Here is a 57,671-nt window from a genome sequence, read left to right as displayed (position 1 = left end):
TATCGCATTCGTCTCCGTTGAGGTTTTTTCCATCCTTCAGAGAAAACGTCTTTTTGTGAAATGGACAGGCAACCTTCGGTTCATCCCCATCTGATCCAATCATACCTCTGGACAAGATCATTTGTTTCTTATGAGGACAAAGGTTTTGGGTGGCATACCATTCACCTCTTTTGCTGAAGTTGAAAACGGCTATTTGCAGGCCATTATGCATGATATTCAAACCACCATTTGTTGGGAATACCTCTGCATCCGCAACGTGTTGCCATGTAGTCACTTCTTCAGGTTTTACAGTTCTATAGCTTGATATTGATGTCATTTCAGTGCTCATTTCAATTCATTAATTAATCCCAATCAGCAGGTTTTTTCATTTCCCTCATTGGGACGAACTGTTGTGCTGGATCGTGCTCATCATTATTAGCAAAGTGCTTGAACTTGGCCGCCATTTTCTCATCATTGATGGCTTCTTTCCACTCACAGTGGTAAGCGGCGATCAATGCCTGCATGTCTTTCTCGAGCTCTTCTCCAATTCCAAGGGAGTCATTTACTACTACATCAATCAGGTAATCGATGCCTCCTTCTAGTTTATTCAACCAAACAGAAGTTCTGTTCAACGGCTCAGCTGTTTTAATGTAGAACATCAAGAATCGGTCGAGGTATTTGATGGCTGTTTTTTCGTCGATATCCCCTGCTAAAAGTAGGGCATGCTGAGGGTTAACTCCTCCATTACCGCAGACGTAAAGGTTGTATCCAATTTCCGTTGCAATCAAGCCAAAGTCTTTACCCTGTGCCTCTGCACATTCACGTCTACAACCTGAAACGGCACCTTTTAATTTGTGTGGAGAACGAAGTCCTTTGTACCTGTTTTCGATCTCGATAGCGAAGCTAACCGAGTCGTGCAGGCCGTAGCGGCACCACGTGGAGCCCACACAGCTTTTCACTGTTCTGAGGGCTTTTCCGTACGCGTGGCCGCTTTCAAATCCTGCATCAATCAAGTCTCTCCATATCTTTGGAAGGTCATTGATTTTCGCACCAAACAAGTCGATGCGTTGACCTCCTGTAATTTTTGTATATAAATCGAATTTCTTAGCTACTTCACCAAGAGCAATAAGTTTATCCGGTGTGATTTCTCCTCCTGGTACTCGAGGTACAACAGAATAACTTCCACCTTTTTGGATATTGGCCAGGAATCGATCATTGGTATCCTGAATCGTATCTTGTTTCAGGATCAGGTCGTTCCATGCGCTGGCTAGTAGGGAAGCAACGGCTGGTTTACAGATTTCACATCCGTCACCGGTTCCGTAAGTGTCAAGAAGTTCATCATAACTCTTAACTTCCTTAACCTTAATAAGGTCGAAAAGCTCCTGTCTGGTGTAGTCAAAGTGAGAACAGATCACTTTACGTACCGTCTGTCCCATCGACTTCATGGTAGAAGCAAACAGGTCAGCTACCATAGGAGTACATGCTCCACATCCCGTTCCGGCTTTGGTACATGCTTTAATGGCTGGTACATCTTCACAACCTTGTTCTTTGATGGCTCCGACAATATCTGCTTTGGTTACATTTTCACACGAGCAGATCTGAGCCGAATCAGGCAATGCCAAAATAGCATCTCCACTATCACCTTCTCCACCACGAGCTCCAAGGATCAGATCTTCAGGGCTCTTAGGAAGGGCCAGACCATTTTGAACGGTCTGCAATAGCATGCTGTACTGGGTGGCATCTCCAACAAGGATACCTCCCAGCAAGCTCTTCTTATCTGGTGAGAGGTTTACCCTCTTATAGATACCAGCGTGTTTATCTTCAAATACGATTGGAATACATCCCTCGGTTTCACCTAGCGCATCTCCAAAGCTACCTACATCGGTACCGATTAGTTTTAGCTTGGTAGACATGTCTGCACCTGTGAAAGATCTTTCACCTGAACCGATTAACTGATCAACAACTACATCGGCCATGTCATAACCAGGGGCTACCAGGCCGTAGATCATGTCATTATATGAAGCGGCCTCACCGATAGCATAGATGTAAGGATCATTTGTTTGCATCTGATCATTCACCTTAAAGCCACCTCTTTTGCCGGTTTCCAGCTTAGCAGGACCAGCAAGTTCACTTCGGGAAACAATACCACATGAAATAACCAACATCTCCGTTTCAAGGCTGGATCCATCTGCAAAGTCAAGACCAGTTAGTTTTCCATTTCCGTTAATTTTTTGAGTGTTTTTACCAAGAAGAACTTCTATGCCAAGAGATTCAATTTTGGATTTTAGCATATCCGATCCTCTTTGGTCCAACTGCCTTGGCATCAACCTTGGTGCGAATTCGATCACCTGAGCATCGAGATTAAGGTCCATCAATGCTTTGGCAGCTTCAAGTCCAAGTAGACCACCACCAAGAACGGCTCCGCGTTTTACCGTTTTAGCGTATTCGATGATCTGCTCAAGGTCTTCGATGGTACGGTAAACAAATACCCCTTTCTTGTCAACACCATTGATAGGAGGTACCATGGCGCTTGACCCCGTAGCCATAATTAAGTAATCATAGCTTTCTACATCTCCATTGTGAGTTTTGACGGTTCTGGCGGAGCGATCAATCTCCGTGATCAATTGTGAAGTCTTTAGTGTAACCTGATTTTCATCATACCATGATCTTGGGGCCATCTCCAGGTCCTCCGCTTTTTGTGATGCGAAGTACTCACTAAGATGAACTCTATCATAGGCATGAAGAGGTTCTTCACCATAAACAATAAGTTCGATTTGATCAGCGCCCGCTTTTGCTCTGAGCTTTTCCAGGAACTTATAGCCGACCATTCCATTACCGACAACAACTACTTTTTTCATATGTCTTAGTATTTGATACGTAAAATTACGTATTAATACTTAGATTACACAAGTTAATACGTAAAAATACTTCAGAGATTTTTTGCTTTCAATACAAGGTTTAACCGGAAATATTGGCCTGAGAGGTTGATATCTCCCTTTTTTGGAGCTAAGTCCATATGATGCCTGAAAACAAATGATTTGTGAGCGGTGGAATATATTTACGCAAATCGACTTCGATAGACGAAGGACTTAATTCCTCATACAAGTTACCGAATTGCCTCCAGACCCGCAGTTCGAAAGGATGTTAACCTTGTCGTATTATTCCAGGATGATCCGAGAAGCCTTATACCCCGGGAATTTTAGAGACCGGGCTACCCGCTGCAATTAGATCCACCATAATGTCTAGCTTTTTGGAGTAATCTTCAGTAAGGGTGTCATCATCCTTCGAAACTGATATCTCACCTCTAACCATGGGGATGCTATACGGCATTACCCATGCCCTAAGCGCTTTTGCCACGGAGTCCATGGCGTTGATACCCTGCATGGCCTGCACTCCATCTGCCCAGCAGATCATACCCACCACTTTGTTGGTGAGGTAGGGGATAGGTTCTTTGGCACTAATCTCCAGCCAGTCGAGACAGTTCTTCATCGCACCGGTCATGCTGCCGTGATACATCGGAGTTAGCCAGATATGGGCATCACATTCTCTGAAAGTAGTTACCATATTCTTAACACTCACAGGTGTTTCTTTATGACTGAAATCGAGTAGGGGAATGTCAGCGTCGGCAAGATTGAACACTACCGGACTAATTCCTGCTGCTTCCAGTTTTTTCTTTAATGGTACAATAACCTTATGTGAGGTGGCGTGAGGTCCGTTTTCCAACGAGCCATTGAAGATCATAATTTTCATCCGGTGCTTAATTGTTTTGATTAGAAACCCATTCCAGTAATAGTTTCAAATAGCTTGGGAAGGCAAAAGTAATGATTAAGGATTTGGGAAAGGAAAGTTGATGCTAAAACAAGGTTGGTGGTGATGCGTTTCTCCTGAAAATTTACATTTTGTAAATATTTTTAGGATACTCATTCTAATAACTGTAAGAAATGAACGCACCAAGAATCCAAACCAATCTATCCTTAAGGCAGGTACTCTCAGAAGATTTCCAAGAATATCCAATCAAGGGAGGATGGGGTTATACCATGGAGGACGTCATTATTATTGACAAAAATGATCCGATCAACACGAGTCAAATTTTCAGGGGTATACAAATTGAGAAGAGTATAGTTGAAAAAAGGATACATGAGGAATTAATAATATTCCGTCCTAAAGGTGATAGGTACATGAATATCGATTGGAAAATGATCAAACAGAATCTCTACATGAAGGATGATCTGGTTTATGATGAATTGATCTATCAGGTGACCGCTTTCTCTAGTTTAGAACCGTACAGTTTTTCGGGAGGAGGTCAAACCTTCTGGTTTGAGATATCCAGTTTTTATTGAGGTTGGAAAATGACCATTTTATCCTCGCTTTTTGACAGCGATACAATTACAATTGAGAAGGTTTGATGATTACGTTTTACCCACCTTACTAATTTCATCTGCTTGTCACTTCCATTGTTTTTATTAGAATTGTGATAGACAAATGAAAATCAAGGGACGCTATAATGCGTCATTTTCAAATTTGATTAGCTCATCTTATGATTGGCTCATCGAGTTTTTCACCTCTTCCTGAGCTTGGCGGCCCCATGCGATTAAACAATATCGAACATGTTTGATATGGCCCCATTGCGCATTTAGACCCCAGGATTATTCGTTTCATAAATTTTATTTGTCCGTCATGGACTGAATATAATTAACCATCAACTAACTAATGAACCCAAATATGAACGAATTCAACTCCGGAAAAGCCAATAACACGCTCTTTGCGAACACCTTTACTTTTACGATATGCTTTGCTGGTTGGCTCCTCAACGGAGTTTTGGTCACTTTTCTCGTGGATAACCAGGTCTATAACTGGACTGCGATTGAAGTAGGATGGCTTATCGGGATACCGGTACTTTCCGGAGCAGTATTTCGATTACCTGCCGGTATTTTGACTGATAAGTTTGGCGGACGCCCAGTCTTTGTTATTCTCTTAATGGTCTGCGCCATACCTATGTATCTATTAAGTTATGTTGATAGTTTTTGGACCTATGCGCTATGCAGTCTTGGGTTTGGCTTGGCCGGAGCCAGCTTCGCGGTTGGCATTGCCTTTTCTTCGATATGGTTCCCCAAACAAAAGCAAGGTATTGCCCTTGGGATCTTTGGAGCGGGAAATGCTGGTGCCGCTATCACTACACTTGTGGGCCCCGGATTACTGGTATACCTGACAGATGGTAAAACAAACCTTGAAGGGTGGAGAATGATGCCTCAGATTTATGCGGGAGTATTACTTCTGACAGCGATAATGTTTTGGTTTTTAACAGAAAACAAAAAGCCTGCAAGCAGCAATAAAACTTTACGTGGTTTGCTGAGTCCATTGAAATCCATAAGGGTGTGGCGTTTTGGTCTTTACTATTTTCTTGTATTTGGTTGCTTTGTTGCCTTCGCAGGTTGGCTTGTTCCGTATTACACCAACGTTTATAACCTGGATCTTGCTACCGCGGGCCTATTGGCGTCTTGCTTTAGTTTGCCATCAGGAGTTATACGTGCGTTTGGAGGATGGCTGTCAGATAAATTTGGAGCAAGGCAGGTTATGTATTGGGTGTTAGGTACCTCTGTGGTTATCAGTATGTTGCTTTTTATACCCAAAATGGATGTGTATACCGCTGGTAAAGGGATAAGTGCTAAAAAAGCAGGAGAGGTGACTTATGTATCAGATAGCAGAATTGAGGTTGCGGGTGTAAGCTATGAACTGCAAGGTAAAACTGATGCCCTGAGTAATGTGGAGGATCGGTTTATGGTTTTTCCAGCCCGTGAATCATGGCAGCAACCTAAGGTGAAGGTAGGTGATCAGGTGAGCAAAAAGCAGCTGATTGCGGAGGGTAAAACGCACATCTATTTTCAGGCTAACCTTTGGATCTTTGCCACGCTTGCTGTACTTATTGGCTCCGTATGGGGCATCGGAAAAGCGGCGGTCTATAAACACATTCCGGATTACTTCCCTAATGAAGTGGGTGTTGTCGGTGGTATGGTCGGTGTACTTGGCGGACTTGGCGGATTCTTTTGTCCAATATTGTTTGGCTATTTATTGGAAGGGACGGGGCTTTGGTCCAGTTGCTGGATACTCATGCTGGTTTTGTCCGGAGGCTGTCTGATTTGGATGCATCGTGTGATCCAGGGGATGCTGCAAAAAGGCTCGCCTCAACTCGTTAGAGAGTTTGAAGAGGCGGCTTGACGCTAGAAAGTATATTTTGATAGGAGAGAGCTTATTGCCTTTTTGGTTACTATTTCTTTGATCCGAAAAGGTCGTGTGTCTTCCTCTGGTAAATTCATGAGATTGAAGGAAAAGCAGGTAATCAAGGATTACCTGCAATTACTGGATTTTCTGAAGTATTGACTTCGTCTTTCTGTTCGTTCAATTGGATCTTTACGGTTTTAGTTACTACTTCGCCATCAGTCCATACGGCAACCTTGTAGAATTCGCTAGGTACTTTAGTTAGGTCGAATTGTTCGCCGAAGGACCCTTTTCCAGTTATTTTATTGGTTTCCAGTAAATTTCCGTGAGCGTCGTAAATGTAGATTCTCATTTTCCTAATGTCATTGGATATCATCCTGACAATCAAGGAATTTCCTTTCTGCAAAATTACAGGGAGAATTAGGGTTTCCTCCTTTTCATTAGACACGCTAAGGTTATCGCCAACTGTGAACGGTACGGTTCTGATTACATAATCATCCTGATATTTTAATTGATAGTTTCCTTGAGGGATATTGGAAAGGTCATACTTTTTGTCAAGTTTTTCAGAAGTACGGCATTCATCTGTGTATTCGACTTGTCCATATTGATCCAGAATAGAGACCCTGGCATTTCCTCTTACATGGTTTGCGGTGAGTTTAATTAGACCATCATTAGTTACATCAACATAATAATAGTCATCCCCGGTAAATCCTGTTTGGGCATGGACAAAAAATGCGACGAAAAGGAAAGGAGTAAGTAGGGCGAGTCTCAATAAAGTGAAGGTGCTAGTTGAGAATTTTGTTTCAGGAGTTTGAAGTGCAGTTTTCATAATTTCTAATCATTTTGTTCCAGATATACTGATCATTTTTAGGGATCAGAAGTCATCAATTAATGACAATTCAAAGCTCGTGGATATAGCCAGGCAAGGTGTAGAACGCCTGTAGCAATGATTTGAAATGAATATTTTAAGGCTTGAAGGGACGTGTCAAACCCTTGTAATTATGTTGCACGGCTTAAAAAATGGTTGCAAAACGAGTGAAACAAGGAAATAAAGGCCCTTTTTCGAGTGTAGTGAAAAGTAGTTTTTTTGGATTATAAAAGCCCTTTTTCCAGTAATGATTTTTCGATTTCATCGTGGGTTTCCCAGAACTTGGTTTCAATTTGTTTTAAAAGTCTCTGAAACTCCGAATGTTCCCTCAACTCATCGAAAATCGGACTGTCTTTCATGAAACGGATAGTCACGTAATGAAGGTAATCCTGCGAGGCGTAAGTTTCCAGACATTTCAATGCTTTTTCAGTTTCGCCCATTGCAGCATATATTTCTGCATTCCAGAATAGTTGGAGTGGCCTTCTGGATGTTGAGTTTGATAATCGGGTTTCTACAGCTTCGAAGTTCTTCTTTGCCTCATCAAAATAACCGAGTTTCTCACAGACAAACCCCAATCTATAGGAATACCGTTCATCTTTCTCGGATTTGAAATGATAATAGGCACTGTCGTATTGCCTCTGCATAAAAAAAATGAGGCCTAGAATATTCCTGTTTCTTTGATCCGGATGTTGATGCAAAAAATTCTTGAAGATGGATTTCCCTGCTTCATAGTCGTGTTTCCAATCTAAGGTCAGGAATATTTGGTCAGGAGTCATTTCCAACCCTAATTCAGTGGCTTTATTTATATATGCCTGAGCTTCTTCAAAAAAACCGTTTAATCTGAGATCTGTCGGAAGATAACCAAAATCTAGCTGAATTTCGGATGAATCTCTTTCAATGTCCAGTTGTGCGCAACGAAGGGAGTATTCGAGCGCTTTATCGGCATTAAGTCTTGTGCCTAGCGAATTACGGGCAACTCTTAAAGCCATGATATTCCCAGGGTCTAGTTTTGCAGCCTTTTCTGCCAAAAGAAACCTGAGCTCAATAAATGCAGAATCATTATCCAAAGACCAGTCCTTTCTACCCTGGTAATAAAAACTGCCCAACTTGGCTATTATGCTTTCAGGTAAATTCGGATCAAGAAACATGGCCGTTTCAGCACTTGTATTCATTTCGTATTTATACCTGTCATTGGTACTCCAATTCAGGTGTAGACATGCTTGTGATAATTTTGCATGTGCTTGTACGAAGGTGTTGTCAAGTGCGATGGCTTTCCTGAAATAAGCCCTTGCTTTTTTTAATTCAACCGTATCATATCCTGATCTCCATCGTTCGTAAGGGAACAAAATTTCATTTCCCTTCAAATAAAACTCAAAGGCTTTTTCATTAGTTGTTGGTAGTTTTTCGATGCGTTCATTTTCATCCTCGGTAATCAAGGCTTTGATTTCAGTAGCAATGTTTTTGGCCACTTCAATTTGCAGATCGATGATGTTATCGGCCTTGCGTTTGTATTGCTTGGACCATATGTGTCTGTCGGTAGGTACTTCAATCAACTGGATGGATAGGAGCATCTCATCACCATATTTCTGACCACTTCCTTCTACTATGTAACTGACATTCAGTTCCTTTCCGATTTCGGTTAGTGGTTTATTATTTAGCTCTTTGCGGTATTGTTCTACTGAGGTTCGACTGATAACTCTCAAGTCTTCGATTGAGCCCAGATTATTCAAAATTGATTCCATCAAGCCATTGACGATATAGACGTTGGAGGAGTCATGACTGTCATTTCTAAAGGGTAAAATGGCGATGGACTTTTCCAGCTCCTGGACAGGTTTGCTCGTGCTATCACTAAATGCGAAATATCCTGCGGTGATGACCACAATGATGAGCACACCTATGCCAAGAAGTGGGGTTTTTCTTTTGTTGGCTGAGGTTGAGTGCTTCCTTTCTGGGATTTTTCCGTCCTTAGCATCACCTGGAGTAAAACCAAAAAACTCATGAAAGGACTTGCTGAAGTATGTAGCGCTTCCAAAACCGACCCGATGTGCCACTTCGGAGGCGGTTAGGTTTTCGTTTTGTAACAAGTCCAGTGATCTCTCCAATCGGTATTCCCTGATAAACTGGCTGATCGATTGCCCGGTCAATTCATGAAGTTTGCGGTGAAGGGTGGAACGGCTCATTCCTACAGATTCTGCCAACTGATCTACACTAAACTGTTCGTTGTGAAGATTGGCTTCAACTTGTTCGTTGAGTTGCGATATGAGTTGGTCAGGGGTGGACATGATTGCTATATCAACTTAAGAATATTTCCTTAAAAAGCATTGAATAAATTGTCAACAATACTATTGTCACTTTTAAAGCAGGCTTTTCTCCATTAAATCCTTCTCGATCTCATCATGTTTTTTCCAGAACTTTTCCTCCATCCGTTCTAACAGCTTTATAAATTCAGGATTCTTTCTCATTTCACCGTAAATAGGGCTGTCCTTGATGAACCGAATATTCCAATAGGGAATGAATTCCTGATTGAGTGCAGCTTCGAGACTTTTTATGGCTTTTTCCTTATCATTTAAGGCCGAATACAGTTCTGTTTGATTAAAATATTTATAGGCTTCCGGTAAACCTTCATACCTCTCCATTCCCAAAGCGTAATATTTTTTTGATTTATCAATAAATCCCAGCTTTTCGCATATAAAAGCAATCCGGTTGTAATCTCCATAAGCCAAATAAACTTCAATATCGTACTCTATTTTTTGATAATATTCATAAGCATCATCATAGCGTTCCATAAAAAAATAGGCCTGAGCCAAAAACCTATTCAACTCACGGTTGTTCGGACGTTCCGAAACTGCTTCTTGTAAAATGCTTGCACATTCCTTATAGTCACTTCTTTTATCAGCGATTAATTCAGTTTGTTCAATTACTCTGGCAACATGTCCTTCTGCCGTTAATTCTTCCATTATGCTTATTGCTTCCTGAGCTCGATCAAAGAAACCGGCGACTCTAAAAGATCGGGGTAAGCCAAAGTAATCATTGATCAGTTCGGATGTATCCTTATCAATTTCCAACTTCAGACTTCTTAGCGCGAATTCAAGTTGATACTTGAGATTGGGTCTATCCCAACTGGAGATATCTCTGGCTATACGCAATGCCAGAATGTTATCGGGGCCCACCTTCGTTGCTTTCTCTATATAACCATACATCAGTTCTAAGTGAACTGAATCCCGGGTTCGAATGGTGTCTCTTACAAACTCAAAGTGCAAAGAGTGTGATTTTGCAATTAGACTTTCTGCCAATTCCGGATCATAGAGCATCGCCATTTCGGAAGCAGACTTCATTTCATGGGCATATCGATCGTTGGTAGCCCAGTTCAGATGATAACATGTCAGCGATAGTTTGGCATATGCCAGGGCATAAGTATTGTCCACTTCAATTGCCTTCCTGAAATATTCTCTTGCCTTTTTTAACTCGATAGTATCATATTGAGCTGTCCACCTTTCGTAGGCAAACACAATTTCATTTCCCTTCAAATAATAATCATAGGCCTGTTCATTAGTTGTAGGCAGTTTTTCCAGTAACTCCTGTTCATCCTCTGTGACAATAGCTTCAATCTCTCTGGCAATACTTTTGGCTACTTCTATCTGCAAATCGATAATATTATTCGCCTGGCGCTTGTATTGCTTGGACCAGAGATGTCTTTCGGTAGGTACCTCTATCAATTGTACTGTGAGCAACATCTCATTTCCATATTTCTGTCCGCTTCCTTCCACGATATAGCTGACGTTCAATTCCTTGCCGATTTCGGTGATGATTTTGGAATTCATCTGGTTGCGGTATTTCTCCACGGAGGTCCTGCTGATAACCCTCAAATCTTCAATCAATGCCAGGTTATTGAGAATTGATTCCATCAAGCCATTCACGATATAGACATTGGAGGAGTCATGACTGTCATTTCTAAAGGGTAAAATGGCGATGGACTTTTCCAGCTCCTGGACAGGTTTGCTCGTGCTATCACTAAATGCGAAATATCCTGCGGTGATGACCACAATAATGAGCACACCTATGCCAAGAAGTGGGGTTTTTCTTTTGTTGGCTGAGGTTGAGTGCTTCCTTTCTGGGATTTTTCCGTCCTTAGCTTCACCGGGAGTAAAACCAAAAAACTCATGAAAGGACTTGCTGAAGTATGTAGCGCTTCCAAAACCGACCCGATGAGCCACTTCGGAGGCGGTTAGGTTTTCATTTTGTAGCAGATCCAGTGATCTTTCCAGTCGATACTCGCGAATGAACTGACTAATTGATTGCCCGGTTAATTCATGAAGTTTCCGATGGAGGGTGGAGCGGCTCATGTCTACTGATTGTGCTAGTTCATCTACACCAAACTGCTCATTTTGGAGATTGGCTTCAACTTGTTCGTTGAGTTGCGATATGAGTTGGTCAGGGGTGGACATGATTACATATAACAACTTATAAAAAAAAGCTGAAAAAAGCTAGGGCTAGAATGCTCCAGGGTCTGGGAATGGCTCATGACCGCGTGGCAATCGTTCAAGACCTATCGGCAATCATTCCTGACCATGAGAAAATGACAAATGACCGCTCGGTAATTATTCCTAACCACCCGGCAATCGCTCATGACCGCCAGACAATGATTCTTTACCATGCGGCAATCGCTCATGACCGTCGGGCAAACGTTTATGACCATGCGGCAATCGTTCATGACCAGAATTCAATCGAAGAAACGGTATAGAAAAGCATTCCACCGTAGCAAAAAATGATAAAAACGCATTCAGAAGTCATATATCCCACGAGAAAAATGAAATATCCGGGGTCAGAAATGACAGAAACGCTATAGAAAATGACCCAACTGCAAGGAGAAATCGTAAAACGCTGCTAGAAATTACGAAAACGCAGGAAAAGACGTTCCTCCCCGTTGCTTTCGCACCAAATCGCAATTATCATAAGCTGTCCTGAGTTTGCAACTCAGGATGGCTGGTGAGTAAATAACTGTCACAAGTGGACACTTGCGCCAATAGGGATTAGGGGTGCACCGTAGGTCTTTTGCCTCACGGCTGTCTACTCGATTATGTGGATTTATTTTAGTCGATTCTTCAGGTCCATTCGTTCATGTAGAATTCTGGTTATCTCAACAAGTTCATTTGAAATTATGCGATAAAATACAATATGCTGGTTCACCTTAATTCCAAATAGATCTCTCCTTATTCCCTCGTAATTTCGTTCTTGTTGTTGGTTCGTTGCAATGGAATTAAATGTGCTAGTGAGTAGTTCGTGGTTGTTATCTGCCTGCCGTTCAGACCATCGATCATATGTATAGTTCCAAATATCTGACAAATCCTGAACTGCAAGGTTAATTAACCGATACTTACCCATTAGTTCTTGATGCCTTCAGTTGTTGCAAATGTGTTGAAGGGTCAAAATCTTCTGCAATTCCACTGTCGATTCCGTCTTGAATGGCCTTTTTAAGTGAAAGAACCTTATTCTCTTCTTCTTCCAAGAGCCTTAATCCGGCTCGAATAACTTCGCTGGCGTTCTTGAATCGACCTTCTGAAATGCTATGTTTAATAAAATTGTCGAAATAGTTCCCGAGTGAAATAGATGTGTTCTTGCTCATTCTTCAAAAGTACCAAATATTGGTATAAATGGCAAGTGTTTAAATTCCACATAACAACCGAGTATAGTGCACTACATCCGCCTTGTATTTCAAGTTATGCGTATAATAATATGCCTTATAATTTAGCCATTCCGAATTTAACCGTTTTCTACAATTAGGACAAAGGAGGGAAGATACATCCAGCTTCTCAGAGTCTATCAATGTCATTCTGAGGAGGAGCAGTCAAGTTAACCTATATCCCCAATTTCATGGATTCTGCCACAAAGGATCACTGAACTTGCACTGATCCAGAAAATAATGGCGGAGTGTGGTCAAACTTTTCAATCTGAGCAATTGAGACCCGCCATCGATGGAAATTTGATAATTCTACGGTCGTTATTCTAATGAAATTGATGTTTTGATATGATTATTTTAAATAATTATCTCATTTATTGATGATTAATCAATCATTTTGTTATTTCATTGAAAACATTTCATTCTGATGCTCGTACTTTGTATTACCCAAATTCTTCAAACACTATGAAAAATTTAAGTTTAACAAGTTTAATGAGTCCGGGTACGCTGGGAGCGTATCAGTGGGACTCCAACGGAAGAACGATCAAGGAGTTAATACTTACCAGTACATATGCAAAAGAACATAGTATTACCTCTATGCATCTGAATCTGTTAGAATTTTCAGCCATTAACGAACCTGGCGATGAAATTACGGTACATGACTTTCCAGGTCAGAAGGCAGTTGATTTTACCAGTTTATCCTGCGGTTCATTTTTGCGATCAAGGAATATCGTCAAATTGGAGCAGGGAAAATACAAAACCCTGCGGTTCTATATAGCCGGAGAGGACAGCTATTTCACTACCTGCAAAAGAGAGCAGCGGGATATGTCGGATGTTAACTTCCTTGATTTCGAAGTGGATGGCGGGTTTTACATCACAGGCGAGGAATCCCCTGAGTTCATTTTGAGGTTTGATTTCCCGCCATATGAACCGGGCCGTGTTTCCAAAGGGCTTGGCAAGGCGGTGTTGTTCCCTTTTAGATTAGGATGGCAACTGAGTCAAAAGTTACAGCAGAGTTTTGGAACTTAATTAGCGCTGACATTCAGACTCATGAAGCATCTATCACGGTGCTTTATGAGTTGTTTTCCCCGGTTTATTCCTTATTAGCTTAATCATAAGCTCCCTTGCCTGGGGGATTTCCGGCCTGACATTTATTTATAAACTCGTCCTCCTATGGGTTTTCGATACAAAATTCACATTTTGATACGATATCTATATTTAGATGAATATGAATTAGTCAATAAAAAGCCTTAATTGACGCGTTGAGATATCATTATTTTATAAAAAGCAATCCAATTTTGGTAAAAACATAATTTATAGAAACAATACTAACATCATTCGGTCAGGAGCTCAGATATCTTGCTGACGAATCTTTCACCCAAAAATGATCGAATGATATGAACGGATTGAGGATATTATTTTACTCAATAGTGGTGGCCCTTGGAGGCTTTCTGTTTGGCTTTGATACAGCGGTAATCTCCGGAGCTGAACAGGCCATAGAACAAGTATGGCAATTAAATGTATATCAGCATGGACTGACGGTATCCATTGCGTTGATAGGTACCGTGTTGGGCGCGTTGATAGGAGGGATACCATCAGATAGGATAGGAAGGAAATACACCCTTTTCTGGATCGGTGTGCTCTATTGGATCTCAGCTGTGGGCTCCGCACTTGCGACAGATTGGTACCTCTTTTTAGTTTTCCGATTTATGGGTGGCATAGGTGTTGGGATCTCGTCTGTAACAGCGCCATTGTATATATCTGAAATTGCACCCGCTCATTCCAGGGGTCGGTTAGTCGCTCTGTTTCAATTCAACATCGTGCTAGGCATACTCATTGCCTACCTATCCAATTATGTACTTGCTGGTTCCGGCGAGATGGCCTGGCGATGGATGCTGGGCGTGGAAGCATTCCCGGCACTTGTATTTCTGATCGCGGTATTGTTTATCCCTAAGAGCCCGAGATGGTTGATCGTTCAGAAGGATCAAATCGATGAAGCCAGAGACATCCTGCATTTTATTCGACCAGGGGAAGTCGTGGAGAAGGAAATAATCTCTATTCTCTCATCTCGTGAATCTGAAAAGGGTGGAGCCTCTTCCAACCTGTTTCAGCCAAAGTACAAGTTTCAAATGGCACTGGTCATCGCCTTTGCGATGTTTAACCAGCTCTCCGGCATAAATGCGATCATTTATTATGCGCCGAGGATCTTTGAAATGGCAGGACTCGGTCAGAATTCGGCGTTGCTTTCCACCTTGGGGATTGGCGCAGTCAACTTCCTGGCAACTCTTTTAGCCATGAATTTTATAGACAGGTTTGGAAGGAAGTTCCTTATGTTCATTGGCTCCTTTGGTCTGATCGCAACATTAGGAATGGTCTCAGGAGCATTTTATGCCAATACCTTTGACAACCTTCCAATATTCTTTTTTGTCTATATCGCCTTTTTTGCCTTTTCGCAAGGCGCTGTGATCTGGGTTTTTATATCTGAAATCTTCCCCAATTCCGTCCGTGCAAATGGTCAGGCGCTTGGCAGCTTCACTCACTGGTTGATGGCCGCCATTATAGCCTTCATTTTTCCGGGTATAGCACAAAGCCTTGGTGGAGGAAACACGTTCCTGATCTTTTCAGTGATGATGATGGGTCAGCTGGTATTCGTGTGGAAATGGATGCCGGAGACCAGAGGAATCTCCCTGGAGGAGATGGATGCCAACCTTATTAGAGTAACCAAATAAGCATGAATAAACAACTACGATAATGATAATGAATTTTCGAAAAATCTTATGTGCCTTATGTCTGTTGCCGGCCCTGGTGTATGGACAATCCAGAACCATTCAGGGAGTGGTGAGGGACTCTGATACGGGTGAGCTTTTACCTGGAGCTACCATTGCCCTGAAAGGAACCACCGAAGGAACGATTACGGATATTGAAGGGCAGTTCCGGTTAGACATTGATACAGACGGTGTACTCGTGGTCTCTTTTGTGGGATACCAGTTTTTGGAGATGAATACTGCAGGACGCACTTCGTTTGATGTTTTGCTCAACCCCGATGTGATGTCTCTTTCTGAAGTGGTGGTAGTTGGCTATACAGCTGAGCGCAAGAAGGATCTAACCGGAGCAGTAGCTGTGGTTGACCTGGAAGAAATTGAGGACCTTCCAGCCGGTAACATTATGAAAAACATACAAGGTCGGGTGCCGGGTGTATCTATCACAACCGATGGATCGCCCGGCTCCGGAGCTACGGTCCGAATCAGAGGTACCGGTACACTCAATAACAATGATCCGCTTTATGTAATCGACGGGGTTCCAACCAAAGCCGGAATGCATGAAATCAACCCGGCCGACATTGAGTCAGTCCAGGTGCTGAAAGATGCTGCGTCGGCAAGTATTTATGGGTCGAGGTCCGCCAATGGGGTGATCATCATTACGACAAAAAGAGGAAAAGATCAGGGTGTGAAAATCAACCTGGATGCTAACTGGTCGCTGCAACAATACACGACCAAGATGGATCCATTAAATACTGCGGAAAGAGGAAAGGTTTATTGGCAGGCTGCCGTAAATGCCGGTCTTAATCCCGTTAGCCCGATCTATGATTATACGTGGAATGGGGACCTGAATAACCCGATATTGGGCTCAGTAGGTACCTACGAATATCTGGATGCTGCGCAAACCATGTACCCTTCGGATACCAGGTGGTTTGATGAAATTTCTCAGACTTCTCTGTTGCAGTCCTACAACCTGAATGTATCGAATGGAGGAAAGAATGGTAATGTGCTCTTTTCGCTGGGTTATTATGACCATGATGGCATTGTCAAGGAAACGAATTTTGAGCGAATCAATGTAAGGGTTAATAGTGATTATAGCTTCAGAGATGGGCTGGTGACCATTGGAGAGAACTTCCAGATTTCTCTTCAGGAAGAAACTCAAATTAATGCCGGGGATATATTATTTACGTCTTTGGTTCAGCATCCCATTGTGCCTGTGCATACCATCGATGGGGGATGGGGTGGTCCGGTTTCGGGTATGACTGATCGTCAAAATCCGGTACGTTTAATTGAGGACAACAAACAAAACAGGTATAAATACATTCGTCCTTTTGGAAACGCCTATATCGCATTAAATCCCCTTAAAAACCTTACTTTCAAAACAAACTTTGCTGTTGATTATAGCTTGTTTTATCTCAGAGCTATTCGGAAAAAGTATGTTTCGGGATTCCTTTCTGAGCCGGACAATCAAGTGTCAAGCCAATCAAGTTTAGGAGGCAATTGGATTTGGTCCAATACTGCTACCTACGATCTGGAGCTGGAAAAGCATCGACTCAATTTCCTTGCCGGTGCTGAGCAAATTCGATATGCCAGCGAATGGTACAATGCCTCAAGAGAGGGATTTATTAGCGAGGATCCGAATTATGCGTATCTAAGTTCTGGTTCTGCTAATCAGCTAAATGCAGGTGGCGGTACGCAATGGGCGCTAATGTCATTCTTCGGAAAAGTGAATTATGCTTTCAATGACAGGTATCTGGCTTCATTTACCTTGAGAAGGGATGGCTCGTCCAGGTTCGGAAGGAACAATCGTTATGGAAACTTCCCAGCTGCCTCTATAGGCTGGAGAATTAGTGAAGAGCCATTTTTGAAAAATCTCGTTGCCTCGGATTTTGACTTGAAATTACGAGCAAGCTGGGGGCAAAATGGTAATCAGGAGATAGACCCACTGGCGGTTTATAACATTTACAGACCCGTTTATGGTAAGGAGGATGCAATTTGGGATAACCCTAATCCGCCCGAATACCGACCAAGCCTGGGTACGGCCTACGATATCGCAGGTCAGGATATCGGAGAACTACCATCAGGATACATCGCCAGTCAGCAAGCCAACGATGATTTGAAATGGGAAACAACTACCCAGGTTGACTTTGGTGTTGATTTCTTGTTCTCAAAGTTTTCAGGGTCAGTGGATTACTTTGAAAAGAAAACCAGTGACATCCTGTATTTCAGAACATTGATTGCGGCAGTAGGTGAGGCTGGCGGACAGTTTGTGAATGGCGGAACAATCAAGAACAGTGGTATTGAGGCAGCGCTTACTTATGAGGATGAAATTGGTCCTGTATCCTTCGATATTACGGGAAATATAGCCACGCTGAAAAATGAGGTGGTGAGTATGCCGGAGGAACTGTTTGTAAGAACTCCTTTGAGTGGGGCGGTTCCGAATGATGCCAAAACAGAGTTGCTGGGGGTGAATCTGATTGGCCGTTCTGTCAACTCGATGTATGGTTATGTAACAGACGGGCTTTTTCAAAATCAGGAAGAAGTAGATGCGCATGTTACTCAACCAGGAAAAGGAGTAGGGCGAATCAGGTATAAAGACCTGAATGGAGATGGTGTGATTGATAACAATGACCAGACTTTTATTGGTACATCTGATCCGTCACTTTCCTATGGTTTGAATCTGAACGCCAATTACAAGAGATTCAATTTTACCGTATTTGTACAGGGTGTAAGCGGTATTGACTATTACAATTCATACAAAACCTACACCGACTTTGCCTCCCTTTGGCCGGGAACTAACTGGGGCAGCAGAACCCTTGATGCATGGTCACCAACAAATACAGGATCTGATATCCCAAGGCTTACGGCAGTGGATTCAAATAACGAGGGACGTGTTTCTACCTACTTTATTGAAAATGCTTCCTATCTCAAGTTGAGAAATGTTCAGATCGGATACACACTCGGAACCCCGGCACTTGAAAGGATAGGTATGCGTAGCCTGAGGGTATACATTCAGGGACAAAACCTTTTGACATTCAAAAACAAGGAATTCACAGCTCCGGATCCGGAGAATCCAAACTATGCATTCCCTATACCGGCGATCTACACCACGGGGATCAGTGTCGGTTTCTAAACAAACAACATGAAGAAAATGAAAAAGCTAAGACATTTATTTATTCTATTGACAGGAGCCTTCATGATCAATTCATGTAGTGACTTCCTGGAGGTTTCGCCTCAGGGAACGATTTCAGACGAAGAGCTGAATTCTCCTGAAAATATTGATGGACTGATCATTTCCGCATACGCTATGCTTGGGAATGACCATTACTCTGTGCCCAATATGTTGTGGCCCTGGGGTGATCTAAGAGGAGGAGACGCCTATAAGGGCGGTGATGGTCCGGCTGACATAGCGATCTATCATGCCATGGAAGTCTTTTCTACCATTCAGCCTGATATGAGTGCCTATGCACCATCGGCATTGGGTGATTTGAACAATAAAAAGTGGGAGCGACTCTACACCAGTATTTCAAGAACCAACAATGCCCTGGCGAGGCTCAATGAAATGGAGGATGGTGAATATGCCAGGAAAACCGAACGTACTGCTGAAATGAGGTTTTTGAGAGCGCATTACTATTTTGATCTGAAGATACTTTATAAGCAAATCCCCTGGATTGATGAGAATGCCTCTGCAGCGGATATCGAGGTTATTTCAAATACAGAATTTACAAGCGATCAGCTTTGGGGTAAGATTGCAGCGGATTTGGCTTTTGCAGCAGACAATCTGCCAGCGTCACAATCTGAAGTAGGAAGACCAAATAAGTTTACTGCTAAAGCTTACCTGGCTAAAGTGCTTCTTTATCAGGCCTATGAGCAAAATGAAACCCATGAAGTGGTGAATATTAACCAGCCACTTCTGGAGCAGGTGGTCACCCTGGTAGATGAAGTGATCGCTTCAGGAAAATTTGGTTTGGAAGGGGATTTTGCTGATCCGTTTTTGTGGGAGAACGAAAACGGTCCTGAGTCTGTCTGGGCCATTCAACGGTCACATGATGATGGCACCAATACGGGTAATATAGATTATAGCGCTATGCTAAATAGCCCGATGAGCCTTGAGTTTGGCTGTTGCTGGTTCCATATTCCAAGTCAAAACCTTGTCAATGCCTACAAAACAGATGTAAACGGATTGCCTTTATTTGATACCTATAATGATGCCGATTTGGACCTGGGTACTAATACTGTAGACCCGAGGCTGGATCATACAGTAGCTCAGCCCGGCAAACCATGGAAATATGAAACATCCATTATTTACACAGAGGCGGACTGGGCAAGACAACCGGGTATTTATGGACCTTATTCATCGCTAAAGGAAAATGTTTCCCCTAACTGTGATTGTTTTGAAAGGCTTCCTCCATTTATGTCCAGTTCCAAGAATACCATCCTGATGCGCTATGCTGATGTGTTGCTTTGGAAAGCCGAGGCCCTGATTGAACTGGGTAGACAGAATGAGGCATTACCAATTATCAATGATATCCGGAACAGGGCGAAGAGCAGTACCACCTTACTTGTGGATAATCTCGGTAATGACCTGTCCGACTATAGCATTGAGCCTTACACTTCAACCGGTTGGACGCAGGAGTATGCGCGCCAGGCTCTTCGCTGGGAGAGGCGATTGGAGCTGTCAATGGAAGGCCATCGGTTCTTTGATCTGGTCCGATGGGGAGTCGCTTCGGAAACTTTAGGTGAATACTTCCAGATGGAGAAAAACAAGCGAGAATACCTCAGTACTGCGGGCTTTGTGAAAGGAAAACATGAATACCTTCCTATCCCACAACAGCAGATAAACTTAAGCAACGGAAGATACCAGCAAAACAATGGATATAACTAATTAAACGATTTACTAAACCTAAAAATGTAAAACAATGAAAATGAGAATGCATCGATTATTGATGGTCGCTGTTGCGGTCGTGCTATGTACTTTTACATCATGTTCTGACGGTGACGACATCAAACCCGGAGAGGCTTCAATCATAAGCTTTTCAATTGATTCAGAAAGTGGATCGATCAACGAATCCGCCAAAACTATAGAATTAGAGTTGGAGGCAGGTATAGATGTTACAACCCTTAAACCAACCATCGTAGTTTCTGAGGGTGCAACCGTATCACCTGCTTCAGGTTCGGAAGTAGACTTTACAGAGCCTGTTACATTCACGGTAACAGACCAGTCTGGAGAAATCACTTCTGCGTATGTCGTAACTGTAGCGAGTGCAAACCTCAGAAAACTGGCTTTTATAGGAGTTGCATCAGAGAATACCACTGCGGCATGGGATGCGTTAGCGGGGTCTGATTATACTTTGGAAGATGATAAAGCCGCGGCAACATGGTTTGCTGAAGGCATGGTTTCTCCTTCTACGGAGTTGGCTTATTTCTCCATCGAGGCTGTTGCCGGAGGAGCGGATCTTAGTGCATATCATGCTATCTGGATCCAGTTCGATGGGGGCTGGTGGGGCGGCGAAGTAGCCCAGTTTCCTAATAACACCAATCACTGTATCATCAGTGAAGCAGGTATCGGATTTGATACACCTTGTGATCAATTAGCTACTGACTTTATCGCTGCAGTGAAAACTTATTATGAGGCAGGAGGCAGCATCTTTTTGGGCAATTTTGCCGGCTCAATTGTGGATGAATTAGGCGTTGTAAGTTCAGCTGATTATGCTCCAAACAACTCTTGGGGAGGTCTGACAGTGGATGATGGCGCCACAGATGCTTCATGGGGAGTTGTGTGGTCTGGAGAGCAGACAAGCCCACTTTTTGAAAACATAACAGTGGGTGCGGCAGATGGATGTCCATCTCCATTCTTCGAAATGTTGGCGTCAGGTACCTTGAAGAAGAACAGATCTAACCAGTATAACCTTGACTTTGGTCCATGGGCTCCAAATGGAGATGCCGATCCAATTGAAGACAGAGCTGCGAGCTTTGAATCTTTGACTGGTGCAAGCTTCCTGATAACTAATTGTGGGGAGAACGAGGGACAAATGATCATGTGGCCGGCCACTGGAACCAAAGGAGCAGTGATTACTGCACTAAGTGGAACATATGATTGGTATGTTGGCGATGTAAGCAATAGCGATAACATTAAAGTACTTACCAAGAACACGCTGCTTTACCTGGCAGACCTGTCTTTCGAATAGTAATTAGTGTAAAACCTTAACCAATAGTCCCGGTGTCGCAAGGCATCTTTCGTGGGTGGCCCCGGGACTTTTTGATTTCAATATGATCAGATATATAGCAATTTTAGGATTCACCATTTTCTCAATGCATCTGTCTGCACAGGTTCGGTATGCAGAATTGTACAGACCGCAGTTTCATGCCACTCCGAGGACTGGATTTATGGGCGACCCCAACGGTCCTAATAAGTTCAGTGACACCTATCACCTTTATTGGTGGGGGCATATGATCTCGGATGACATGGTTTATTGGCAGGAACTGACCAGCAATGCATTGAAAGGAACCCCTTCTGGCTATGGTAACTGGTCAGGCTGTGTGGCGGTAGACCTTGAAAATACTGCAGGATTTAACACGGCGGAGGATACCGCAATGATCGCCGTTTACACGCTTAATGATAATAATACGGGTGTTCAGCATCAGGCTATTTCAGTGAGCCTTGATCAGGGTTCTTTTGACTATTACAATGGAAATCCGGTTATCCAGAGCAACCAGGCTGATTTTAGGGATCCGCAGGTTTTTTGGCATGAGCCAACTTCAAAATGGGTCATGGTCATCACAAAACCGATTGACCGGGCCATCGAATTTTACACCTCATCAGATATAAAGGTGTGGAGTTATAAAAGCAAATTTCAGGGGCGTGGAGCAAGGAGAGAAATATGGGAAGTGCCCGATTTATTTCAATTGACTTTGAACGGGAATGTAAATGACCAGCGATGGGTGCTTACCTGCGGTATGGGACCCAATCGTATGCAATACTGGGTAGGTGATTTTGACGGAACAAAGTTCACCCTGGCTTCAGATGATAATCTGTTAACCGGTAATCAGATAAAGGGAGACCTGTTGGCTGATTTTGAAGCCGACTACACTGGATGGACCGTTGAAGGTACGGCCTTTGGTTCTGCACCGGCATCCGGAACCCTGGCCGATCAGCAGGAGGTGATGGGTTATACAGGATATAAATTGGTGAACTCCTTTTTAGGAGGAGATGGACCAACAGGTAAAATGATTTCCGATGATTTTACCATAACAAAGAAATTTATCAATCTGCAAATTGGAGGTGGGTCAGGTAGTGGCTTATCCTTTAAAGTGATTTCGGAAGGTGTGGAGCTGGCAAATATTCGCAGCACCGGTGATACGGAAATTCTCCAGTGGAGAGGTATTGACTTAAGTGCCCATGCAGGTAAAACAGCACATATCGAAATAGAGGATGAAGCCACAGGTGGTTGGGGTCACATTTTAGTAGATCATATTGTCTTCTCTGATTATGAATATGATACGAGAATAGAGAATGCCAACTGGGCCGATTGGGGACATGACTTTTATGCGGGTAAGTCCTTTAGAAACTACGACGGGGATGATACCCGAAAAATATGGTTGGCCTGGATGGGCAACTGGACCTATGCGCGTGATGTGCCTACCAACCCATGGAAAGGCTGTGAATCCATTCCACGCTCTTTGAGCCTTGTTAACGAAGGAAATGGATATGAATTAGTCCAGAAGCCGATCGTAGAATTAGAAAAGCTTAGGGATGTCACCTATTCCAAGTCCAATTTTAGTGTAGAGGGAACACAGGAAATTACAGGTTTCCAACCGGATTGGAATGTCTATGAATTAAAGGTTTCGTTTAAAATTACCGGAGACAATCAGGTGTTCGGTCTAAACCTGGCAGAAGGCGACGACCACAAACTTGAAGTAAGGTTTGACACGCATAATTCAGTACTTTCCGTCAATCGGGGGACGAAGCCTTTCAGTTTTGCATATAAACGAATAACAGAGACACCTATCATCATACCGGAAGATAGTATTCTTGATTTGCACATTTTCGTAGATCAGTCTTCTGTTGAGATTTTGGCCAATGATTATAAAGTCTCGACCACATCCCTGTTTTTTAACCTACCGACCTCTACGGGTATATCCATATTTTCAGATAATGGATTGGTACAGGTTCCGGAGTTTCAGGCGTGGAGTTTAAAATCTATTTGGGGGATTTCAGTGGAGGATATGGTACTTCCCGAAGATCCCGGTACGGGAACGCCTCTTGGATTAGACCAGAAAAAAAAATTAATCTATCCAAACCCGGTAAGAAGAGGTGAAAAGTTGATTTTGGGTAACCCTGAGACCGAGGAGGTTAAGCTATTTGATCTTTCAGGTCAAATCCAACCTATCAGAAAAATTCAAAATGATCAGTTCATCATCCCCGAGGAGGTGTCTCCCGGAGTTTATTTTCTACTGGTAAGAAATGCTGATTCAGTTGTTAAGAAAAAACTAATTGTACGATGAAGGAGAAATTATTACTGATTGTTTTGATAGCCGGCCTGGCCGCATGTCAGTCGAGGCAAAAAGAAATTGAATCCATTGAGAAGATACCTTATCAATACAGGTCATCATACCATTTTGCTCCGGAATCTGGATGGATGAATGATCCTAACGGAATGGTTTACTATGCCGGAGAGTATCATTTGTTTTATCAATATTACCCGGACGGACTTCAGTGGGGGCCAATGCATTGGGGCCATGCCGTTTCTGAAGACATGGTCCATTGGGAGCATTTGCCTATTGCACTGTATCCGGATGAGTTGGGCTACATTTTCTCAGGAAGTGCGGTAGTTGATATCAACAACACCTCTGGTCTTGGTTCTTTAGAGGAGCCTCCAATGGTTGCCATTTTTACCTATCATGATATGGCAGCAGAGAGACAGGGTAGAGAGGACTACGAAACTCAGGGAATAGCCTATAGCATGGATAAAGGTCGTACCTGGACCAAGTACGCCGATAATCCGGTCTTAAATAATCCCGGTGTAAGAGATTTCAGAGATCCGAAAGTGATTTGGAATGAGTCAACAAGCAAGTGGATAATGTCCCTTGCTGTCAGGGACCATGTCGAATTTTATTCGTCACCTGATTTACTTACCTGGACAAAGGAAAGTGAGTTTGGTCAGAATTTAGGTGCGCATGGAGGAGTTTGGGAATGCCCCGACTTATTTCCGCTAAAGGATGAGAATGGTGAGGAGAAGTGGGTGCTTTTGGTAAGCATTAATCCGGGAGGCCCTAATGGAGGATCTGCGACACAATATTTTATTGGGAGTTTTGACGGTCATGAGTATCAAGTGCAGGACGCTCAGACAAGATGGGTGGATATCGGAAGTGATAATTATGCCGGGGTTAGTTGGTTTGGAGTTCCTGAATCGGATGGAAGAAGGCTTACTATGGGATGGATGAATAACTGGAATTACGCTAATCAAATTCCACAATCCGGAAGTAGAGGTAATATGACCATTGCCAGGGAGTTTGTATTGAATGAAAATATACTAAAGTCTGTGCCAATCACGGAATTGAAAGACCTGAGGGGTCAGGGAACTAGTCTTGATGTAAGAGAAGTTACTTCTCTGGATCAGGAATCTTTTGAACTCGAAATGAAATTTGTTTCGTCGGTCAAAGCTCCTCTGCAATTGACATTTCAAAATGAAAGCGGAGAGGAGCTATTGATAGAATTTGGAAATGGCCTTGTCAAGGTTGATCGGTCCAAAGTATCGGGAAATTCTTTTTCTGAGCAATTCAATCCAGTATTGGCTTCTTCCTTCGATTCAGATATTTATGAAGTCAGAGTTTTTGTAGACCGGGTTTCAGTGGAACTATTTGTTAACAATGGTTCACTTTCCATGACCCAGCTTATGTTTCCATCAGCTGAGCTGGATGAGGTGACATTTGCTGGAGATGTGGAGGCAATAGACGAAGTAGTGGTCTATCCTTTGAGTTTAAAAACACCCAGGTAAGTGTTATCTATAATCATCATAAGATGATAGGTTTGTTGTGTGGGTCCTGATTTTTTCAGGACCTAATTTTACTTGTGTTCAAACCAAAACAGTGAAATGTTAACAAGTATTAGCAAACACTTACATTTCAGCCTCTTATCGGCTATTTTGAACGTAGTAAATTAGCCTATGATGAATCAGGGTGCACAATCTTGTCGATTAATGTTTCGAGTGAATGCTCGTAGGATGAAGTTTTGCGTTGCTCGCTTTGCAAGAGTAAAGTGGCTAATTCTTGCTTTGATTTATCTTGGATGTTCCCCCGCCAGCGAACAGCGCAATACCTTTAAAATTGGATTTTCCCAATGTACCAGCTATGACAACTGGAGACAGTCGATGCAGGAGGAGATGTATCGGGAATTATCTTTTCATGATGATCTTGAGCTGAAAATCAAAGATGCAGGCGGCGAAAGTTCGGTGCAAATCAAGCAAATCAGGGAATTTCTGGATGCAAATGTTGATTTGCTGATTGTTTCCCCTCATGAAGCGGATCCCATAACTCCAATCGTTCAGGAAGCTTTTCAGCGAGGGGTGCCAGTGGTTTTACTAGATAGAAAGACTAACTCCAATTTCTACACTTCCTTTATTGGCGCTGATAACTTCAATATTGGACAAATAGCGGGGAGGTATGCTGCTAATTGTTTGGACGGAAAGGGGGCTATCATTGAGGTAAAAGGAATACAGAGCTCAACTCCTTTCATCGATCGTCATCAGGGTTTTCAGGATATGATTTCAGGATACCCTGATATCAAGGTGAGTGGAGTAGAAGGCGATTGGGGGGTTACCAGAGACGGAGAAGCGGCATTTAAAAAGCTGTTTGAAAATGGGGTAAAATATGATATGGTCTATGCTCACAGTGATTTTTTGGGTTTTGCAGTATACAATGTCTTAAAGGAAATGGGGCTGGAAAATGAAATTGAAATCATTGGAATTGATGGGTTGGCCGGGCCCAACGGAGGAATCCAATACGTTTATGATGACATATTAAAAGCCACCATCCTTTACCCAACTGGTGGGGACAAGGCGATACAAGTCGCATCAGATATCCTTCACAATAGGCCTTATGATAAAGAAAATGAATTGACCACTACGGTTATTGATAGTAGCAATGTGCGGGTAATGAAGATGCAAACCAATAAAATCCTGGGGCATCAGCGAGACATCAACCGCATGGTGGAAAAGATCAATCAACAGAAAGTCGTTTATAAATCACAGCAATATTTCCTGTACATATTGGCTTTTTTATTTGTGCTAAGTGCATTGTCTTTTGCATATACGTTAAAACTGTTGCGAGAACGTCGTGAGACCAATAAAAGCCTCAATAGACGCAATGAGGAAATTTTACGACAAAGGAATGAAGTGGTGGAGATGTCTGAAAAGGCAAATGAAGCTATACAGGCCAAAATTGATTTTTTCTCCAATGTGTCACATGAGTTTAAGACCCCTCTTACGCTGATCTTAGGTCATTTAGATGAGCTTCAGGAATCTAATGGCAATAAGGTGGGGAAGGATGCAGGACTCATTCGACAAAATGCCATGAGATTATCAAGGCTTGTTAGTCAGTTGATGGATTTTCAGAAGCTGGAAAACAACCGGATGATTCTTAAGGCAGGACGTTATGATCTCGTGGCATTTACGACAGATGTGGTCAAGGCATTTAAACCATTGGCCCGAAGAGGAAGTTATCAATTTGATTTCTATCCGTCAGAGCCCGAATTGTGGGTTTGGTTTGATAGAAGTATGCTGGATAAGGTCTTGTTTAATCTTCTTTCTAATGCTTTCAAATTCACGCCGGAGCGAGGCAGGATAAAGGTTTTCCTTGAAGTAGAGTCAAGTAAAAACCAGGTCCATGTTATAGTCGAGGATAATGGGGCGGGAATGAATGCAGATGAGCTCTCCCGTGCCTTTGAGCGTTATTATCGTGGTGATGAAACCCGTGTGGATGGGACAGGTTTAGGTTTGCCATTATCGAAAGAGCTCATTGACTTACATCATGGCAATATATCGGTGACCAGCGAAAAAGGAACGGGTACACGGTTTACTGTCAGTTTACTTCTGGGTGATGAGCATTTAACAGATAAAGAAAAGGTTTCCGAGGGTCAATTGATTGATATCCATGAAATTGACTATAATTTTCAAAACCCTGATTCTGAACCTTTAGCGAATCCTAAAATTACTCTGGATCAAACGGTTTTAATTATTGAGGATGATAAGGACCTTCGTCAGTTTTTATCTGGGAAACTACAAAAACATTTTAATGTACTTGAGGCAGAAAATGGTGAAGCCGGGATTGCGATTGCGGTTGATCAGGTACCAGATTTAATACTGTGCGATATTAAAATGCCAAAAGTCAAAGGTACTGAGGTACTGAAGAAGATGAAGTCAGACCACCGTACTTCACATATTGCTTTTGTGGTGATGACCTCAGACGATTCGCTTGAGGAAAAGATGGTAGCAATAAAGCAAGGTGCGGATGACTTCATTAGTAAGCCTTTTAATTTCAGTCTCTTATTGGAGCGAATCAAAACCATCTTAACTAACAGGCTAAAACTCCGGGATCATTATGTGCACGAGTTGCCTGTAGAGCAGAGTACCAAAACGGCTCCCAATCTTGACAAGAAGTTTGTGAATGATTTTGTGAGTCTGGTTGAGGAGCATATTGGAAATCCCCGTTTTGATGTCAATGAAATCTGCGATCAAATGGGAATGTCGAGAATTCAACTCTACAGGAAGGTTAAATCAATGCTTGGTTACAGCGTTGCGGATTATGTGACGAGCGTTAGACTCAAAAAAGCAAAATTCCTTTTAGTCACCACGGACCAGCCTGTGGCTGAAATAGGTTATGCGGTTGGCTTTTCTTCTCCATCGTATTTCTCGGCAACCTTCAAAGGCCGTTTTGGCCTGACCCCAAAGGAATTCCAAAAGGCCAATCAAAAGGTCTAGCTATTCAATTTTCAAACGATAGGATCTGGATGTTACAATATCTCAATTTTGGGATGTTAATATCATTTATTCTTGATTGTGAAATTATTAAAATCATAAACTGAATCACTTAAAACACTATAAAAACACCATATTATCAATATTAAAGCGATAAAGTGCTGATTTGATATTTAATGAAATAATCCTGATAGCCCCTGATATCAGGTTGGTATAGGTTAGCATCATGATCGGTCGGTTTGATCATCGCCAAAATGGTATTCACCCTTTGTCAAACCCTATTATGATATGTAAACAACTACCCAATTAATATGAAAAACCAATTACGTATTTTATTCAAATTAGTCATTGCGATCGCGTTGTTTTTAGCAATGGGTTCCCATGGTCAGGCCCAGACTGTTGGGGATGTGATGCCTTTTTACGATGCAGGCAGCTCGGAATTCTATGTTTATTATCTGCGCGATATTTGGGATGACAATACAAATCAGCGTCACCCATGGAATGTTCTCACCACAACGGATCTAAGCTCCTACACTGAACAGGGAGAAAAATTGAGTTGTAGCACAGATCCATGTGACCAGGACTATGCGCTGGGAACGGGTAATGTAATCAAGGAAGGTTCCACCTATTATGCGTTTTACACCGGCCATAATCCAAATTATCCCTCTGGTTGCGTAAATCAAAAAGAAGGAATCATGCTGGCGACGTCTACGAATCTTAGCAATGGTTTTACAAAATCGACGAGCTTTTCGACCATCTATCCTCCGGCAGGTTTTGATGCCAACGACAATTTCAGAGATCCATATGTTTTCAAAGATGGAAGTACATTCCATATGTTGTTGTCAGCTCGTACCACGGTGAGTGGGGTATGGAGAGGAGTGATTATTCGCTATACCTCCACCAACCTGACTGATTGGACCTACGCAGGCATTGTTTATGACGGAGGTGGTATTAACTACTTTATGATGGAATGTGCCCAGATTTTCCAAATGGGATCAACCTACTATCTCATGTTTTCTGACATCGGAACCAAGCGCATCATTTACAGAAAAAGTAGTTCTATATATGGTCCATGGGATTATCCTGTTGGTTCTGATATCATAGACAGTGTTGGATATGCTGCCAAGGCTGCCAGCAATGGGTCCCAAACCTACCTATGGGGCTGGGAAGTGGTAGGTACTACCTGGGCTGGTCAGCTTTTGGATCATGAATTGACGCAGGATGCAAATGGGGATTTGGTGGTTTCGCCCGTCATTCCTAATGCTCCACCAACAGTGAGTATTACCTCACCGGCGAATGGATCAACCTTTGATGATGGAACCAGCGTGAGTATCACGGCTTCAGCTTCAGATAGCGATGGAAGTGTGACACAGGTTGAGTTTTTTGTAGATGGTGTGTCCATCGGCATCGACAATAGTAGTCCGTATGTTGTAAACTGGACCATTGGCGTGGGTACCTATAGCCTCACCGCTGTGGCTACGGATGACGATTTGGCTACTACAACTTCTGCAACAGTCAACGTAACGGGGCAAAGTGCATCGCTCGCTGACGGTATTTATACCATCACAGCCAGGCATAGTGGCAAGGTGCTGGACGTAGCAGGCAATGGAAACAATGCGAATGTTCAGCAATGGAGCTATTCGGGTGGAGACAATCAAAAATGGCAGCTTGAGCAATTGTCAGGTGGCTATTACAAAATCATAGGAGTACAAAGTGGCAAATCATTGGATGCAGTAGGTGCAACCAATGGTAGTAACGTTCGTCAATGGAATTATGGTGGAGCAGATAATCAGCTATGGGCTTTCAATGACCGCGGCAATGGCTATTATAGTATAACCAACAAAGCAAGTGGAAGGTCTCTGGACATAGCAAGTGGTTCCATGGATGATGGCGCTAACGTTCAGTTATATGATTACCTGGGATTTGACAATCAACAATTTTCTGTGAACTTCATAGCCTCATTGAGGTTGTCCGAAATGGAGGAGACAACAGCGAGTGTTGAGACAAGCCTTGAAATATATCCGAATCCCGCTCAGGAGTTCATAGAAATAAAAAGCACCGATACATATGATCAGGCAAGGATCCTGACTTTAGACGGAAAAGTGGTGTATGGAGGTCGACTTGAATCCAACAAAATCGACGTATCGTCATTGAAATCAGGGATTTATCTATTGGAGCTTGAAAGGGAGAATACTTATACTACAATTCGATTCATCAAAACAAAATAGTAAGGTCTAATAACCAGCTAGAGACCCATTCATAAAGCCACCTCTTTTTTGGGGGTGGTTTTTCGTTTTTTGATGCAGAACCAGGATCGTTTCAGCTTTGATAAAACAACACGGACATTAATTGATGCTAATGCGCTGCCTGATAATGACTTTCTGATTTTACTCAACCAAAACACCAACTATAATATTCGAATATTAATTGAGAACGCTATGGTTAACGTATATGTCAACAATGAGGTGGCGCTGAGTAATCAGATTTATAAAGCAACAGGAACAAACTGGAGGATTTTTGCTGATAACAGGAATGCAACTTTCTCGAACATCAATGTTTGTGTTCTATAGCCCCTGTTGATCAAAATTCCTTTCGGATCATTCTGAGAGAATTTCCTAACGCTCCCTTCAACCTGAAACAAAATTACAAGTGAATGGTACAGGATTGAAAGTAGTCCATCTGTAGGAATTTTAGATTTGGGATTATGAACCAAGTGGATTGAATGAAAGAAATAGGAATTCCACATTCAGAGTATTGATCAAGAATATTGTTAGAGACAAGTGATATGAAAGTTTTGGTTTTTGGAGAGATCCTTTGGGATATCATTGAGGGAGTTCCTCATTTGGGTGGAGCACCACTTAATTTTGCTGCGCATGTAGCTCAATGTGGATACGATTCGGCAATAGTGTCCTGTCTGGGAAAAGATAATTTAGGGGATGATGCTTTGCGAATGGTACAGTACCTTAATGTGGATGTAAGATTAGTACAGCGTAGTGATATTAGGACAGGTTTTGTTCCGGTCACACTATGCAATGGACAGCCAGATTATGAAATTATCGAGAATGTTGCATACGATTATATAGATGGTGAAAAACTGGATCATACGCTCATTGGTGATTATGATACCTTCTATTTTGGTAGTCTGATCCAACGAAGTGAGGTATCGGCCAGTGCTCTTCAACAGATATTGGATAGGCATCGTTTTAAGCAGGTTTTTTATGATGTGAACCTGAGAAAAAATTCCTTCAACAAGGATATTGTTGTTCATTCACTTGGTCATTGCAACCTGTTGAAGGTAAATGATGAGGAAGTAGGAGTTTTGAGTAAGCTGCTTTTTGACAGGGATTTGGATTTTGACGCCTTTTGCGAAAAAGTAATAGGCCTGTGGAAACAAATAGAGGCTGTGGTAATTACCGCCGGAGGTGATGGTAGTCTTGTTTACTGGAACGGTCAATTAGAAAAAGTACCCACAAGTCCTATTGAAGTGATAGATACTGTCGGAGCGGGAGATTCCTTTAGTGCTGCCTTTCTATGCATTTACAACAAAACAGGTGATCCGGTATATGCTGCTCAGATAGCAAATAAAGTTGGGGCGTTCGTGGCATCTTCAAATGGCCCGATTCCTAGATATTCTCCTGAGATAATAAGTTGTTTGGTGTAGAAAATCGAACTTATAAAGTTATGTGGGTATTTTAATTGGATGAAACCAATTGCTTCGTTGATGGGAAGGTTCTTCATTCTTCTTTTTATAATAATTGCATTTTGCTCTTGTAGGGAAGAGGAAAAGGTTGTCTATAAAATTGGATTTTCACAATGCATTGTAGATGTCTGGCGGGAGGCCATGTATCAGGAAATGCGCCGAGAGCTGCTTTTTCACGATGACATGGAAATCATATACAGGGATGCAGGAGCCGATAATGCCAAGCAGATCGGACATATTCAGGGAATGTTGGATGAGGGTATCGACCTTTTGATTGTATCTCCTAATGAACCTGCTCCAATTAGCCCTATGATTGAGAAGGTATACAATATGGGTATACCGGTGATATTGTTGGATCGAAAGATTAGCGGAGAACATTTCAATGCCTAAACCTCACGGTTGTCCTGGATAAGTCCTCAGTAGAAGTATTTATGAATGATGGAGAGGTTGCAATGACTGAGTTGGTTTTTCCAAATTCCCCCTTTTCCCAACTGGTGATTAGTAATATGGATGTAATCCAAAACATTGAAATAATGAATATCAAATCTATTTGGGGGGGTGAAAAGCCGTATACACCGCAATGAAAACTAGCCTGAAACACAACAGCAGCTTGTGAACGAACAATTGAAGACAATTCTGACATTATTTGATACCATAATGATGTTTTGAGGAGGATATGTCTCTTAATTTCCTTGGTTCTATAGATACGATAACCAAAAACTATTTAAATATGAAGGTTCTGGCGTTTGGAGAGGTGCTTTGGGATTTTATTGAGGGGGATAAACATTTTGGAGGTGCTCCGATGAATTTTGCAGCGCATGTGCGTAAATGCGGAGGTAAATCAGCTATAATCACCGCTGTAGGTAAGGATAAACTGGGCGATCAGGCAATAGCAAACATTGCTTCCCTTGGTGTTTCCACTGATTTTGTTCAGGTTCACTCAAGCGCAATGACTGGGAGGGTGATGGTCTTCCTGAAAGATGGAATTCCAACTTATAGAATACGAAAGGAGGTGGCCTATGATTATGTTGATTCGAAAGGAATTGATTTATCAATGGTTGCTACCTATAATGCTTTGTATTTTGGCACAGTTGCCCAACGCAATCCTGTCTCAAGAGCTGCGTTGTACCAAGTTTTAGATGCGAGCCCCTTTAAGACTATATTCTTTGATGTAAACCTGAGAAAGCACTGCTTTACGGCAGACATCATTTGCCAATCATTAAAATATTGTAACATCATCAAAATGAATGAGGATGAGATTAGGGTATTGAGCAAATTATTATATGATCAGGAAATGAGCGTAAACCAATTCGTACATCAGTTAAAGGCAGAATACAATCAGATCAATATTGTTTTGGTAACGCTCGGCGGGAATGGCTGCACTGTTTTTACCAATGATGACAGTTATGTTGTAGCAGCCAGGGAGGTCGATGTTAAAGATACAGTTGGGTCCGGAGATGCTTTTTGTGCAGGATTCATTACAACATATATGAAGACCGGTGATCCTAAAAAAGCTGCGCGGATTGGGAATATGGTTGGAGGATTTGTAGCATCTCAAAGTGGTGCAGTGCCTGATTATCCTCAAAAGTTTGCACGTAAAATTGAAATATTGAGCGATCCGGCATCATAGCTAAGGGTTAATGGAAAATGATCCTTTTTTGTTTCATAATAAGCATAGCTGAAAAACAGAAAGATATTTTTTGATCGAGGACGCCGCATGGCAAATCGCTTTAAAGAAATTTGATGTTCTGATTCAGAAAATAATTGACCTCATTGAGTTATATGCTAAATAAATAACTTATTCAATAATGCTATCTTTATCTATTCCGGTTGTCAAAATGTTTACCTGAAAAACACTTTTTAATCAGAAAACTCTTGGCAACTTTGATTCATTAGAATGCTAATAAATTGAAAAAAAGGAAACCAGAGGATCTTGATCGAAATAGCTCTGACCATCTTTTTACCAGTTGGTTTAAGGATGTTTACAGTGAAAATTTTGAGAAACTCTTTCGGTATGCCTTTTCGATCACTAAAGATGAACAACTGGCTGAGGATGCTGTATCTGAAGTGTTTTCTAACATTTGGGAGCATCGCCCAGACCATCATAGCATAAAAGAAGTCAAAGCATATCTCCATGTTTCAGTCAAGCACCTGGCCATCAGGATGATTTCCAGAGATGCTAAACAATTTAGCTATTCTAGCTACGATGAATCTTTACAGGTTTCCGATGCCATCGATCCAGAAAGCCTCCTTTTAGGTAAGGAACTGGAAGCGATCATTAATCGGGTGGTGGAAAGATTAACACCACATGCGAAACTTGTATATGAGCTGGCCAAGATGAAAGGTTACTCAAATCAGCAGATAGCAGATGAGTTGGGTGTTTCAAAACGTACCGTAGAAGCGCACCTTTATACTACTGTTAAATCAATCCGCGAAGCACTTATCGAACATTTCAGGGATTCAGGCCATGATCACATGTATATCTCCAAAATGCTCTCGCTGTCAATGGGCTTACTGGGAAGTATGTTGATGTCAACTACCTGATAAGTGTTGATAATCATATTGTTTTGATTGTTTAGTTGAATAATTGTTAATTATTTGGGTGATTTTTTGATTAATTATGAAATATTAAAAAATCTCTAAGTGTTTCATGTCCCTTTCGACTCGTATTATTGAAAGGCAGTAAGAAATGGACAAACTGATCACTAAATACATAAACAAGGAGCTCTCCAGTGAGGAAGCCGCTGAACTCAAGGAATGGCTTGAGCGAGATGCGCTGAACCGGAAAGTGTTTGAAAATATCGTTGGTCACTGGCAACTGTCATCAGCCAAAATAGATCAAAGACAAGAAGCCGTTTTGGCCAGGGTGATGGTTGCAGATGAATCTCATTCAGAACAACCAGTAATTCCAATAAACAATACATGGAACTATCTGCGAAGAGTAGCAGCGATTATCATTGTTGGATTAGGCATAGCATACATAGCCCAAAATATCGACTTTGATATAGCAGAAACGCAGGTCGCTGAAATAGCCTATGTGCAGAAGCAAACTTCCTATGGTCAAAGGCGCACAGTTCAGCTTCCGGATGGAACCATTGTGAAACTGAATGCCGGATCAACGATAACCTTTCCAGCCAATTTTACTGACAAAAAGAGAGAGATATCCCTTGAAGGTGAAGCCTTTTTTGATGTAAAAAGAGACGAATCACGGCCGTTTATTATAACAACCTCGGATATTAAAGTTCGGGTGTTGGGAACCTCATTTAATGTTAAAGCCTATGACGAGGGCAAAAAGGCAGCAGTGGCGGTAAGATCCGGTAAGGTTGCCGTTTCAGACATCAATGATGCTCAGCGCACGGAATTGTTGCCAAATGAAATGGCTATATACCAGAAGGGGGATAAGAAAATTGATAAAACAGCCTTCGAAGAAGGTCAGGTGCCATTTGACTGGATGAATAACAACCTGGTGTTTGACGATGAAAATATTGACGAGATGTTTGTCGTGATATCCAGGTGGTTCGATGTGAAATTTGAAATAAGCGAAAATCTTGAGCTCGATCAAAAGCGGAAGTTTACCGGGAAGTATCGAAAGCCTACTTTGAGCTCGGTAATGGAAAGTTTATCCTATGCCTACGAATTTGATTATGAAGTAAAAGGGAAAACCGTATTTGTAAACAACAATTAGTACATATAAAAAAAGAGGAGCTGAGTCTACTTTGGGGAAAGATGCTCTCAGCTCGCTCAAAAGTTTATGACCTCTTAAACCACAAACTTTATGAATGTAAAATTACCCAAAATTATTATTCGCATGTCCAAGATTGCGATTTATGCGATCACCGTGGTCTACGGCCTCAGCCTGGCTTTCGCCTCTGAATCAAATGCCCAAAGGCGGTATTTGGATCAGATCGATATAGACATTAGCAAAAGGCACGTAGATCTGATCGATTTAATTGAAGAAATAGAGCAGAAGACGGGCTTTAGTTTCGCTTATTATGCTGATGATCTGAATGAAATTGACATCAAAGTTTCCAACGGTGATTGGAAATTAGATCAGCTATTAAGAGAAATATCCGTTCAGGGACGACTTTCACTTAGACGAGTCAATGAGACCATTACCATTAAGAAAGTAGGTGACCTGATCGAACTGCCTATCGTGACGGATGTTATTCAAACGGAAAGCATCAAAGGCAGGATAACAGATGAAGAAGGGGAGCCTCTTCCCGGTGCTACTTTGCTGGTAAAGGGGTCATCATTGGGAACCATTACGGATTTAGATGGGTACTATCTTCTTGAACTTTCTAAGGATGACTTTCCTCTGACCCTTGTAGCCTCATTTGTAGGTTATCAACCTACCGAGCGATACCTGGAGCAAGCCCCTGTGGGTAATCAGGTCGATTTTGATTTGGGTGTTGACCTCAGCGCACTGGATGAAGTGGTGGTTGTAGGATACGGAACACAAAAGAAAACGGACTTAACAGGCTCAGTGTCAAGGCTTGGTGGGGATGTTGTAGAAGATCTGCCGCTCACCAGTGCAGATCAGTTATTGCAAGGAAGGATGGCCGGTGTACAGGTAGTTAACTCTGGTGCTCCAGGTGGCTATGTGGCGGTAAGAGTTCGTGGGGTAGGTACCATTAACAGTGCCGATCCCCTTTATGTGGTTGATGGATTTCCGGTAAACGGAGGTATTAGCGCCATTAATCCGGATGACATCGCGTCCATTGATGTCTTGAAAGACGCTTCTGCAGCAGCCATTTATGGTTCAAGAGGAGCCAATGGGGTGGTGATCATTACCACGAAAAGAGGTAAGGCTGGAACTACAACAGTCGACCTGAATACCTATGCGGGATTTCAGGAAGTAACCAATCCCGTACAAATGCTTAATGCTTCTCAATATGCTGTACTCAACAACGAAATGAGGATCAATGGAGGGGAAACCCTGAATCCTGATTTTTCTGACCCTTTGAATGTTGTTGACTCCGCTGACTGGATGAATGAAGTGTTCAAACGAGGTATGGTGCAGAACTACAATCTTTCGATTAGAGGAGGTACTGAGAAGTTACGTTATAACATCAGTGGAGGATATTTCAAGCAGGAAGGTATAATCATCGGAACTGGATTTGACAGAAAATCTTTCCGATTAAACCTTGACAGTGACGCTAAAGAATGGTTGACTGTAGGTAACAGTTTCACCTATAGCTTATCAAATTTTACAAATAATGGAGGTAGTGGTTTAGTTCGAGATGCGATGAATTCGCTACCTACACAACCAGTCAAAAGAAATGGAATATTTTCGGGTCCGGAAGGCGCAGCGGAATTTGATGGTGATGTAACCAACCCAGTAGGAATTGTGTCCATAAGGGACTTTACAGACCTTAAGCACCGAATGATTGACAACCTTTATGTGGCTGCTAAACCTATAAAAGGGTTGACTCTTCGGTCTGAATTTGGTCTGGATTTGTCTTTCGAAAGAAAGCGCGAGTGGTCTCCGGCATATCAGTGGGGAGTAAAGGAACAAATGCAATCTTTTCTGTATGAAGATTCGAGAGAGCGTGTTGACTGGCTTTGGGATAACACAATCACTTACGAGAACACTTTTGGAGATCACAATTTTAAGGTGCTGGCTGGTATCAGTTCGCAGCATTCTGATTACAGGTATTTTGGAGGAAGTGGGCAGGACTTTGTCAGTGATGTGGCCAATCAGCTGGATAATATCCTGGATCAGGATAATGTGTACGGGTCTACCACTGAATGGGCTTTACTTTCTTACCTGGGAAGAATCAATTACGATTATAAAGGCAGGTATCTCCTGACCGCCTCGGCAAGATATGATGGCTCCAGTCGCTTCGGGTCAAATTATCGGTATGGGTTTTTCCCGTCTGCTTCAGCTGCATGGCGTTTGAGTAGTGAGCCTTTTATGGCTGGTGTGTCCTTTATTGATGATTTAAAAATTCGAGCAGGTTATGGTGTAACCGGTAATCAGAATATTGGAGACTTTGGATATATCGCCAGAATTAATACTTCGGGCAGATATACCTTCGGAAACACTACCTATGCTGCCGTATATCCTGATAACATGCCTAACCCTGATATGAGATGGGAACAGGTGGAGCAAACAAGTCTCGGGATTGATATGATCGTGGCGAAGGGACTCATCGGCGCGACAGTTGAAGTTTACCTAAGGGATACCGAGGATATGTTGCTTTCTACGCCTATTCCGATCACTACAGGATACTATGACGCAGGATGGCCGATCCTCAATGTGGGTGCTATGAGAAACAAGGGGATCGAATTCTCTATCAATTTGCAGAAGACTTTCAATGAGTTCTCATGGACGTCAGATCTGAATGGGTCAATCAACAAAAATGAAATCCTGAGATTGGGTGGTTCAAACGGGGACAATGAGATCGTTACAGGAGGTCTTACCTTCAACAAGCAAGCTGCACGACATGCAAAAGGTCATCCGGCCAATGCTTTCTATGGCTATGTAACGGACGGAATCTTTCAGACAGATGAGGAAGTAGCAGCGCATGCTACTCAGGTGGATGGAACCAACAGTACCAACAGTACTTCACCGGGAGATATTCGGTTTGTGAATCTTTATGAGGGTGATTCCTTATTTGCGATTAATGATGAAGATCGAAAATTTCTGGGTAACCCTAATCCTGATCTGTACTACGGTTGGAGCAATACGGTTAAGTACAAAGGGTTTGACCTGACAGTTTTCTTACAAGGGGTTTATGGTAATGAGGTTTTCAATGCTAATCGATTGTTTAGCGAAGCAATGGTGGTAGCACAGAACCAAACAGTCAATACACTAAACAGATGGAGAGGTGCTGGTACCAGTAATGAGGTTCCAAGAGCTACTTCCACAGACCCTAACAATAACCAAAGAGTATCTGATCGCTATATCGAGGATGGATCCTATTTGCGGATCAAAAACCTGACTTTAGGATATACACTTCCAAAATCCGTTTTGGAGGCTATGAAAATCCAAAAGTTAAGGGCGTATATCTCAATTCAAAACCTGGCGACTTTCACAAAGTACACTGGATTTGACCCGGAAGTGGATATCAACGGAATAGATAATAGCGTCTATCCACAGAGTAGAATTGTAACGGCAGGTTTGAATATCACTCTATAAACGCGATGACAATGAAATTAAAATACATATTGACAATATTTCTGGCATCCACGCTTATGGGATGCGGTGATGAATTTTTGGAATTAACACCCTCAAATTCGATTAATAGTGACAACTTTTTCCAAACCGAAGCCGATGCTGTGGCAGCGGTCAATGGTGCCTACCAGGTACTGCAGTGGCCAAATAATTACAATTTAAGAGTTTGGGCGCTGGATATTGTAGCAGGTAATGCTGAAGTCGGAGCAGGTGGAGGTGATGATGGTGTGGAGACCAAGCAGCTGTCCAACTTCATCTTTGCTACTGATAATCCCGGGGTTGAAGATTTGTGGAGAGGAATATGGACGGGTGTGGCCAGAGCCAACCTGGTGATGGACAAAGTCCCTGATATGAACATTGATGAGACGCTTAAGAGCAGATTGATTGCGGAAGCCAAATTCCTAAGAGCGCTCTATTATTTCAATGGAGCAAGGGTATACGGTGGACTGCCATTGTTGCCGAAGCTATCAGATGACCTTTATGTCGAGCGGGCTTCTGTTGAAGACACCTATGCTTTTGTTATTTCTGATCTAAATGCGGCCAAAGACGTTCTTCCGGTTTCCTATGATGGGACGGTCAACAACGAAGTAGGTCGAGCTACCAAGGGAGCAGCATTGGCCTTAATGGCTAAAGCGCATCTGACGATCGGTGAATATGCTGAAGCTGAAGCAGCAGCTAAGCAAGTGGAGGCACTGGGTGTCTATGACCTGAACTTTGATTATTCACAGAATTTCGATCCAAACAACGAAAATGGAATAGAATCGGTATTCGAAGTACAATACAGTGCGGGTGCAGGTTTCGGTGCTTTTGACAAGCCACACCAGGGAGCATGGGTGACAGAGTTTACCAATCCAAGAGGTAGTGGATTGTCTGCCTGGGGTGGATTTGGCTGGGGGCATGTGACCCAGGAATTTGTTGATGCCTATGAGCCTGGTGACCAGCGCTTACAATACACAGTATGGCAGAGTGGAGATACGTATGATGCATTTACTTATGATCCCTCGTTCTCTACAACAGGATACAACATTAAAAAATGGGTTCAGGGAAGCGGCAGTGCTACTGGTGTGGATAGCGATTTGAATTTTCCTGTTATTCGGTATGCAGATGTGCTGCTGATGATTGCCGAGGCGCTTAATGAACAGGGCAAACCAGGTGAAGCAGCTCCCTACATTGAAAAAGTACGAAACAGAGCGGGCCTTACCGATGACCTTTCCGGTTATTCTCAAAGTGAAATGAGGGATGCAATCCTTCATGAGCGCAGGATTGAATTTGCCTTCGAAGGTCAATGGTGGTTTGATGTGCTACGAGCAGGCCCTGACTACTCCGAAAGCTTTTTTCATGGGTTGGGTAAAACCAACTTTGACAAGACTAAACATATACTGTTTCCAATTCCTCAGACAGATTTAGACCTGAACCCGAATTTGGAACAAAACCCTAATTTCTAGTCAACCAAGCTATTGAATGTTGAGCGCTCCGAATTCAATTTGGGGCGCGACATTCCAACAAAAACCTTACAAAAATGAAAACTTTAAATACAAAAAATATAGTTGATCTATTGATCAGCCGGGGGATTTTTTTGCTAATGATTTTCTGCCTGGCTCTGAATATCTCATGTAATGACAATGATCCTGACCCTAAATCTGACCAGGATTCAGCAACTGATGTTACTGCACCCATCATCACAATTGATGGAATAGATAACACCAGTTTATTAAGTCTGAACGACAGTAACTCGGATAACTCTTTTGTGGTCGTCTTTAAAGATGATGTGGGGCTCACCAGCTATAGCATAGATATCGAGAATAGTGATATCGCCATATCGAAAGATACGACGGCCACAGAGGTTGCCGAGATCGTGGATGTTTCTTCCCTGACACTTGACCAGGAATATGGAGTGATGATAAAAGTAGAAGATCAGGAAGGCAATGCCGATTCCCTGAACTTCCGCTTGATCATTAACTCCGAAGCAATAGATGAACCGACGGCATCATACACTGAACTGTATGTTCTGGGGAGCGGTACATCAGGAGGCTGGGACATGAGCTCGCCATCGGCGCTAACAAGAAACGCTGGTGATACCCTGGTTTGGGAATGGCAAGGCGACCTTTCTGTGGGTGAATTGAAGTTCTCGACTTACAAGGATGACGTCTCTGCAGATCCGTACATTACTGGAGACTGGTTGCTTCCTGCTTCATTAAATCCGACTATAGTAGATGGTCAGGCTAATGATCTTGTTATTTGGGATGCCGTAACAGAAGGAGCACCTACAGGAAGTGAAGATACCAAGTGGCAGGTAGATGTTGCTGGAAATTATACCATTACCATAGACTTTAATGACTCTACGGTGACCTTCGATCTGGTAACAGCCAAAGTAGGATTTGAAGCTCTCTATCTCGTTGGTAGTGCCACTCCTGGTGGTTGGGATCTGGGCAATAAGACGGCCATGACTGCAGACGTTAGCAATTCAGCACTTTTCACATGGCAGGGAGCATTGATTTCAGGAAGTATGAAGATTGCGGCAGAAAATGCGGATTTTGGTTCAGGTCAATGGATCCATCCGACAACTGACGGGCAGGCTTTAAACGAAACAAGCTATGAAGTAATCATTGCCGGAACAGGAGGGACCGATTATCAATGGCAGTTTGATGCGGGGAATGAGGCGGTTTATAAAGTAACCGTAGATACGGAAAATGCTACTATCACCTTTGAGTATATCGAGGCGCTACCGACCTATTATACTGAATTGAATTTGGTAGGGGATGCTACCCCTGGCGGTTGGGACTTAAACAGTCAGACAGCCATGACGGTAGATGGTAGCAATCCTGCGATTTTCACAGCGACTGTCGCTTTGGGTGCCGGAAGTCTGAAAATTCATGCAACCAGTGTTGCTGATTGGTGTGCAGGTGAATGGCTGAATGCTTCAACGGCGGATCAGTCAATCAGTGGATCACCGGCCTATATTGTGACAACAGGATGCGATGGTCCTGACAATAAATGGGTAGTTACTGCGGGAGAGGCAGGTACCTACTTGATAACGATTGACCTTGAAAACGGGACCATAGCCTTTGCGCTACAATAATGAGAAGTACTTCATCACGGCATGGGGGACAACCCCATGTCCGTATCACTAAAATTATAAAATGATGAAAAATAGAATATTACAATTAATTAGCTCGGGGTACTTGTTTATCCTGGGTGCCGCAATCCTTGGGTTTTCATGCTCAGAGGAGAATTATGATAATGTTGTACTAGACGACCTAAATGCCCCGGCGATATGGGTAGATGATATTGCTGATGACACCTTGTTTATCAGTTACTCAGATGCGGGCAACTACCTATCAGCCACCTACTCTGATGAGACAGGATTGGGGACCCTTAATTTATCTATTGATTCCACGGATGTAGCTATCATATCAGTAGATAAGCAGTTGGAAGGCACACAGGTGTATGATACCATAGATGTTTCCGGTCTTGAACTGAATACACCCTACGAGGTTTCTATAACATTGACAGATGATTCTGAGAATGTTCAATCTTTGGACTTCGTACTGGTAGTCTCTCTTGAAATGGGGCCGCCGGCACCTTATTCCGAGATCTATATCGTAGGAGATGCTTCGCCGTCCGGGTGGAATATTGGTACACCTGAGGCTTTCACAGTGAAGCCAACGGATTCATGGGTTTTCACCTTCACGGGCAGTTTAACAGCAGGTGAGATTAAATTCTCAACATTCGCGGGTGATTGGTGTGATGGTCAATGGCTGAATGCCTCAGTAGCAGACCAGTCGATCAGTGTGACCGATTACATTGTCACGAATGGTTGTGATGGACCGGACAATAAATGGAGAGTACAGGCCGGAGAAGAAGGTACCTATCAAATAACCATAGATCTGTCGGCTGAGATGGTGACATTTGTGAAACAATAATAAATACCGGTGAGAGGATAAGTTAGTTGTTTTCTGAATGGTGGAGGTGGGTAGTGCACCTCCGCTACTTCAGATTTGATTAAATTAAGTAGTTAACGATATCTGGTGAATTAAAAGCATAGCAGTTGCCAGATTTTACAACAACGTGAAGGAATGAATTATTTTAGGAATTTTTGTTTTTTGATTGTTATGATGTCTTTAAGCCATTGCGAAGAGTCAGGGAAGGTGCTCTATCAATCAGATCAGTTTACACTGAAGGCTGACGGTGTGGTGCAAGATGACAATGAGGTAAAGGTGATTTCAAACACAAAGTTGACCTCTACCTATCAGAGTAAGAAAAGCGATAATTTCTCAAGAAGAATACAATTCAAGTTGAGTATCAATGAAAAGGACAATGAGTTTCAGGCAGGGAAGGACCACTGGTTGGTTATTGGTGATGAGAATGAATCGCCAATTATCACCTTTGGACAAAGGGACGAAGCCATTCCTGATGAACCTGTTGATAAACTACCCGCTAACTTCGAGTACACTTTTAGAGTTGACCTTTCCCCGGTATTTAAACAGTTTGAAGAGAAGGGTTTTTATGAAGCATTCGATGGCAGTAGGATTGCGAAAGCAGATTTGAAAAATGTCTATATCGCCGGAGGTTCCGATCCCTTGACATGGGACTTCTCAAACCTGGAAGAAAACGGACTGGACTTGCAGGACCCGGACGGCGATGGGATCTATGAATTAAAAGTTGTCTTCAACCCGGTAGATCCGGCAGATAAAGAAATGAAGACATGGGAGCTGTCAACGGATATTTCATCCAAACCAACTTACCAGTCAGAACAGCCCATTGTGGATGCGCTATTTAATATGTCACTGGAAGAGGCAATCATGAATATAGAGCCTGATAGCACCTTGAGAACAGGAGCAAAATGGGGGGGTGTCTGGACGAGAGATGTCAGCTACAGCATCTTACTTGCCTTCGCATACCATGAGCCAGAGGTGGCGAAGATCAGCCTGATGAAAAAGGTGACACCAAGAAAAAGAATTATACAGGATACAGGTTCGGGCGGAGCCTACCCGGTTTCATCTGACAGGACCACCTGGTCTTTGGCCGCATGGGAAATTTACAAGGTAACACAAGATAAAGTATGGTTGCGAGATGCTTATGATATTTTGCGCAATACCCTGGAAGATGACTATAAAGTTTTAAGTGCCGAAACCGGGTTGTACAGGGGTGAATCATCCTTTCTTGATTGGAGAGAGCAGACCTACCCGAAGTGGATGGATAATCGGGATATCTATGTGTCCCAAAACCTGGGAACTAATGTTGTCCATTATCAGGCTCATGTGATTTTGTCTAAAATGGCGAAACTGCTTGGAGAGGAAAGTACAGTATATGAGCAAAGAGCCGCGTCACTGAAGTCGGCGATCAACGATCAGCTTTGGCTTGAGGAGGAGGGGTATTATGCTCAATTCCTGTATGGTCGTAACGCGCTTATGCTTTCTCCGAGGTTTGAGGCGCTGGGTGAGGCATTGGCGATATTGTTTGATGTAGCAGATGAAGAACGAGCCAGCAGGATAGTAAGTGAATCTCCATTGACCCCATTTGGAACGACTTGTATTTACCCTCAGATCCCTGGCATTCCACCTTATCACAATAATGGAATCTGGCCATTTGTTCAGTCTTATTGGAACCTTGCGGTTGCAAAAGTTGGAAATGAGGAGGCCTTGCTTCATGGCCTGGCGGCTATCTATCGTGCAGGTGGTTTATTCCTGACCAACTATGAAAATTTTGTAGCTGAAAATGGAGACTACATGGGAACCGAAATCAATTCCCACAGGATGCTATGGAGTATGGCCGGTAATTTGGCCATGGTGCATCGTGTATTTATCGGAATGGATTTCCGGGAATCAGGTATCGCATTTCATCCGGTAATTCCGAAAGCCTATGGGGGTGAAAGGACCCTGAGTAATTTCCAGTACGGAGAATCTAAATTGAAGATTAAAGTAGATGGGTATGGCAACCTGATTAAGCGTTTTCTAGTGGACGGTGTAGAAATGGAAGAGCCTTTCTTTTCAGCTGAAATGACCGGAGATCATGAGATCTTGATTGAAATGTCGAACAATGAGATGTCATCAAAAGGAGCAAATCTCACAGCGAACCGTACTTCCCCGATGAACCCAATGGTGAGTTTAAAGGATAATAGTTTGACCTGGGAAATGGTGGATGGTGCGGATAGTTACAACGTCTACATGGATGGTGAATTAATAGAGAATGTTCAGAAAGGGGAATGGGAAATTACGAATGATTTTGGTGAGTTTGCTGTAAGCGCGGTACATGCAAACGGATTGGAATCATTCATCAGCGAACCGATTCTCTTTGGAGCCAAGGAAAGAGCACAATACCTGGAGATGGAAGATCAATTGCCAAAATCAGATCGGTCTTACAGCAACTTTTCAGGGGATGGCTTTGTGGCTACTACGATGACTGAAAATAAGGATTTGACTGTTGTCGTTGAGGTTGATGAACCAGGAATATACTTAATGGATTTACGCTATTCCAATGGAACCGGACCATGGAATACGGATAATAATTGCGCAATGAGAACCCTTTATGTCAATGATCAGGAGATCGGTACCTATGTGATGCCGCAGCGAGGTACAGATGAATGGTCGGACTGGGGATGGACAAATTCCTACAGGGTGACCCTGAATAAGGGGACAAACCAGGTAAAGTTGAATTTGGAAGATTGGAACACCAATATGGATGGAGTGATCAACGATGCCATGTTGGACCAGCTTAGATTGATCAAAATTGAATAAGTAGTACGAACATGAATTGATTTTTTGTGCCCTGGACTGAAAGTCTGCTGGAGGCATATTCTATGCCTGAATGGATCTCGATAGCTAGCATTGAGATGATCTCAGGGACTGGATTATTGGTAACGTCAGACATCCTGATGGGCAGGGAGAGCATTGCCCATACTCAAAATTTACAGGACTCATTTTTAACCTAAAAGGAAGTTACAAATATGAGTTTAACTGAAGAACAAATGGATTTTAAAGCCGCTTTTTGGGGCAGATTTTTATTGGTCATGGTATTTATATCGGTGATGTTAACCGGTATCCATTCCATGGCACAGCGACAGCGGGCGCCAATGTATTTTAGTGCCTATGCCTATCTGTACACCATCAATGACAACCAGCCAACTACCTTGCCGATGGACGAGAGTAGATGGCAACATAACATTGACTATGTGTCGGAGCACCTGGCCCCATTGGGGTTTGATATGATTGTCACGGATGGATGGGGCGAAGATATCAGGAATGCCCAGGGTTTTCGGATAAAGCATCACTCAAGTTGGAACAACCAGTTCTCATACTGGGCAAATTATGCCCAGACCAAAGGCCTGAAGCTGGGCTTGTATGAAAATCCACTTTGGATAAATGCTACCGTTCCATCTACCCAAAACTTGTATGACCAAAATGAGAATGCCACCTGGTTTAACTGGTTGCAGGTTGGCTACCCCGGAGCAGAGAACTACATTCATAACTACATTGATTATTATGCTTCGTTCGGAGTTGATTACCTCCGGGTAGACTTTTTATCCTGGTATGAGGATGGAAAAGATAAGCTCCCGGAGTTGACGAATGAGCACGGTCGGCCAGTTGAGGATTATCAAACAGCCTTAAGCTGGTTAAATCAATACTGCGATGCCAATGATATCCAACTCAGCCTGGTTATGCCTCATCTATACAATCATGGAGCTAATGAAAGACAATTTGCACCTGGAAGCATGATTCGGGTAAATGAAGATGTTTGTGAAGGTGGGTGGTACAGACTGAGTGAAATGGAAAAAGGCGTGCACCATGATATATGGTCGCAGTATCACAACACCTTCGACGGCATGATCTACTGGTCCGATATTTCAGGGTTTGATGACAGTCAGGATGAGATGATCATGGACGGTGATTTTATCTGGCTTTCATCTTTTGCCAATGATGATGAGAAGAAAACCGCTCTTACAATCAATCTAATAGCCGGCGGTGCTATTGCTCTGACTGAGTATGACATAGAGGATATCCAGCAGAGCATTCACCTACTGCAAAATAATGAAGTCTTCGCCTTGAATGAGGATGGTTTTGTTGGTAAACCGTTAAGCCATGATGTGTTAGATGACAACAGTCTCATTTGGAAGGGACAAATGTCAAATGGTGATTGGGTGGTGGCGATGTTTAATCGTGATGATTATGCACGTAATCGTTCCATTGACTTTAGTGTCCTGGGATTTAATGAAACAGCCGATGTTCGTGATTTGTGGGCGCAGCAGGATTTGGGTGCCATGGGAAGTTATAGTGCAAATATTCCGGCACATGGATGCGTGTTATTAAAAGTGGTCCCAACCGGACATCAACGAGAAATGAACATTGCCGGATCTTTCAATTCATGGACTCCAAACATTAATATGGCCTTTGCCAACGAAGAATGGGTAGCATCTGATGTATATCTTCCAGCCGGTAATCATGAACTCAAATTTGTGAATACATCGGACTGGTCGGATGAAGACTGGGGTGGGGCCTCAGGCCTATCCGGCACGGCAATTTCTACGACAGGAGGTGGAGGCAATATATCTTTTACGACTTCAGTGAATGATACCTATATGGTTACCTTCGATGATATCAGCCTGGACTATTCGATCGTTTCAGAAAATACTATTTATTCAGGAGGTACCTACTCCATTAGATCGGTTCACAGTGGTAAGGTGTTGGATGTCGAATTGAATTCGATGGCAGATGGCGGCAACATTCATCAATGGGAGAATTTTGGAGCGAGCAATCAAAAATGGGTGTTGACGGATGTAGGTGTAGGTCAGTACAGTATTGTGGCCGAGAGCAGCGGAAGGGCATTGGACGTTGAGGGTAGTTCCACGAGTAATGGAGCCAATATTCATCAATGGCAATATTTCGGGAATGACAATCAGAAATGGTACGTTAACCATTTAGGTGACGGCATGTTTAGCCTGATATCTGTGAGTAGTGGTAAGTCAATCGACATCGCAAACAGCTCTATGCAGGATGGGGCTAATATTCATCAGTGGTCCTATTTCGGAGGTGACAGCCAAAAATGGTATCTGGATTTAATAGAAACAGGAGCCAGGCAATCAAGTGCTTTGGAATCGGGAAATGTAGAGGTGGACCTATCCGTCTATCCCAATCCGGTGGAAAACGGACATCTTGTGATCGAGTTGCCGGAAACTACCGGGAGGAACTTTAGCTTGAATATTTATGATCTGTCCGGTACCATGGTGTATCATATTAATGGTCAACATTCGGGCAGAGTAGCGCTTGATGACCTTCCATTGAATAGCGGTTTGTACCTGATGCGTATTGAGTCAGGATCATTTTTAAAAGAATCAAAAATAGTTGTGAAGTAATAATGAATAACTGTGAGGAGAAGGGCAGGGTCCAATTCTCCTCCGGTTTTTTACCTGATAAATGAAAGGATTAAATTGATATAAGATGAAGATGTTTGGAATGAGATTATTGATGTGTGGAATAGTGCTGTTTGCGGCCTTTATGGTAAGAGGTCAAAGCAACCCTTATAAAGCACCGCTTTACTGGAGTGTGTACGAATACCATATTGAGAAAGAGATGGCAGGAGAGGTGTCCAATTATATACCGGAGTCTGTTTGGCTGGAGAATATTGATTGGGTGGATGAAAACTTAAAAGACCTGGGCTATGATATGATCTGTATCGATGGCTGGGGAGATGTTGGGCAATTAAATGCAAATGGCTATCGAAAGTCTCACTCCTCAAATTGGGAACACGACTATGCCTGGTGGTCTGATCATCTGCAATCGCGTGGTATGACCCTTGGGATGTATGGAAATCCGCTTTGGATCAATGTTCCCGATAATGACCAAACCCGCAAAGTGGTAGGGACCGAAATCCTGGTTTCAAGCCTTAAGGACCCAAATGAAGATGCTTTATGGTTTGACTGGGTGCAGGTGGATCATCCGGGGGCAGAAGAGTATGTCAAAGGCTATATCAAGTACTATGCTGACATGGGTGTGAAGTATTTCAGGATTGACTTTCTTTCATGGTTTGAAAGTGGGTGGGACAGGTATATCGGTACGGTCGGTCCTGATCGAAGAACGGATGGATATTATGAAACAGCCTTACAATGGATGCGGGAAGAGGCAGATGCACAAGGAATGTTTCTAAGCCTGGTGATGCCTAATTTGTATGATGAAGCTGCGGACGAAAAGGTCTATGGCCATATGTTCCGCATCAATGAAGATACCGGTGAAGGTGGCTGGTGGAAATTCAGCGATAAAGACCGTGGGCAAAAACGGACAGGATGGTCTGTATATGGCAATCCATTTGATGGTCTGACATACTGGTCTTATTTGGCGGGTAGGGGCAATGTCATTCTGGATCCGGATTTTATCAGAATCAACACCTTTGCTAATAATGAAGAAAAGAAAAGCGTTATCTCGGTTTGCCTGATGGCAGGAGGGCCGATAACCATTTCCGATCAGTACAACACCATAGGCGATGACCTCTGGTTGTATCAAAATAAAGAACTACTGGAGCTCAACTGGGATGGTTTTGTAGGAAAGCCATTAAGCAATGACCCCACAAACCCGCAAAGTCAGATTTGGAAAGGACAGCTGAGCAACGGAGAATGGATTGTGGCCTTGTTCAACCGGGAGGGTAGTGTGCTGAATCGAAGCATTGATTTCAATTCCGAGTTAGGCATATCCGGAAATGCTCAGATCAGAGACCTTTGGAGTCACGAAGATCTTCCTGTGGGAACCTCTTTCTCTACAGACATTCCGGCCCATGGATGCCGTGTGATCAAGGTGGTTGCCGAGGGAGTGTCGATGAATAAGACTAATGGCTTGCTGGTGGAATCCGTAATCGTAGACTCTCAGGCAGACACGGACACAACAAATTTTGGAGTTGCAAATATCCTGGTTGTGGATACAGAAGGAAATCCCGTAGAAGGAGCCACGCTAACAGCCACTTTATCCGGATCCTTTGAAGAGCAGCTAACCGGTGTGTCCGGAGCTGACGGTATCGTTACATTAGTGAGTTCGACCTCAAAGCTCGGCAAGGTAAAGGTAAACCTATGCCTGGATGAGCTGTCTCACAGTGAGCTGATCTACTCTCCTGAGCTGGGAGGGATTACCTGCTTCGGGGATAACCTGTACGTTGCAGGTACTTACAATGACTGGTCACTAACACGCATGCAGTATGAAAATGGCTGGTGGAAAATGGCTGCTGTCCCAATGAAAGCAGGAGCTCATCAACTCAAGTTTGCGAATACCAGTGATTGGTCCGGAGAAGATTGGGGCAATGCTTCAGGCTTGTCCGGTGTAGCCAAAATAACTACAGGAGGGGATCCTGACATCAATTTTACAATTGATCAATCAGCCTTATACCAGATTTATTTCAATGAAGAAACGTTGCAGTTTTCGATAGAAAAGAGCGAACAACTCAAGGTCCATGAGCAGATGTATATGTCCGGTTCATTTACCCTTTGGAATCCCCGTGAAATGACTTTCGATGGTACCGAATGGGTGCTGGAGGACGTAGGCCTTGGGATAGGGAACTATGAGCTAAGGTTTACCAACTCCACACTTCAGGGAGCTGACCGCTGGGGAAACGCATCTGGAAAAACCGGCACTGCCACTTTGATGTCCAGTGAGGACCCAAATGTGACCTTTACCACCACGGCTCAGGGCAAATACACCATAGCTTTCAATGATATCACCCTGGATTACCGGATTGAGATACCGAATGGGGTATTGTCTTTAGGTCAATCTTTTTCCGATGAAATCGTAAAGGTTTATCCTAACCCAACATCTGATCATATCCAGATCAGTTTACCACCATCGTGCAGTTTGTTGGGGATAAGCATCCTTTCACTCGATGGAAAGCGCGTAGCTTCCATTTACCCAAAGGCTCATCAGCGCAAGATTGATTTGAAATCATATGGCCTTCAGAAAGGGATTTACTTGCTTCAGGTTAGAACGAACAAAGAGGTCATTACTGAAAGGATTGTGATTAGTAAGTAATATGCCGCCGGTGTGGAGTTATAGGTTATCACAAGACTATTGACGCAAATGACCACCCGGCAATAACTGATGACCTATCGATAAAGGCCGATGACCACCGGTTAATCATTCCTGACCATGAGAAAATGACAAATGACCGCTCAGTAATTATTCCTAACCACCCGCCAAATACTCGTGACCACCCGGCAATCGCTCATGACCGCCAGACAATGACTCTTTACCATGCGGCAATCATTGATGACCGCATGTTGTTTTTGGATTGATGGTCCTGAGTTGTAAACTCAGTATAGCTGTGTCAAAGTCACCCGGTAAGTCCTTTGTCACTGTCAAGGCTTATCAATCGGGACAATGCGAAATAATCGGCTAGGGTCATCTGTCAATAAATAAACTAGTCCGTCAGGCCCGGTTCTTACGTCCCGAATACGCCCGAAACCCTTTAAAAGAACTTCCTGTTCTACAATCAATCCATTTTCTGCGAGTCTAATTCTTCGCAATTCCTGTGCTCTCAGGCTTCCGGCCAGTAAGTCACCTTTCCACTTTGAGAATTCTGATCCCAGATAAATGGTCAGTCCACATGGTGCTATGGACGGTGTCCAATGCAGTAAAGGTTGCTCCATTCCTTCTTTCTCGGTGAGAGGGGTGATAGGGCGGCCATCGTAATTGATACCATGAGTGATCACCGGCCATCCGTAATTTCTCCCTTTAAGTATAAGGTTCAATTCATCTCCTCCGCGAGCACCATGCTCGGTGGCGTAAATAGTATGGGTATCTGCATCTATTACAAGACCCTGAGGGTTTCTATGGCCATAACTCCAAATCTCGTTTGGAACTTCCGCGTCATTAATAAAGGGATTGTCTTCAGGAACCCTTCCATCGTCATAAAGCCGCATGATTTTGCCATTTGGACGATTTAGGTCCTGTGCTTGTCCCATAGCACCCCGTTCTCCGACCACGAAATAAAGATAACCGTTGTCAAACGCCATGCGTGTTCCATAATGAGCTCCCGAACGCGTGTAAAATTTTTGGTCTGCCTTATAGATCCATTCCTGATCCGCCCAGCGATGATTTATGATCCTGCCACGGACAATGGCGGTTTGAGAATAGGATTTGCCGTTCTCATCTCTCCATCCATCGGCGAAAGCCAGGTAGATCCATCCATTATTTTTATAATCGGGGTGAAGCGAGATATCCATCATGCCACCTTCCGGGCCATCGAATATGACAGGAGGAGTATCAGCTACAGGCTTAGTAACAAGTTTGTAATTTGGGTCAATTACCCGAAGGGGTCCATTGCGCTCGGTGACTAGCATGTAGCCATCTGGGAGGAAGGCGAGGCCCCAGGGTGTATCAAGACCCTTGGTTAATACTTCAACACGGAAGTCATGGTGTTGAGTAGTAATGACTTGATCTGGGTCAAGTTCAGGAAATGTAATGCTATTATCTTGTTCGGCTTTTTCTAATTCTCGGATATAAACTACTAACGACCGTAGCTGGTCTGGAGAAAGCACACTCCCATAGGCAATCATGCCTTTTTCCGGGATTCCATCTTTAATTGTCTGGAGTATTTCTTCGTCGCTGCCACCAAATTCCCATTGCCCATCTGCCAGACTACTGCTCAACCCGCCTTTAAGATCTATCCCGTGACAGTTTGAACATATGTTTTTGTAGATACCTTCTACTTTCATCTCACTTAAGTCTTGTGCTCGAACGGAAAACAGGGGTATTAGGAGAACTACAAAAATTGTATTTCTGGAAAGTAGTCCAACCTTATGTGCCATAAGCATAGTTGATTTTTATTTTCTTTTAAAACTAGACAATCATTTAAGAGTTATCAATGGTAGTAGATGTTTCAAAGAGTGATTTTGGGGAATAACCTATGCATAATGCATGTAAAAATTAGATTCTTATCGGAAAATAGTGAAATCCATTGAGGCTTACACAGTTATAGCACCACAAGCTGTCTGAGTTTGAATCATGGGCCGAGTAGGCTCGGAACTTTCCATTTAAACAATTGTCTTTTACTTTCTTATTTAGGTTTTAAGAAGCAGGGACCTCCAATACTTCTACTTTTCCTACAATTTTATTCCATGCCGTAAACCCACCGGCAACGTTGGTGATCTTCTCAAATCCATTGTGATGCAGGATCATGGAGGCGAGGTATCCTCTTAGCCCTTTGGCACAATAGATATAAACAGGTTTGCGCTCATCTATTTCATCGATACGATCCCTTAAGTCATCCAATGGAATATTGATAGCATTTTCAATTTTTCCTGCACGATGCAGTTCGGATGGATTTCTCACATCAAGTAAAGTGATTTCATTAGGGTTTATTGAATTGATTTCTTTTTCTGCTTCTAGCACATTAAGCGCTCTATACCAACCCCTTTGGGTGTTTTGAGCAACATATCCTGCTACGATTACCGGATCTTTGGCCGGAGAATATGGAGGAGCATAGGCCAGGTCAAGGTTTGGCAGATCATAAATGGTCAGTCCCGCATAGATGGCTGTTGACAGCACGTCAACCCGCTTATCCACCCCAAACTCCCCGATCATTTCAGCACCCAGGAGTTTTCCGGTTTTCGGTTCGAAATAAATTTCGAGGAATAGGTCTTTAGGATCCGGATAAAAACTCGGAGTGGTAGCAGCTACGATAAAGGTGGATTGGAAATCAATATGATTGGCTTTTAGGGCCTTGATACCCATGCCTGTCCGGGCAATGGTGTGGTCAAAAAGTTTCATGATAGCCGTGCCATATCCGCCTTTGAAGTTTGCGACCTGCCCGACGGCCTGAGAACCAGCTGTACGTCCTCCCTTATTGGAATGCGTACCCATGGGGAACCACCCCATTTTTTGAGCAACCTGATCTTTAATACTGGCGCAATCTCCAGCGGCATAAATATCCGGTATAGAGGTTTGCATTTTTTCGTCAACTATGAGCGCGCCGTTTGGCAGATGTTCGGCTCCTTTTGAGGTGAGCATCTCGGTATTTGGTTTCACACTAATACCTACAAACATGAAGTCGGTATAAAGTCGGTCACCATTGCTAAGCAAAAGTTCTTGAGTCCGCGGATCAACAGCTTTGACTGAAACTCCGGTTCGCAGATCTATTCCATTTGATTGCAGAATCGTTTCGGTCATAGTAGCGAACTTTTCATCCCAGTTGCTGAGTACATTATCCGCCAGCTCAATTACCGTCACCTTTTTTCCAGCATCAATCAGGTTTTCGGCAGTTTCCAAACCAATGAGTCCGGCACCGACGATCGTGATATGCATAGAAGTGTCCAGAACTCCACGTTTCATCACCCTATCAAAGTCTTCAATGGTTTTAGCGTGTGCCCAGTTTTGAAATTCATTTATGCCCTGTATGGGTGGTAGAATCGCCCGACTTCCGGTGGCAAGGATCAGTTTGTCATAGGTATATTGACCTAAGTTCGTATAGACTATATGATCCGTGGGATCTATTTCAATTACCGGTTCGTTGAGATAAAGGTCCACTTTAAAGCGCTTTCTTAGAAGATCCGGATGAACAACAAGCAGTTTGTCACGCGTCTTGATTTTTCCCGATAACGCATAGGGTATCCCGCAGGTGGCGTAGCTGATATGAGCAGTCTTTTCGAAAAGCAGAATTTCTGCGTTTTCGTCGAGCCGTCTTGCTTTGGCAGCCGCTGATGGACCGGCTGATAAGCCCCCAATGATGATGATGCGTTTCCTTTTCATATCGCTTTGTTTTGATTAGACAAAGCTGAAAAAGGCAGCGTTACCTATTTGTAACAATGGTAACAGAACTGAGCTGATTTATATCAGTTTAAGCTGAATTGGTCCTGATACTTTTGAAGTAGTTAAAACATCGCTTGGCTGTGCCGAGCCATTGACGTAATGAGTAGAAAATCAGCTGCAAAAATCATTTTTTAGGAACGGTATTTGCTAAACATTAAGGATCTATAGACATTTTGTTAAACACCCGCATTCGACATTGCTTCAGACTTAGAGAATATTTCAGTACACAATCCAGCCAATCAACTAAGCCGCTCTTTTAATCGCTTTAGGATCATTTCTTCATTCCAGATTCAATTTTTTCCTTTACAGGCCCTTTACAATGAATGAATAGGGTAGTGGGATGCTGTGATTAACGTTAAAACCACACGTGATTGGAGCACAAACTACACGTCTTTCATCGATTAATCACACGTGGTTTTCGTCTTAACTACACGTCCATTTTGGAAAAACCACACGTGGTTTGGGTAGCGGATATCTTTTGTAATTTTTTTACCGTAAATACGTTGTTTGGTGTATAATGGAATGATATTTGTCTTTGATATAACTGTCTATAGGTTTTGTCGAACTGCAAAATCGGCTACTTCGCATGCTCAAGCCGAGCGAACATCTCTCTGTCCTGAACAAGACGGAACTTAAATACGAACTATCCCTGTCCTAATAATTGGGGTACCATCACTGCACCACACGCACAAAACGGTCTATAAAAAGCTGCGTTAACCCAGACATCCGCCAGAACTGCAGGCAGTTCTTCCACGCACTGAAAGTCACAGAAGGGGCAGGGAGCGGTATGTTCCTGAGATAGTGGCTAGGTGCAGTCCGACATCTGCATCGCTAGCGTATGTTATGAATCTTTATTTCATGTCAAGCAGAGTTCTAACTTCGTTAGCAATTACTACCAATCCGTAAGTATCAGGTTTATTTTCAGGATATTCAATTGCAGTTCGGATAGGAGTAAAGTGTTTATCTTCATCGGTCGGTCCGAGATAACCTAGAAGTATGATCTTGTTTTCTAGTTGACTTTGGTGTTTTTTAATCTCAAGTTCTGAACCTTCGATATGAATGAATTGGTCAAGCGTTCGAGTGTATTTGATAGGAATAGATTCGTTTACTTTGCATAGAACGTTCACTCTGGAATTAATCTTTCTTGCAATGACGAATGCCATGTGTTCAAAAGTTAGCCCGAGTTCATGTTTGATGACAGGGACAAAATGACTCATCAAATCGTTTCTCACCTCTGATTGAGTTACACCTTTATTAAAGGTATGTTGTTCAAATTTTTTGTGTGATCTGACTTGCTTGTTCCAATCTTCATATTGGTATCCGAGAATTTCTTTGTCAGTGTTCTTCAATGCAACTTCAAGTAAGGAATCTCCAAAATGATCCTTTTCTTCAACAAACCAAGCGTCAATTCCAATGAATTTTGGATTACAAGAATCAATCTTGTTAATAAGTTCAGCTATAAAGGCTCGATCACCATCTTCCAAGTTAACCAAGACTATATCTGGGTCGATATTATCTATTAATTCAACGTTAGGTGTTGAACAGCTACAAAGGGAAACTATGATGATAAAGGAGATTTTCTTCACCAGTGAGAATGATTCATAACGCCAAGCTAGCAGGAGTGCGCCCCGAGCTTGGCAAGTTCCGATAAAACTAATGAATTTGCCGCGCCCGGCAAGGGGGTGCTTCCAAAGTATCCAAGTGGCAGTGCGTTCAGAAGATAAAAACTCCTGAGAACTGAGCTTGGCAGAAAGCAGAGCAGTTTCCGCAGAGGCAGATTCACGGTCGAGTTCCACCGAAACTGGCTAAATGCTCAGTTCGCACATGCGTCCATACACAATGTTACAGCACGTTTTTATTCGTTACACCAGTCAGTTCGCTCGACATTAAAGGTTCGTTCGTTTCCGTTCCGGTACACTGTGAGTTCAGTGTTGCCTGAGATTTTGCTAATGCTGTCGTTCGGTTGTAAGTAATCGTAAAGTTCGGTTACAAATATTGGACTTTGAGTTTCTCTCTTCCCATTGTTCAAGTTCAGCGTTTGGACGTTGTGGTTATAAGAGTTGATAAACTTAGACTCAATTACTGCCTGTACTTGGTATTCCAGGTAATCGTTGAAGCGTTTACATCTATGGCTTCCAATTGTTGACATGTTCGTGAAGAAGATTGTTGGCATAAAGATGATAACAGCAACGATTGAAAATAGGACGTTCCTGTATGCTCTTTTGGTTCGCGGATCATCTGTCTTTTTGATCACTTCAAGGGCGTTAGAAAGATCGTTAAAATGTCCACGAAAAAAATGGGTTTCATATCCAAGTTGCTGGAGGTCGTTCTTGAGCCAGAACCATAGAAGGTTGCCAACAACAGCAAGAAAAATTAGGGCTAGAATTGCAAATCCGTTCATGGGAGATTATGTGCTGTAACCTTTAGCTTCCCTTCCTATAAATATTCCAAGAAACTGAATTTAATAACTTAAAGATAGGAAAGGCAGGTTTTGAACCAAGCGCTAACCAGGATTTGAGACCTATTGGTCGATTTGGTACCTGCT

At 42.8% G+C, this 57,671-nt stretch carries 38 protein-coding genes (1 of these 38 running past the window's edge); 26 read left to right on the top strand and 12 right to left on the bottom strand.

Annotation, left to right across the window (positions count from 1 at the left end):
- The 3 genes from nirD to NXR94_RS16105 all read right to left on the bottom strand — a co-directional run.
- Nucleotides 1-316: the 5' portion of a nitrite reductase small subunit NirD gene (gene nirD, locus NXR94_RS16115; RefSeq protein WP_258105706.1), read on the bottom strand. It extends 59 nt beyond the left edge of the window; only the first 316 of its 375 coding nucleotides appear in the window; its start codon is at nucleotides 314-316; its stop codon lies off the left edge, out of view.
- Nucleotides 317-341: 25 nt separating this feature from the next.
- Nucleotides 342-2,837, bottom strand: a complete 2,496-nt coding sequence (gene nirB, locus NXR94_RS16110; RefSeq protein ID WP_258105705.1) for a nitrite reductase large subunit NirB — start codon at nucleotides 2,835-2,837, stop codon at nucleotides 342-344.
- A 325-nt stretch (nucleotides 2,838-3,162) separates the two neighbouring features.
- On the bottom strand, nucleotides 3,163-3,729 hold the full coding sequence (locus NXR94_RS16105; RefSeq protein WP_258105704.1) for an NADPH-dependent FMN reductase: 567 nt from the start codon (nucleotides 3,727-3,729) through the stop codon (nucleotides 3,163-3,165).
- A 191-nt stretch (nucleotides 3,730-3,920) separates the two neighbouring features.
- On the opposite strand from NXR94_RS16105, the gene NXR94_RS16100 reads away from it, so the two are divergent.
- On the top strand, nucleotides 3,921-4,319 hold the full coding sequence (locus tag NXR94_RS16100; protein ID WP_258105703.1) for a hypothetical protein: 399 nt from the start codon (nucleotides 3,921-3,923) through the stop codon (nucleotides 4,317-4,319).
- A gap of 382 nt (nucleotides 4,320-4,701) precedes the next feature.
- On the top strand, nucleotides 4,702-6,195 hold the full coding sequence (locus NXR94_RS16095) for a nitrate/nitrite transporter (RefSeq protein WP_258105702.1): 1,494 nt from the start codon (nucleotides 4,702-4,704) through the stop codon (nucleotides 6,193-6,195).
- A 121-nt stretch (nucleotides 6,196-6,316) separates the two neighbouring features.
- Here the strand turns inward: NXR94_RS16095 and NXR94_RS16090 are convergent, their stop codons facing one another.
- From NXR94_RS16090 to NXR94_RS16080, 3 genes are all read right to left on the bottom strand, one after another.
- Complete coding sequence (locus tag NXR94_RS16090) at nucleotides 6,317-7,024, bottom strand: hypothetical protein (RefSeq protein ID WP_258105701.1); 708 nt, start codon at nucleotides 7,022-7,024, stop codon at nucleotides 6,317-6,319.
- Between the two features lie 263 nt (nucleotides 7,025-7,287).
- Nucleotides 7,288-9,345 carry a helix-turn-helix domain-containing protein gene (locus tag NXR94_RS16085; protein ID WP_258105700.1) on the bottom strand — a complete coding sequence of 686 codons (2,058 nt, stop codon included), beginning with the start codon at nucleotides 9,343-9,345 and terminating at the stop codon, nucleotides 7,288-7,290.
- 72 nt (nucleotides 9,346-9,417) lie between these two features.
- The gene (locus NXR94_RS16080; protein WP_258105699.1) at nucleotides 9,418-11,508 is read right to left on the bottom strand and encodes a helix-turn-helix domain-containing protein; all 2,091 of its coding nucleotides are present in this window, start codon (nucleotides 11,506-11,508) and stop codon (nucleotides 9,418-9,420) included.
- Between the two features lie 50 nt (nucleotides 11,509-11,558).
- On the opposite strand from NXR94_RS16080, the gene NXR94_RS16075 reads away from it, so the two are divergent.
- Complete coding sequence (locus NXR94_RS16075) at nucleotides 11,559-11,804, top strand: hypothetical protein (protein ID WP_258105698.1); 246 nt, start codon at nucleotides 11,559-11,561, stop codon at nucleotides 11,802-11,804.
- Nucleotides 11,805-12,148: 344 nt separating this feature from the next.
- Here NXR94_RS16075 and NXR94_RS16070 read toward each other — a convergent pair whose 3' ends face one another.
- Together NXR94_RS16070 and NXR94_RS16065 are read right to left on the bottom strand one after the other, a co-directional pair.
- Nucleotides 12,149-12,445 (bottom strand): type II toxin-antitoxin system RelE/ParE family toxin, encoded by a 297-nt coding sequence (locus tag NXR94_RS16070; RefSeq protein WP_258105697.1) that lies wholly within the window; start codon nucleotides 12,443-12,445, stop codon nucleotides 12,149-12,151.
- Nucleotides 12,438-12,686: a type II toxin-antitoxin system ParD family antitoxin gene (locus NXR94_RS16065; RefSeq protein ID WP_258105696.1), complete on the bottom strand. Its 249-nt coding sequence runs from the start codon at nucleotides 12,684-12,686 to the stop codon at nucleotides 12,438-12,440. Before NXR94_RS16065 ends, NXR94_RS16070 begins: the two co-directional genes overlap by 8 nt.
- Nucleotides 12,687-13,205: 519 nt before the next feature.
- On the opposite strand from NXR94_RS16065, the gene NXR94_RS16060 reads away from it, so the two are divergent.
- The 23 genes from NXR94_RS16060 to NXR94_RS15955 all read left to right on the top strand — a co-directional run bounded on the left by NXR94_RS16060 (nucleotide 13,206) and on the right by NXR94_RS15955 (nucleotide 51,349).
- On the top strand, nucleotides 13,206-13,769 hold the full coding sequence (locus NXR94_RS16060; RefSeq protein WP_258105695.1) for a hypothetical protein: 564 nt from the start codon (nucleotides 13,206-13,208) through the stop codon (nucleotides 13,767-13,769).
- Between the two features lie 368 nt (nucleotides 13,770-14,137).
- Nucleotides 14,138-15,469, top strand: coding sequence for a sugar porter family MFS transporter (locus NXR94_RS16055; protein WP_258105694.1), 1,332 nt, complete (start codon nucleotides 14,138-14,140; stop codon nucleotides 15,467-15,469).
- Nucleotides 15,470-15,497: 28 nt separating this feature from the next.
- Entirely contained in the window at nucleotides 15,498-18,632 is a 3,135-nt protein-coding gene (locus tag NXR94_RS16050; RefSeq protein ID WP_258105693.1) for a TonB-dependent receptor, read from the top strand.
- Nucleotides 18,633-18,650: 18 nt separating this feature from the next.
- On the top strand, nucleotides 18,651-20,384 hold the full coding sequence (locus tag NXR94_RS16045; RefSeq protein ID WP_258105692.1) for a RagB/SusD family nutrient uptake outer membrane protein: 1,734 nt from the start codon (nucleotides 18,651-18,653) through the stop codon (nucleotides 20,382-20,384).
- A gap of 34 nt (nucleotides 20,385-20,418) precedes the next feature.
- Nucleotides 20,419-21,687 carry a DUF4960 domain-containing protein gene (locus tag NXR94_RS16040; protein ID WP_258105691.1) on the top strand — a complete coding sequence of 423 codons (1,269 nt, stop codon included), beginning with the start codon at nucleotides 20,419-20,421 and terminating at the stop codon, nucleotides 21,685-21,687.
- A gap of 82 nt (nucleotides 21,688-21,769) precedes the next feature.
- The gene (locus NXR94_RS16035) at nucleotides 21,770-24,004 is read left to right on the top strand and encodes a GH32 C-terminal domain-containing protein (RefSeq protein ID WP_258105690.1); all 2,235 of its coding nucleotides are present in this window, start codon (nucleotides 21,770-21,772) and stop codon (nucleotides 24,002-24,004) included.
- Nucleotides 24,001-25,497, top strand: coding sequence for a glycoside hydrolase family 32 protein (locus NXR94_RS16030; RefSeq protein ID WP_258105689.1), 1,497 nt, complete (start codon nucleotides 24,001-24,003; stop codon nucleotides 25,495-25,497). The genes NXR94_RS16035 and NXR94_RS16030 overlap by 4 nt, the downstream gene beginning before the upstream one ends.
- Before the next feature lie 225 nt (nucleotides 25,498-25,722).
- Nucleotides 25,723-28,476 (top strand): substrate-binding domain-containing protein, encoded by a 2,754-nt coding sequence (locus tag NXR94_RS16025; RefSeq protein WP_258105688.1) that lies wholly within the window; start codon nucleotides 25,723-25,725, stop codon nucleotides 28,474-28,476.
- A 308-nt stretch (nucleotides 28,477-28,784) separates the two neighbouring features.
- On the top strand, nucleotides 28,785-30,701 hold the full coding sequence (locus NXR94_RS16020; RefSeq protein WP_258105687.1) for an RICIN domain-containing protein: 1,917 nt from the start codon (nucleotides 28,785-28,787) through the stop codon (nucleotides 30,699-30,701).
- A 72-nt stretch (nucleotides 30,702-30,773) separates the two neighbouring features.
- Nucleotides 30,774-31,043 carry a GH32 C-terminal domain-containing protein gene (locus NXR94_RS16015; RefSeq protein ID WP_258105686.1) on the top strand — a complete coding sequence of 90 codons (270 nt, stop codon included), beginning with the start codon at nucleotides 30,774-30,776 and terminating at the stop codon, nucleotides 31,041-31,043.
- Nucleotides 31,044-31,258: 215 nt separating this feature from the next.
- Nucleotides 31,259-32,134: a carbohydrate kinase gene (locus NXR94_RS16010; protein WP_258105685.1), complete on the top strand. Its 876-nt coding sequence runs from the start codon at nucleotides 31,259-31,261 to the stop codon at nucleotides 32,132-32,134.
- A gap of 60 nt (nucleotides 32,135-32,194) precedes the next feature.
- Nucleotides 32,195-32,563, top strand: a complete 369-nt coding sequence (locus NXR94_RS16005) for a substrate-binding domain-containing protein (protein ID WP_258105684.1) — start codon at nucleotides 32,195-32,197, stop codon at nucleotides 32,561-32,563.
- A gap of 41 nt (nucleotides 32,564-32,604) precedes the next feature.
- Nucleotides 32,605-32,757, top strand: a complete 153-nt coding sequence (locus tag NXR94_RS17200) for a hypothetical protein (protein ID WP_374988010.1) — start codon at nucleotides 32,605-32,607, stop codon at nucleotides 32,755-32,757.
- Between the two features lie 146 nt (nucleotides 32,758-32,903).
- The gene (locus NXR94_RS16000; RefSeq protein ID WP_258105683.1) at nucleotides 32,904-33,803 is read left to right on the top strand and encodes a carbohydrate kinase; all 900 of its coding nucleotides are present in this window, start codon (nucleotides 32,904-32,906) and stop codon (nucleotides 33,801-33,803) included.
- 278 nt (nucleotides 33,804-34,081) lie between these two features.
- Nucleotides 34,082-34,717 carry a sigma-70 family RNA polymerase sigma factor gene (locus tag NXR94_RS15995; protein WP_258105682.1) on the top strand — a complete coding sequence of 212 codons (636 nt, stop codon included), beginning with the start codon at nucleotides 34,082-34,084 and terminating at the stop codon, nucleotides 34,715-34,717.
- A gap of 145 nt (nucleotides 34,718-34,862) precedes the next feature.
- Nucleotides 34,863-35,858, top strand: a complete 996-nt coding sequence (locus NXR94_RS15990; RefSeq protein ID WP_258105681.1) for a FecR family protein — start codon at nucleotides 34,863-34,865, stop codon at nucleotides 35,856-35,858.
- A gap of 123 nt (nucleotides 35,859-35,981) precedes the next feature.
- A complete protein-coding gene (locus NXR94_RS15985; RefSeq protein WP_258105680.1) occupies nucleotides 35,982-39,314 on the top strand; it encodes a TonB-dependent receptor in 3,333 nt (1,110 codons plus the stop codon).
- 11 nt (nucleotides 39,315-39,325) lie between these two features.
- The gene (locus tag NXR94_RS15980) at nucleotides 39,326-40,795 is read left to right on the top strand and encodes a RagB/SusD family nutrient uptake outer membrane protein (RefSeq protein WP_258105679.1); all 1,470 of its coding nucleotides are present in this window, start codon (nucleotides 39,326-39,328) and stop codon (nucleotides 40,793-40,795) included.
- A 74-nt stretch (nucleotides 40,796-40,869) separates the two neighbouring features.
- The gene (locus tag NXR94_RS15975) at nucleotides 40,870-42,429 is read left to right on the top strand and encodes a SusF/SusE family outer membrane protein (protein WP_258105678.1); all 1,560 of its coding nucleotides are present in this window, start codon (nucleotides 40,870-40,872) and stop codon (nucleotides 42,427-42,429) included.
- A 61-nt stretch (nucleotides 42,430-42,490) separates the two neighbouring features.
- A complete protein-coding gene (locus tag NXR94_RS15970) occupies nucleotides 42,491-43,273 on the top strand; it encodes a SusF/SusE family outer membrane protein (protein WP_258105677.1) in 783 nt (260 codons plus the stop codon).
- Between the two features lie 189 nt (nucleotides 43,274-43,462).
- Nucleotides 43,463-46,087, top strand: coding sequence for a glycogen debranching protein (locus NXR94_RS15965; protein ID WP_258105676.1), 2,625 nt, complete (start codon nucleotides 43,463-43,465; stop codon nucleotides 46,085-46,087).
- Between the two features lie 209 nt (nucleotides 46,088-46,296).
- Complete coding sequence (locus NXR94_RS15960) at nucleotides 46,297-48,699, top strand: RICIN domain-containing protein (protein ID WP_258105675.1); 2,403 nt, start codon at nucleotides 46,297-46,299, stop codon at nucleotides 48,697-48,699.
- Between the two features lie 85 nt (nucleotides 48,700-48,784).
- Complete coding sequence (locus NXR94_RS15955; protein ID WP_258105674.1) at nucleotides 48,785-51,349, top strand: T9SS type A sorting domain-containing protein; 2,565 nt, start codon at nucleotides 48,785-48,787, stop codon at nucleotides 51,347-51,349.
- A 326-nt stretch (nucleotides 51,350-51,675) separates the two neighbouring features.
- Here NXR94_RS15955 and NXR94_RS15950 read toward each other — a convergent pair whose 3' ends face one another.
- The 4 genes from NXR94_RS15950 to NXR94_RS15935 all read right to left on the bottom strand — a co-directional run bounded on the left by NXR94_RS15950 (nucleotide 51,676) and on the right by NXR94_RS15935 (nucleotide 57,527).
- Nucleotides 51,676-53,127 (bottom strand): PQQ-dependent sugar dehydrogenase, encoded by a 1,452-nt coding sequence (locus NXR94_RS15950; RefSeq protein WP_258105673.1) that lies wholly within the window; start codon nucleotides 53,125-53,127, stop codon nucleotides 51,676-51,678.
- Nucleotides 53,128-53,386: 259 nt separating this feature from the next.
- On the bottom strand, nucleotides 53,387-55,066 hold the full coding sequence (locus NXR94_RS15945; RefSeq protein ID WP_258105672.1) for an FAD-dependent oxidoreductase: 1,680 nt from the start codon (nucleotides 55,064-55,066) through the stop codon (nucleotides 53,387-53,389).
- Between the two features lie 911 nt (nucleotides 55,067-55,977).
- Nucleotides 55,978-56,922 carry a CHASE2 domain-containing protein gene (locus NXR94_RS15940; RefSeq protein ID WP_258105671.1) on the bottom strand — a complete coding sequence of 315 codons (945 nt, stop codon included), beginning with the start codon at nucleotides 56,920-56,922 and terminating at the stop codon, nucleotides 55,978-55,980.
- 59 nt (nucleotides 56,923-56,981) lie between these two features.
- Nucleotides 56,982-57,527: a hypothetical protein gene (locus NXR94_RS15935; RefSeq protein ID WP_258105670.1), complete on the bottom strand. Its 546-nt coding sequence runs from the start codon at nucleotides 57,525-57,527 to the stop codon at nucleotides 56,982-56,984.
- Nucleotides 57,528-57,671 lie beyond the last annotated feature (144 nt).

This window comes from Marinoscillum sp. MHG1-6, assembly GCF_024714475.1.
Lineage (GTDB): Bacteria > Bacteroidota > Bacteroidia > Cytophagales > Cyclobacteriaceae > JAMZMI01.
The sequence above is the reverse complement of the archived record's forward strand: the minus strand, read 5'-3'. Positions and strand labels throughout refer to the sequence as shown.

What these genes read in the sequence shown, in the direction of transcription:
- NXR94_RS16040 (WP_258105691.1), top strand. Translation starts at nt 20,419, where the DNA reads ATGAAAATGAGAATGCATCGATTATTGATGGTCGCTGTTGCGGTCGTG.
- NXR94_RS16010 (WP_258105685.1), top strand. Translation starts at nt 31,259, where the DNA reads ATGAAAGTTTTGGTTTTTGGAGAGATCCTTTGGGATATCATTGAGGGA.
- NXR94_RS16035 (WP_258105690.1), top strand. Translation starts at nt 21,770, where the DNA reads ATGATCAGATATATAGCAATTTTAGGATTCACCATTTTCTCAATGCAT.
- NXR94_RS16020 (WP_258105687.1), top strand. Translation starts at nt 28,785, where the DNA reads ATGAAAAACCAATTACGTATTTTATTCAAATTAGTCATTGCGATCGCG.
- NXR94_RS16060 (WP_258105695.1), top strand. Translation starts at nt 13,206, where the DNA reads ATGAAAAATTTAAGTTTAACAAGTTTAATGAGTCCGGGTACGCTGGGA.
- nirB (WP_258105705.1), bottom strand. Translation starts at nt 2,837, where the DNA reads ATGAAAAAAGTAGTTGTTGTCGGTAATGGAATGGTCGGCTATAAGTTC.
- NXR94_RS16100 (WP_258105703.1), top strand. Translation starts at nt 3,921, where the DNA reads ATGAACGCACCAAGAATCCAAACCAATCTATCCTTAAGGCAGGTACTC.
- NXR94_RS15975 (WP_258105678.1), top strand. Translation starts at nt 40,870, where the DNA reads ATGAAAACTTTAAATACAAAAAATATAGTTGATCTATTGATCAGCCGG.
- NXR94_RS16050 (WP_258105693.1), top strand. Translation starts at nt 15,498, where the DNA reads ATGAATTTTCGAAAAATCTTATGTGCCTTATGTCTGTTGCCGGCCCTG.
- NXR94_RS15990 (WP_258105681.1), top strand. Translation starts at nt 34,863, where the DNA reads ATGGACAAACTGATCACTAAATACATAAACAAGGAGCTCTCCAGTGAG.
- NXR94_RS16080 (WP_258105699.1), bottom strand. Translation starts at nt 11,508, where the DNA reads ATGTCCACCCCTGACCAACTCATATCGCAACTCAACGAACAAGTTGAA.
- NXR94_RS15980 (WP_258105679.1), top strand. Translation starts at nt 39,326, where the DNA reads ATGAAATTAAAATACATATTGACAATATTTCTGGCATCCACGCTTATG.
- NXR94_RS16065 (WP_258105696.1), bottom strand. Translation starts at nt 12,686, where the DNA reads ATGAGCAAGAACACATCTATTTCACTCGGGAACTATTTCGACAATTTT.
- NXR94_RS16015 (WP_258105686.1), top strand. Translation starts at nt 30,774, where the DNA reads ATGCAGAACCAGGATCGTTTCAGCTTTGATAAAACAACACGGACATTA.
- NXR94_RS16055 (WP_258105694.1), top strand. Translation starts at nt 14,138, where the DNA reads ATGAACGGATTGAGGATATTATTTTACTCAATAGTGGTGGCCCTTGGA.
- NXR94_RS15935 (WP_258105670.1), bottom strand. Translation starts at nt 57,527, where the DNA reads ATGAACGGATTTGCAATTCTAGCCCTAATTTTTCTTGCTGTTGTTGGC.
- NXR94_RS15965 (WP_258105676.1), top strand. Translation starts at nt 43,463, where the DNA reads ATGATGTCTTTAAGCCATTGCGAAGAGTCAGGGAAGGTGCTCTATCAA.
- NXR94_RS15945 (WP_258105672.1), bottom strand. Translation starts at nt 55,066, where the DNA reads ATGAAAAGGAAACGCATCATCATCATTGGGGGCTTATCAGCCGGTCCA.
- NXR94_RS16025 (WP_258105688.1), top strand. Translation starts at nt 25,723, where the DNA reads ATGAAGTTTTGCGTTGCTCGCTTTGCAAGAGTAAAGTGGCTAATTCTT.
- NXR94_RS15970 (WP_258105677.1), top strand. Translation starts at nt 42,491, where the DNA reads ATGATGAAAAATAGAATATTACAATTAATTAGCTCGGGGTACTTGTTT.
- NXR94_RS15955 (WP_258105674.1), top strand. Translation starts at nt 48,785, where the DNA reads ATGAAGATGTTTGGAATGAGATTATTGATGTGTGGAATAGTGCTGTTT.
- NXR94_RS15950 (WP_258105673.1), bottom strand. Translation starts at nt 53,127, where the DNA reads ATGGCACATAAGGTTGGACTACTTTCCAGAAATACAATTTTTGTAGTT.
- NXR94_RS16005 (WP_258105684.1), top strand. Translation starts at nt 32,195, where the DNA reads ATGGGAAGGTTCTTCATTCTTCTTTTTATAATAATTGCATTTTGCTCT.
- NXR94_RS16030 (WP_258105689.1), top strand. Translation starts at nt 24,001, where the DNA reads ATGAAGGAGAAATTATTACTGATTGTTTTGATAGCCGGCCTGGCCGCA.
- NXR94_RS15985 (WP_258105680.1), top strand. Translation starts at nt 35,982, where the DNA reads ATGTCCAAGATTGCGATTTATGCGATCACCGTGGTCTACGGCCTCAGC.
- NXR94_RS16070 (WP_258105697.1), bottom strand. Translation starts at nt 12,445, where the DNA reads ATGGGTAAGTATCGGTTAATTAACCTTGCAGTTCAGGATTTGTCAGAT.
- NXR94_RS16105 (WP_258105704.1), bottom strand. Translation starts at nt 3,729, where the DNA reads ATGAAAATTATGATCTTCAATGGCTCGTTGGAAAACGGACCTCACGCC.
- NXR94_RS16095 (WP_258105702.1), top strand. Translation starts at nt 4,702, where the DNA reads ATGAACGAATTCAACTCCGGAAAAGCCAATAACACGCTCTTTGCGAAC.
- NXR94_RS15960 (WP_258105675.1), top strand. Translation starts at nt 46,297, where the DNA reads ATGAGTTTAACTGAAGAACAAATGGATTTTAAAGCCGCTTTTTGGGGC.
- NXR94_RS16075 (WP_258105698.1), top strand. Translation starts at nt 11,559, where the DNA reads ATGCTCCAGGGTCTGGGAATGGCTCATGACCGCGTGGCAATCGTTCAA.
- NXR94_RS16045 (WP_258105692.1), top strand. Translation starts at nt 18,651, where the DNA reads ATGAAAAAGCTAAGACATTTATTTATTCTATTGACAGGAGCCTTCATG.
- NXR94_RS16090 (WP_258105701.1), bottom strand. Translation starts at nt 7,024, where the DNA reads ATGAAAACTGCACTTCAAACTCCTGAAACAAAATTCTCAACTAGCACC.
- NXR94_RS17200 (WP_374988010.1), top strand. Translation starts at nt 32,605, where the DNA reads ATGAATGATGGAGAGGTTGCAATGACTGAGTTGGTTTTTCCAAATTCC.
- NXR94_RS16085 (WP_258105700.1), bottom strand. Translation starts at nt 9,345, where the DNA reads ATGTCCACCCCTGACCAACTCATATCGCAACTCAACGAACAAGTTGAA.
- NXR94_RS16000 (WP_258105683.1), top strand. Translation starts at nt 32,904, where the DNA reads ATGAAGGTTCTGGCGTTTGGAGAGGTGCTTTGGGATTTTATTGAGGGG.